The following is a 57671-nucleotide window of genomic DNA, read 5'->3' on the forward strand; positions in this document are numbered from 1 at the left end:
CTCCACACCGTCCTCGTCGTTGTCGCAGACCACCAGGTCCGTGATAGGGTCCGTGATGGCAGGACTGTCGTTCACCTGAAGGTCCAGGGAAACGACGTCATAACAACCAAGACTGTTTTCTTCCAGTCTTGCCCAAACTACTTGAAATCCTTGTACTATGTTTGCATACATAGTAGGATCTACTATAGGATTCATAGCTGTATCGGCATCGTTGAAAGTTTCATACCAAGTAACCGTTGCAGATTGTCCATTCTGAATTTGGGCATCTCTTTGGGTAAGATCAAAGATTGCAAAGCCATCGTTGGGGAGCTCGTCGCAAATTTCTATAGGATCTGGTTGTACTGCAACAGGTTGGGGAGCAAATTCAATAAATACTTCATCTGTAGCACTACAACCAGAAGGTTTTGTAACCTCTAGTTGATACGTTCCTGTTGTAGTTACGGTTATCGTACTATTCGTTTCACCAGGAATGATAGTATACATCATAGTTACTGGATTAAGGACAAACCATTGGTAGGTATCACCAGGTTCTGGCGATATACCAATTGTTAATGGCTCACCTTCACAGGGTGCGTTACCGGCCGCTATGGTAAGATCGTCCCCAAGGTCTATTCCAAGACTAAAAGAACCAGCTTCGAGATATACACTAATGTCGTAAGCAGAGTCTGTTTCATCTGCGACCACGAGTTTGATTGTATAGTCGTTACCCGGCACTACCGATCCCATGGCTGTAAGGGGGACTGTTTGCCCATTAAAATCTATTGGTGAGTTTGCTGCTGGGATACTTGGCGCCAAAGGGTTTGCAATAGGCTGGAAATTATATTGTTCAAAGTATTGTTCATTTATAGCAGCACATTGATTTTGAACTTCATAACGTATGTTAGTTACTTCAATAGGTGTTGTAGTTCCTGGCAATACCGCCAAGTTTTGAACCATACCGGTGTTATTATCGGTAAGGATAAAGGCAAATGCGTCTGAAAAGGAACACTCGAAGTTTTCGTTGTATTCTTCAGAAGCCATAATAAAATCGAAGCTAATCTCATCTATAAAAGGCACAAAATCGAACTGTATCCATGAGGCATTGTTCGTATTTGTTGCAGTGGTATAGGTTTCAAGATCTGCATCTCCCGGCCATGCAAAGCCTCCATCGCTATGCAGGGTATTGTTTGGCCCCGGTGCGTTGCTCACAAAACCCGAGCTTAGGATAACTCCATCTGAGAATTGAAATCCAGACCCATTGGCATCAAAAGCTCCAATACCATTACCATCACCAAAGTTGGTTCCGGTACTTTGCTGAAAGTTGGATACGGTCGCACAAGAATTCTGTATTAAAACATCCTCAACCAACTGTTGTGTGGTAAGGGTTTCGTCTACAGTAATCTGCGCATTTGTTATAGAGAATAAAAAAGGAACAGTAAGTAGTAGTAATAATCGTTTCATAAATAAACTGTTAACTTGCCAAATATATTGAATACATTGCTTTTGTTTTATAATTTTGCAAAAAAAATAAGCTATATGTCCCAATTTAACATTACTATACAACCCACAAACAACGAAAATATTGTAAAATTTGTTGCCAACAGCTTCTTAACGAGGTCTCAAAGCTATGAGTTTAAGAATATTGACGAGGCAAAACCTAGCCCTTTGGCCCAAGAACTTTTTCATCTCCCATTTGTAAAAACAGTTTATGTTTCGCAAAATTTCATTGCTATTGAACGATACAATATCGTTTCGTGGGAAGATGTGCAAGACGAAGTATCAGAAGCCATAACAACGTACCTGAACAGTGGGAAAGAAATAGTCACTGAAACCGAAAGCGATACCAAAAAGGTACCCGTTACCGTGTATGCAGAAAGCACCCCCAACCCAAATGTTATGAAATTTGTCGCCAACAAGGCTTTGGCAGACGGCATCTTTGAATTCAAGAATATTGAAGACGCAGCAGACTCTCCCTTGGCCACCGAACTTTTTTCCTTTCCGTTCGTAAACGAGGTTTTCATTAGCGCCAACTATGTTTCCATCACCAAATACAATGTGGTGGAATGGCAAGAGGTCTCGATGCAATTGCGCGATTTTATAACCCGTTACATTTCAGAAGGCAAAGCTGTTTTCAATGATGCGATCCTTCAGCGAAAAGGGAACAATGAAGAAAATACTGTTTCAGAAAAAGAGGATTTAAGTGATTTTGACAAAGAGATCATTTCTATCTTGGACGAATATGTTAAACCTGCCGTGGCCAGTGATGGAGGGCATATTGCCTTCGATTCCTTTAACGAGGACACTAAAACCGTAAGGGTAATTTTACAGGGGGCGTGCAGCGGGTGTCCCTCATCTACCGTTACTTTAAAAAACGGTATAGAGACCATGCTCAAGGAAATGCTCCAAGGTAGAGTACAGGCAGTTGAGGCCATTAACGGGTAGGCCCCTTTCATAAAAGTTTAGCCTTTACCCCTGGAGTATTAACTTAATTTTCAGAAAATTGTATACTCAAAGTCGTAATTTGCTTCTATAACTAAAAAACAACACTATGGCAGTATTAAAAGTAATTGAAGTAATGGCGAACAGTAACAACAGTTTTGAAGATGCTGTTAAAAACGCTGTTAAGCACGCTGGAAAAAGTGTGAAGAATATCAAATCTGCTTACATTAACGAACAAAGCGCTATTGTAAACGGAGACCAAGTAACGGAGTTCAGGGTTAATGTAAAAATAACTTTTGAAGTTCAATAACCCATAATCCATAAAAATGAATACGCTCTTGAGAAGAATCAAAAGCGTATTTTGTTTTTTTAGTAGCCTATGAAGCGAAACATACTCATAACAATCGTATTGTCCTTTCTATTTATTTCCTGTAACAACACAAATACATCTAAACTGGAAACACACGCCTACACAAACGACCTCATAAACGAGACCAGCCCTTATTTGCTTCAGCACGCGCACAATCCCGTAAACTGGAACCCTTGGAACGAGAGCGTTCTTGAAAAAGCAAAAGAAGAGAATAAATTAGTGCTCATAAGCATTGGGTATGCAGCCTGCCACTGGTGCCACGTTATGGAACACGAGAGTTTTGAGGATTCCACCGTGGCCAGTGTTATGAACAAGAACTTTATAAATATAAAAGTAGATAGGGAGGAACGCCCGGATGTGGACCAAGTTTATATCAATGCCGTACAGCTTATGACAGGCAGTGCCGGATGGCCCTTGAACGTAATTGCGCTTCCCGATGGAAGACCTGTTTGGGGTGGCACCTATTTCAAAAAAGAAGCTTGGATAAAGAGTATTGAACAAATCCAGGAAATATACGATACCCAACCTGAAAAACTGGAAGAATATGCTACAAAACTCCAACAGGGTATCACCTCTATGGACCTCGTGGTCTTAAATAAAGACAAAACAGCAATCTCAGAGTTTCCTATTAATGAGGTTATAACCTCTTGGAAAGAAAGTTTTGATCCTATGTATGGTGGACGGAAAGGTGCACCAAAATTCATGATGCCCAACAACTTGGATTATCTACTCCGTAGAGCCGTCCAAAAAAATGATGACAGCCTCTTACAGCATGTAAATCTCACACTTACCAAAATGGCTTATGGAGGATTGTACGACGCTGTTGGCGGGGGATTTGCCAGATATAGCGTGGATGAGCGCTGGCACGTACCACATTTTGAAAAAATGTTGTACGACAACGCACAATTGGTGAGCCTGTACAGCAAAGCCTACAAAGTTACCAATAACCCACTCTACAAAGAAACTGTTGAACAGACCCTCCAGTATATTGAAGTCGAAATGACCCATCCAGAGGGTGCTTTTTATTCTTCACTGGATGCTGATAGCAAAACTGCGGATGGCGAACTGGAGGAAGGTGCATTTTATACTTTTGAAAAAACCGAATTGCAAGAACTGCTGAAGGATGACTACAACATATTTTCGGAATATTATAATATCAACGACTTTGGAAAATGGGAGGATACTTACGTACTCATCCGTACCAAAAACGATAGTTCAATTGCAGGATCGCATAACATTTCGGTTGAAGACCTGAAACAGAAAAAAGAGGGGTGGCTTAAAACCTTGGAGACCCACCGAAACAAAAGGAATAAACCTAGGTTGGACGATAAAACCCTAACCTCCTGGAATGCGCTTATGGCAAAAGGGTATATTGATGCCTATACTGCTTTTGGGAACAAAAAATATCTCGATGCAGCCCTAAAGAATGCCTCTTTCATAAAAGAAAAATTAGCCCAGAAGGATGGTGCATTGTGGCATAGCTATAAGGATGGGAAAAGCTCCATTAATGGATATTTAGAAGACTATAGCGCCGTTATACAAACCTATATCTCATTGTACGAAACCACCATGCAGCAAGAATGGCTACAACTTGCCAAGAAGATGACCGATTATGTTTTTGAACATTTTTTTGACTCTGAAAGCCAGATGTTCTATTTTACCTCGAACAAAGATGCCAAGCTGGTAGCCCGTACCGTGGAATACAGAGACAATGTAATTCCCGCTTCCAACAGTATCATGGCAAAGAACCTTTTTAAACTTTCCCACTATTTTGATGCCCCTACATACCGAGAAGTAAGCGACCAGATGCTCACCAATGTCTTGCCAGAAGCACAAAAATATCCTGGTAGTTTTTCAAATTGGTTGGATTTATTGGCAAACCATCAACACAAGTATTATGAAATAGTGGTTGCAGGGGAGGCAGCAAGACCAAAGCTCGAGGATTTGAACAGCCGTTATATCCCCAATGCCCTCTTTGCTGCGAGCGACAAACCAAGTAACAGTTACTTACTACAAGAAAGATTTATAGAAGACCAAACCCTAATTTATGTATGCGTAAACAATGCTTGCCGCTTACCGGTGGAAGATGTTGAGGACGCACTCAAAACCATTAAAATTTCAGAATAAAATATGTTTTCGACACAAAAGGCTGAAGAAATACTTGAAACTTACGGAAAGAAACTCATTGACTTTTTACCCGATTTATTATTGGCCATAATCATACTGGTTGTTGGCTTGTGGGTGGTAAAAATTATAAACAGGCTCGTAGCCAAGTTTTTTGCAAAAAAGGACTACGACATTACCCTAGAGAAGTTTATTGCAAGTTTACTGAGTTGGGGACTGAAAATAGTTCTGTTTGTACTTGTAATTACCCAGCTGGGGGTAGAATCGGCCTCTCTTGTTGCCATAATTGGTGCTGCAGGACTTGCTATAGGTTTAGCATTACAGGGATCCCTGGCAAACTTTGCAGGAGGTGTACTTATCTTACTCTTGAAACCTTTTAAGGTGGGCGATTTTATCGCTGCACAAGGAGTGGAAGGTACCGTGAAGGAGATTTCAATATTCAACACAAAGCTGAACACCTTTGGGAACCAACTTGCAGTGATACCCAACGGCAAACTTTCCAACGATAACATTATAAATTATACCGAAGAAGGTCTACGAAGGGAAAACCTAACCTTTGGGATAGGTTATGACGATGACATAAAGCTTGCTAAAGAAGTTCTGCTCACCCTAGTTAACGAACAACCCGAAGTAATACAGCTAGAAGGAAAAGCTCCTATGGTGGTAGTGGCTGCACTGGCAGATAGCTCTGTAAACCTCTCGTTAAGATACTGGGCGAGCATTGACGATTTTTGGAACCTTCGCTGGTTGGTACTCGAAGAAGGAAAAGCAAGACTTGAAGCTGCAGGAATTACCATTCCATTTCCACAGAGAGATGTACATATGTACCCAAAAAATTAAACATTTTTTAACCTGAGATTAACAGCCAAATCCATTTTACAAGTTTAGTTTTGGCAACTTGGGAAAAAATCCCGGCCTTTTTAATTCAAAAAACGTCTTCATTTATAAATAAAGACATGCTTTTGGCATTTTTATTGTATAAATGGTTGTGCAAAACAGCTCAAGGCAATATTTTTGGGTTGTTTTAAGGCAGTAACCTAAAAAACACTTTTACAACACTATGAAATTTTTAAGCACCATCTTCTTCAGTCTTTTTGTCATTACAAGTTCAATTGCACAAAACGCAGTAGATACACCGACGACAAATGATTATTTGACAAACAGACCCATTACAAAACCAAAAAACACTATCGACGTAGCGGGGAGCCAGTATTCCAACGACGAATTTCAACAGGGGAATGTGTATAAAAACGGGAACTTGGTAGCTAGTAATGTTGTATTACGCTACAATGTATCTAGGGATGAAATAGAAGTTAAATCAAGTCTTACTGCAGATGACAGTAGCGCAAGATTATTACGTGCCAATCCAGATATTTACATTCGTATCCTTAACGATACCTATGTTTATGTAAAGCCAACTACTGCCGAGGCGCCCAGTGGTTATTTTAAAGTATTGCATGAAGGTGAAAAATTCCATCTCTATAAAAAAGAGAAAAAAGAATTTATTGAAGGTATGAAGTCTATGAATTCTATTTCTCGTGATGTCCCTCCAACCTATAAAGATGACGAGGTCCTTTATTTGGTAAATACCAAGGATGGATCGTTAGAAGAACTCTCCGGAAGTAGAAACAGAAAGATAAAAGCATTTCCATCGCACAATAAAGAGCTTAAAAGATATACTAAGAAAAACAACCTGAACATCAACAAGGACTATAATTTGGTTAAACTAGTGGCATATTTTAACACGCTTAAATAATTTATTATGAAGAAAAATTTAATTTACTTTTTACTGGCTGTTGTTACCTATTCCGGTACCATGCAAGCACAGTATAGCAACAGGTCTTTTACAAGTGACATGTTCCGTGTAGACGAGTACATTAAAAGACAGAACAAATTTGTTAATTACGACGATAAAGATTCCTACCAAGGAACTCCTTACAATAACGAAAACTTTCTACCTGGCAATATCTACAAAAGCGATGAGTTGCTCGCGACAAATGTGGCAATACGGTACAATGCCGTTGCCGATGAGATTGAAGTAAAAGAGTCCTTAACCACTCCAGATACTGAAGCTAAGGTCCTTACCAAATCTCCCGAGATCTTCGTAAAAATAGTGAACGACATATACATTTTCGCTCCATATAAGGGAGGGATTGAAGGTGGAGGTTACTTCCAGGTAGTTTACGAAGGTAATACTGTAGATCTTTACAAAAAACTACAAAAGGATTTTAACCCAGAGAAAAAAGCAACGAGCACTTTAACTCAGGACATACCCGCAAAATTTAGTGACGAGATCACCTATTTTCTCGCCGATAAATCTGGCAAATTCTATGAAATGCCAAAATCCAGAAACAAAAAACTGAAGGTATTTGGCAAGAAAAAGAATGAAGTAAAAAACTACGTAAAGGATAACAGGCTCGACATTAATGACGAAAAAGACCTAATGAAGGCTGTAAAGTTTTACGATGGCAGCATGTAAATTGCTCAACCGTTAGTTCTATAAAAGAATCGGTGCTTTCTTAGCACCGATTTTTTTTATGCCTTTTGCTCAAGCTGTTTTATATAGAACGATGGGTAGATACCAAATTTTTTATAGAAAGCCTTTGAGAAAGATTCGGCACTTTTAAAACCACATTCTGCAGCAATCGCCTTTATGGTATATTTTCTGAAAGTACCGTTGTCCTTCAGCTCATTAAAAGCATAGGTGACCCGCAACTGGTTAAGGTAACTCGAGAAGTTCTTTTCTTTTTTAAAATTGATTACCTTGGATAGGTAGGTTGAGTTGGTATTACAATAATCTGCCAACTGTGTTAGGCTTACCCTTTTGGAAAGGTATCCTTTTTCTTCCTCAAAAGTAGTTAGTTTCGTTAGTATCTCAGAAACAATCTCTTCAGAAATACCTAGGGTCTCCTTGGGTGCCTGGTCTTGTTGCTCCTTAAAAACCTGGTTGGTTTCTTGCTGGCTCATCAATGTTTCAAACCTTTTCTTGAACAATTGTTGCCTCCTAATATAGTACACCAGTGCGAACAGGCACACTACCAGAACACCCCCAACCCACAGCAAGAGTTTCTGTGAGTTTTTTTGTTTGTTTTCAAGATGTGAGATAAGTTCGTCTTTTTCTTCGAGAAGTTTTGGTATCTCATATTCCTGGGCGATCTTGTCCTTAATAAAAACTCTTTTAAGGTTTATGAGCTTTACTACCAGTACCAGTTTTCGCATATATTCCAGTTGCGCCTCTTCATCCCCTAATTGCTGGTAGTGGTTTGCCAGCCTATCATACACCACGGGCAGCTCTGGGTATAGTACATTCTTCTTTTCGTAAATAGAATCTATAGTCTTAAAATATTGCACCCCTTTTTGTTGATTGCCTTGCTGGAAGTAGATGCTTCCCATATAATAGTTGTAATAATTATCGTAATTGTTCACAAAATAGTCCTGAAATCTATTTCCCTTCTGCAGGCTGTCCAGTGCAGCATTGTAATCTCCCTTTACATACAAGGCTGTTCCTGTCTTTGAGACGAAGGCATGGTACGTAACGGTATCTTGAATCTTTAAAGCCTCCTCTATACCTTTTTTATAATATGCCAGCGCAGAGTCTGGCTGCTGTAACCTTACATAGCAGTTCCCTATGCCTTCTAGGGAAGCGATATGGTTTTCGGTGAAAAATTCAGATTCTTTGTTCTCGAACAACAACTCTTTGGTGAGCAGTTCGGTCTCAAGGGCTTTTTCGTAGTCCCCGTACAATTCGTTAACGGCATTAATTTGTTGTAGTGCTGTTATTTGCTGATCCTGGTTTTTTTTCTCCTTTGCGTGTTGGTATCCGGTAATGGCATTTTGAAGACTTTCTTCATATTTCTCAATAGTAAACAAGTAATAGGATTTGAAAATATAGCCAATTGCCGGATAATTGGGATGGGTACTGTTTTTGGACAATGTTATCGTGGTATCCAGATATTTTATGGCGTCACTTCTTTTTGAGACAAAGGCCAACCTAGTATATCCCCTGGCCATTTTTGTAGCATCACCCTGTTGTTCGGCTTTTTGTATGTAAACGTTGGCAATTTGTTTTGCCAATAGCGTATCCCGGCTGTTTTTATCGTACAGTTCTATAAGGTTCTCATACTCTTGCTCCATCAAAGCAGCATCACTGTAGGTTTGCGCATGTACAGAGCAATATAGTGCCAAAAGACTCGCTAAGAGTATTGTTTTTAACATAGGTGATCCGTTAATTACAGGAGCAAGTATTTCAACGGGTTATCCGTTTTTTAAAGATAATTTTTGAATGAAATACTGCTTTATAAAGGTATGTTTTTAAAATATTGTATTAAAGGAGTTTACTGTTTCAGGTGCTGTTATACAAGTAAATCTCTGTTTGTCAGTATTTTAAACACTATAGTTACAGTCGTAATTTATAAAAGCCGATAGCGTTTGGACAATATCATACCCCGCTTCTTGTTGTTATGGTAGCTTACTACTATATTTACTAGAAGTTGAAATATTTCGGACCGCTACCATGAACAAAACAATACTATTTTTTCTGCTGATTATCTTTTGTATCGCACCGGTAGTTGCACAAGAACCCAATAGCCGGAGGTTTGTGAACAGTGTGTATTTGTTGGATGAATTCATCAAGAGACAGGATAAGTTTGTCGACTACCTTGACACCTCTAGTTACGATGGAACCCCCTATTTTAAACCAAATTACTCTCTGGGCAACGTGTACGAAGGCCAAAAACTAATTGCTAACAACGTAGCCATGCGCTACAATGTAGTTGCCGATGAGATAGAAATAAAGGAATCCCTTACCACCCCAATTGAAGAAGCAAAACCACTTACCAAATCCCCAGATATTTTCGTGAAGATTGGGAAGGATATTTTTGTTTTTGCACCCTACAAGGGAGGTATTGAAGGCGGAGGATACTTCCAAGTACTTTATGAAGGGAAACGGATAGACGTTTTTAAGAAAATTCAAAAAAAGTTTACCCCATCCAAGCCAGCAAGAACTTCCATAACACGGCCCATAAAAGCAAAATTTACAGACAAGGCTACGTATTACCTCGTTTCAGAAAATGGAAAGTTCTATGAGCTACCAAGCTCTAGAAATAAGAAACTGAAAGTGTTCGGGAATAATGAAGAGGTAATAGCGCAATACGTGAAAAAACACAATCTGGATTTAAACATTGAAGAGGACCTTATAAAAACCATCCAGTATTTCAATAGTGTAAAAAATATTGAACTATAACCTAACCTACCTTAAAATCCTTAAGGTAATAAGGCTCAAAATAGGCAACATCCTCAACATCATTTCTCCCTAATTTTTCTTGCGCAATCTTCACCATTTCTTTTGCTGAAGGAAACACATCTGTCCTAAACCTAGCATTGCCATGCGGACAAATATTTTTGAATTTCTCTGCTCCGTTGCCAATAAAGTATATCTCTTCTTGCTCCAAATATCCTTTAAACGAAGTTTCCGTTAGGATTTCAGCTTTTGTATCCCTTATTTGTCCACCATCTTTAAATACTGCCGAATATACTTCCATGCGCCTTGCATCGAGCATTGGAACCACCACGGCTGCTGTATCAACAGTTTGGGCAAGAACTGCTAAGGTGGGTACGGCAATTAGCGGAATACCCAGCGCATAACAGAGACCCTTAGCGGCAGAAACCCCAATGCGCAATCCTGTATAACTACCAGGACCCTTGCTTACGGCCACGGCGGCGATAGTGTCCTTGGCGATATTTGCTTCGTTGAGAACCTCTTCAATAAACACATGCAATTGTTCTGCATGGCTATAATTTTTACTGGAGTCTTCCCTAAAAGCAATAACGCTCCCGTTTTCCGAAAGCGCTACCGAACAGTTTGTAGTGGCTGTTTCTATGCAAAGTATTATTGCCATGACTAGTCTTCTCCGGTCTCTTTTTCTTCTTCCATTAAGCTAACCTTGTCTCCGGGATCCAAAGTTTTTGTAACGGTATTGTACGGTCCCGTAATAACTTCCTCACCTTCCTCTAGGCCGCTCAAAATTTCAATATTGGTGTCGTTCTGTATTCCAGTGGTGACAACTCGTAACTTAGCCTCATCCCCTTTTTTAACGTAGACACACTCAAACTTTTCTTCGGAAGTTGTGCTGGGTTGCTTTCCTCTTGCCTTTTTCTTTCCCGTTGTGTCAGTCTTTATTACTATGGCACTTATGGGCACCCCTATTACATCTTTTCGCTTGTTTGTGATAATATCTACCGTAGCCGTCATCCCTGGTCGGAAAGGTGAGTAGCTCTCTGGCTTTCCTTCGGTTAAATCTTTGTAAGATTCAGGCAGGATGCGCACCTTCACCTTGAAGTTAGTTACTTGGTCGGCAGTGAGGGTGCTTTGGGCAGAATTGGCAATTTCTGTTACAATTCCTTTAAATTCACGTTTTAAATAGGCGTCCACTTCAACAACAGTACTGTCTCCCACGGCAACTTTTACAATATCGTTTTCGTTTACATCTACCTCAACCTCCATATTGCTAAGGTTTGCTACGCGCAATATCTCGGTACCGGCCATTTGCGCTGTACCTACCACACGTTCCCCCAGCTCTGCGGCAAGTAAAGAAATGGTACCGCTCATAGGTGCATAAATGCTCGTTCTGGAGAGGTTGTCGCGCGACTGTTTTACATTTGCTGCAGCACTTTGCACATTGTAATAGGCACTTTTCACGTTGGCCTGTGCGCTTTCATATTCAGCAATGGTCTGGTCCCATTGCGATTTTGAGATAACGCCCTTATCAAACAGTGCTTTATTACGTTCGTAATTGGCCTTGCTATTTTTTAGAGATGCTTCCGCCTGGCTCAATTGGGCGCGTACGTTTTGCAAACCGGCTTGGGACTGGCTCACAGCAGCTTGTATCAAGTCTGGATTAATCTTCACTAAAAGATCTCCTTTCTCTACTTGTTGGCCTTCTTTAATAGGAAGTTCAATAATTTCTCCAGAAACTTCAGAGGAAATCTTTACTTCTACTTCAGGCTGTATCTTCCCTGTAGCGGCTACTGTTTCGGTAATATCGATGGGTTCGATTTTCGAAATTTCTACTTCGGTAAAGTTTCCTCCTTTACCAAAAACCCCCATTTTTTTACCTACCAGCAACAGCGCAACCAGCGCCACTACAATTACTATTATCCAAATGATGGCTTTTTTCATCTTACTTAAAATTTAAGGTCGGTTGGTTCTATGCCAAAATATAGCTCTAAAACTTTCAATTTAAAAATATAATCGTATTTGGCCTGGTTCAAAGCAATAGCGGCATTATCATACCGTACTTTGCTCTGGCTAAAATCGAACGCATTGGTCAATCCCACATCATATCTATCTTTTGCGTATTGATACGCCAATTCTTGGCTCTCCAATGCTTTTTGTGCAGCTTCATACGCCTTTAAGGAACCTTTGGCATCCATATAGGCTTGGTACACATTGCTCTCTAAATCTAATTTGGCCTGCTCCAGTTGGTACTTGGTACGCTCTACATTTACCTTGCTCCTCATTACGTTACTGCGTACTGAAAATCCGTTGAGGATGGGGATGTTGAGCTGAAGCCCATAAGATATACCATCGTTTAAATACAACTGTTCGCCAAAGGGTGCTGCTCCAACTTCTCTTGTGATGGTATTAGGGAACTCTCCAATAACAGCCTGTCCCGTTTCCTGAACCACCCCAATTTGCTGTGTACTCGTAGGATTGTTAGGGTCTACAAACTGCTCAAAGGAAGTAGCATCTGTATATCTAGTATTATAGCCAAAAAATGCCGAAAGTGTAGGCAAATAGTTTGCTTTGGCCAGTTGCAGGTCTTTTTCAGCAAGTGCTACATCCTGCTCGGCTATTTTTACTTCGCTCCTATTTTCTTCGGCCGATGCTATGATTTCTGAAACGGGTTTTTCTGAAATTTCGTTCATTACCACATCGTAGCCTTCATCTACAATATCGAAATTTTGATAATCCTCGATAAGGAGCAATTGTGCCAAGCTTATAAGCGATATGGTAACCGCATTCTCTAGAACCGCGATGTTTTGAAGTTCACTGGCATTGGTCGCCTCAATTTCCAAGAGGTCGCCACGCGGTAATGTTCCCGCATCTACCAAGGCGTTGGTTCTTTCAATTTGTTCTACGGTCACAAGGTTTTGCGATTTTGCTGATGCCAAGTTCGCTTTGTTATTAAGTACCGTGAGGTACGCATTGGCAACAAACAGGGCAATATCGTCCTTCATTTTGTCCAGCCTGTATTCTGCTGAAAGCTTAGAAAGCTTAGCCCGTTGTACCTGCCTAATGTTTTGTAAACCATCAAACAGCGTGTAGCCTACATTGATATTACCTGTTACCGATAAAAACGTAGTGGTTTGCGCATTGTTGGTCACAGGGTTAAAACTCAATCCCGTATTTTCAGAAACACTGGCTCCAGCGTTTATACTGGGCAAGAAATTTCCTGTTGCAGAAAGTTTCTCTGCATCGGTCAATTTTAGGTCCAACTCGCTTTGTTTAATGGAGATATTGTTTTCCAAGGCGTGCTGGACACATTCTGCGAGGGTCCATTGTTTTCCTTGCGCCTGGGTAGAAAATCCCAAGATTAAGAATATAACTAAAACTGAAATTGTTCTCATGATTGATTGTAGTTGAAACATAAGTCTTTTGATTGTTGAAAGTGTTACAAATACGCAGGTAAATTATCGCCCGCCAAACTGTGGAGCAGGTATTAACTGGTTCCACACCTTTATATTATCGTCCTTGGACACACCGCTCTTTATCTCTACGTTTATCCCGTCGCTTATTCCCAGTTCTACGTCACGGCGCTCAAAGTCCTGCTCGCCCACCGCAACCTCAACAAAAGGTTCTTTGGTCTTGGGGTCGTACTGCACCAGGGCTTCCCTAACCGCAAGTACATCTTCTGCCTTGGCCAAGATAATAGAGGCATTAGCGCTTAGTCCTGCACGGATAAATGTGGTGCTATCCTGTTCTTTTAGGGTTCCTTTTATTTCAAATTGAATGGCTCCATTTTCGTCTACACCTTTTGGGGCTATATAATCCAATACTGCATCAAACTTTTTGTTCTCTATGGCTCCCACGGTAATCTCCAGCGGAAGATCCTCTTTAATTTTACCCACTTCGCTCTCGTCTACTTTTCCTTCAAAAATCATTTTATCAACATCTGCCAGGGTAGCTATGGTAGTACCGTCGTTGAAGTTATTGGCCTCGATTACTTGGTTTCCCGTTTTTACGGGTACATCAAGTACCATTCCTGAAACGGTAGCACGAATTTCGGTATTGGCTGAAGCTCCCAAACCACTGGTAGTTCCGGTTTTAATGATATCGAAATTTTGGCGCGCGCCCGTAAGGTTCACTTTTTCCTGGTTGTAACGCTGTAGTGCTTGGTCATAGGACAACTGAGCCTGATCGAACTCATTGGCAGAGATCACACCTTTATCGAACAATTCCTTTTGGCGATTATAGATGCTTTTTTGACTCTCAAAAGCAAGTCTAGCGGTTTCCACCTGTGTCCTCGCAGCGTTTATATTATTTTTTGCACTGGTCAAGGAAGACACGTTGGGCACTACCTTTACCTGTGCGATTAGGTCGCCCCTTTTAATCACATCGCCAGCCTCGACAAAAATTTCGTCTATTATTCCCGAGATGTTCGGTTTTATAAGTACTTCCTCTTTTGGTACAATACTACCCGTTGCAACCGTTTTTCTCACAATAGTCTGTGTAGACGGGGTTTCGGTTTCATAGGTTATGGGGTCTTCGGCATTTTTTTGCCACAACCAGAACATAGCAATTGCAAAGAAAACAGCGATTGCGATCAAGATAATTACGGTAACAGATTTTTTCATTTTGATTGAAATTCTAATAGTTAGTTTTTTGTTAGTCGGTCCTAAGGGCGTCCACAGGTTTTACCTTTATGGCGTTTTGGGCAGGAATCAACCCAGCCAACAACCCTGAAACAATTAATATGGTAAGTGCGATTAATACTACACCTATGTTTACGCTGGGATTCAGGAACATCATTTCTGAAGTATCCATGCCTTCCATTGCAAAGTTTACGAGTGCCAAAACACCTGAAGCCAGTGCGATACCCGCCATTCCTGAAATAATGGTCAAGAAAATAGACTCTAACAATACCTGTGCCCTTATACTCCAGGGGGTAGCACCCAATGCACGGCGGATACCAATTTCCTTGGTACGCTCCTTTACCACGATTAGCATAATATTACTAATTCCAATAATTCCAGAAAGTAATACCAGCACTCCCACAAAATAAGCTACAAAATTAAGTGCGGTAAAAAGGCCGTTAATCTTACTGAATTCTTCATATAAATCGAAATGCCCTATGGCTCGGTCATCTTCGGGATGAATGGAGTGTCTATTCTTGATAACATCGAAAACCTGTGTTTTCAATTGGGTGATAGATGACTTATCTTGTGCCGTAATGGCCATCCAGCCCACATTATCGGCCATATTAAAGGCTTGAGAAAATGAAGTGAAAGGGACAAAAATTTCTTTCATGGCTTCTTCAGGGTCGCCTCCTCCATTGCTTTTCTTTTTGTAGGTACCAATAACCATAAAATTTACTCCGTTGATCTTTATGTAGGTTCCCAACACATCCTCTCCTACATCGTACAGTCCAGTTTTAACAGCTTCGCCAATGACGGCAACTTTTCTTTTTTCATTAAGATCGGAATAGTTTATAAAGCGCCCCGAGGTGATATCCATGGGTTGCTGTTCAATAATCTCAGGGTAATCACCATAGACATTGTAGGCTCCGGTCTTTAGCCCACGGGTTACATTATTAGATCCTCGGAACCCTCCCAATTGGTTTCGGGGGGAGACATATTTAAGGCTGGGAACATTCTGTTTTATAGCCTCCACATCGCCTACCTTAAAGCGGTATCTTCTGCCCTTAGGCAAGCCTTTATAGGGCTTGGATGCTGTTTGGGACCACATAAACATAGAGTTGGTCGCCATGCCATCGAAACCCTGTTTAACGCCGTTTTCAAGTCCGTTACCAGCAGCCAAGAGTATTACGAGGATAAATATCCCCCAAAGAACACCAAAAGCTGTTAAGATGGTTCTAAACCAATTGCTGCTCAAGGCTTCAATAATTTCGGCCCAACTGTCCCTGCTAAAAATCTTACTCATCTCTTAAGGCTATTATGGGTTTAATTTTGGCAGCTCTACGGGCAGGGAAGAATCCTGCCAAGGTTCCTGCAGCAATAAGTATGATAACCGTAGTTATGGCAACCCCAAAATCTACTGAAGGGTTCCTAATATAGTCTGTTTCTATAAGCGGACCTACAAATTCCAGCAACGCCAAGCTAAAAACAAGTCCTACGAAGCCAGCGATTGCGGTTACGAAAATAGATTCGTGCAATACCATTCCTATAATGGAAAGGGGTTGTGCCCCTATGGCTTTCCTGATGCCAATCTCTTTTGTACGTTCTTTTACAATTATAAGCATGATGTTACTTACCCCCACAACACCTGCAATAATAGTACAGATACCTACGCCCCAGAAGAACCAGCGAATCATATTCATTAAGTCATAAAACCTCTTAGCGTTTTCCAAAGAATTGTTGATGTTCACGGCACGCTCATCTGTAGGGGAGACACTATATCTTGTTTTAAGGTCGTTTTCCAGTTGGGCGCTGAAAGCTTCAGAAGCTTCGAGGGCTTGCTCAAAATTATCTTCTGGTTTTAGGGTAAACACCAAACTTCTCAAGTCGTTTCCTGCGTTGTAGATACGCTGCGAGGTAGTTAGTGGAATGAATATCCTGGTTTCCTCACGTTCGCCTCCTGGGTCTGTGTATACCCCGACTACCTTAAATTGAATTCCTGTAATCTTTATATATTCGCCAATAGCATTTTTCTGTTTAAAGAGATCCTGATACACCCTATTGCCAATAACTGCTACTTTTTCGTAACCATCCAGATCGCTATTGTTGATAAACCTTCCTTTTACCATAGAGGCATTTTCCAAAAACTGATAATCCCCCCGAACGCCTTCAATCCTATAGCTACCGCTTTCATTGTTATAGGTGGTTAATCCGCCCCAGATGCTATACACGCCAGATCTGTATTCCAGCTTATCGATGTTTTTTGCTTCAGCGGTTTCGTAATCGCGGTTATCCATTTGTATCCTGCGCCCTGGATTTAACCCTTTATAGCTTTCAGAGGTAACACCGGTCCAGACACTTATTCTGTTTGCGGCATCGTTCTCAAATTCTTTTGCCACCCCATTTTGCATGCCTTGGCCAATTGCCAGCAAGATTACCAATATAAAGATTCCAGACGCCACGGAAAGTCCCGTGAGGAACGTTCGTAGTTTGTTTTTACGAATGGTCTCGAAAATCTCTTGCCAACGTTCTACATTAAACATGGTGCAAGGCTTTTTTTTGTGCCTCTTTGGCACGAACTTGTTGTACTGGGCTATCGTCTATTATTACTCCATCCTTTAGGTTTACAATACGCTTGCACATGTGGGCTATGTCGTCTTCGTGTGTTACGCAAAGGATGGTTTTGCCCTCGTCGTTAATCCCTTGGATAAGCTCCATTACTTCGTAAGATGTTGTAGTATCCAAGGCTCCCGTTGGCTCATCGGCCAATAATACCTTGGGGTCGCTTGCCAGGGCACGGGCAATGGCAACACGCTGTTTTTGCCCTCCCGAAAGTTCGTTTGGGAGATGGGTGGCCCAGTCTGCAAGACCTACTTTTTCGAGATAATGATGGGCTTTTTCCATACGTATCTTTCTGTTCACTCCTTGATAGTACAGTGGCATGGCAACATTGTCCAAGGCCGTTTTGTAGTTTATAAGATTGAACGATTGGAATATAAAACCGAGAAATTGATTTCGGTATTTTGCGGCAATCTTTTCGTTAAGGTTTTTAATGGGTTTGCCGTCTAGGTGGTAGGTACCTTCGTCTGCTTCGTCCAGCATTCCCAATATATTCAGCAACGTAGATTTACCAGATCCCGAAGACCCCATGATAGATACCATTTCGCCTTCGGCAACTTCAAAATCTATTCCTTTGAGGACATGCAGGGAATTACTCCCCATCCTATACGATTTATGCAAGCCATTAATTTTTATCATCTCAAAAAAATATGTACACAAAATAACCGCCTTTATTGCTGGATTTTGTGAAGTTTGTGTTAAGACTTTTGGGGATCTGGGTGGTCAAGCCTTATCCATAAGACTATCTGCAAGCAATTTTATTACACCTTGAAATGTGAAGATTTTGTTAATTATCTTCCACTTTGGCTTTTTGGCGCATTTTAAATATCACGTACCCAATCCCACCAATGAGTAGATAGGGAAAAATCATAAGGTACACAATTCCATTGTTTATGCCCTTTGCAGCGGCACCACTTTCTTCGCTCTCCAGCACGGCACGGCACATGGCACATTGGGCCTCAACGGGAACAGCCGTGACTATAAGTAACAAGATGAGTATGAAGTGGCTTTTTTTCAATTTCAGTATTTTAATAATAGGGTGAAATCATAATATATACTATCACCCCTGTTACGGCAACATACAACCATAACGGAAAAGTGATGCGTGCTATTTTCTTGTGCTGCGGAAAATTTCCTGTGATGGCCCTAACATAAGTAATGAGCACAAACGGAATGATTACGATAGACAATAAAATATGACTTATCAAAATGAAAAAATACACATAGCGCAATACCCCTTCCCCACCGTACGGGGTGGAATCGGAGGTCATATGATACACTACGTACATTACCAAAAACAAAACCGATAATACGATACAGGTTTTCATCAATGCTTCGTGCACGCGTATTTTTCCCTTTCTAATCATAACAAAGGCAACCACCAGCAACACTGCTGTGAGTGCATTGATGCTTGCATAAATGGGAGGTAAAAATCCTAATCGTTCAACGCCAGGAATACGTACGGTGAACAATACTGCAACGGCAACGGGTATTACGATGGAAAGTACCCAAATCCAAATAGTATATTTTTTTGTTACGTTGTTCATTTGTTTAGTAAAATTTCAATATCGTTAATTAACATCTGTACGCCTTCGTCCTGCAAGCCATCATAATACACAATGGGGTTGCCGTTTTCGTCTATTCTAGAGCGTATTTTTCCTTCTTGGTCTATCAGGGCGAAAAAACCTGAGTGCTCAAAATTGTCTTCTTCGTCCATTCCCTCTGCGGCGTAGAGGTTAAAGCCTTCGTTGGAGAGTTTAAAGATTTCGGTCTTATCTCCCGTTAAAAAATTCCAGCTTGGCTGGGTAATCTGGTAAGCTTCTGCATAAGCTTTTAAAATTTCAGGAGTATCGTACGTGGGGTCTATGCTAAAGGACGCTATCCCCACCTCGTCACCATTGGGAAAGGCTTTTGCGACTTTTTTCATATTCTGGTTCATAACAGGACAGATGTCTTGACATGTGCTGAAAAAGAATTCTGCCACGTATACCTTGCCCTTGTAAAATGCATTGGTTATAGTATCTCCATCCTGGTTCACAAACTTAAAATCCGGCACTTCTTTATCGCCAACATAAGCAATCGTTACATCCTCTTTTGAAGTACCGTGCTCAAGGTTATGACGGTCGTTATCTACCACCGTATCGTTCTTGATACGGTTAACGATTTTGGGTATAAAGATGATACCAAAAACCAAGACCACTAGTGAGATACCAATATATATGTTGCTTTTTTTGTTCATAATGCCACCTTCGGTTGTATCATTTTTGGGTTGCCAAATATATTATATTTCCCTTTCTGTCTTGTACTTTTTGAGCGCTAGACGGTATTCGGCCAGGACCACTTTTATATCGTCGCTCATTTTATTGTTTATCTCGGCATAACTGGAAGCATCATAGCCGTACATGGTACCATAATCCTCATCTTCCAAACGCCCCCTAATATTTCGGTCCTTATCTATGATAAAAACCGTATTGCTGCTCCCCTTGGGCGAGAGCGTTGCGTTGGACCGCAAGGACAAAAACACTTCCTCGATAGCCCCATTGTTGGCCACAGCGAATTTCCAGTTTTTGGGATCTTCAATTTCTGAAAGTTTCTGTTTTAATGTTTTTGCTGCTTCTATTTGCTCTGTTGTGATAAGGGTCACAAACTGAAACTCTTCAAATTGATAGTTCTTTTTATAGATTTTGTGAGCAAGGTTGAAAGCATTGGCTTTTTTACCTTCTACATCACTACCAAAAAACAGTAGTACGGTTATTTTATCTTCAAGATGAATTGGGTTGCCATCTATACCCTTAAATGCCGAAAGCTCGGTGACATCTTCACTTACCGTTGGCAATTTTACAAAGTTGTTCACCCCTGAAGCAAAAAAGAGATATACCGAAATTGGCAACAAGAAAAGGACAGTAAGAACGACATACTTTTTCATAATTTTTCAGCACTCCCCTTAAAAGGATTTATGTTTAAAAACTACGCTTTTAAAAGGTTTTGCAAAAATACAGCGCAGAAAATGCTTCGGCAACTTTTGGACATAAAAAAACCCAACCTTTCATGTGGTTGGGTTGATAATGTTGTATGTGTCGATTCTTAGAAATCGAACTTTACGTAGTTGTTTTTATACACTTCATAAATATAGTCTCCTTCAATCAATAAGATTAGAATCAAGTAACAAATCAGGAAAACACCGGTCCAAACGACAGCTCTTCTCAAGCCGCTCTTTTCATCACGCATGTGCATGAAATCCCAGGTTATGTAATATGCCTTTACCAAGGTAAGGATTATGAAGATCCAGTTAAGCAGTTTCATTGCCAGGAACCTTGTCTCGGTAAGGAACTCTGGCTTCAGGATACCTAAGGCTACTTCAATAATCGTAACAATGGACAAGAATACAAACACTCCCCAAATTTTGGTGACATTGCTCTTGAACTTTAACGTTCCTCTAAAAATTGCTAATTTATGTTCGTGTGCCATTTTTCAGTCTAATTCTATAATTATACAAGGTAAAAGAAGGTAAATACGAATACCCATACCAAATCTACAAAGTGCCAGTACAGTCCTACCTTTTCTACCATCTCGTAACTTCCTCTTCGCTCGTAGGTGCCTATTACAACATTAAAAAAGATAATAATGTTTATGAGTACCCCAGTGAATACGTGAAATCCGTGAAATCCTGTAATGAAGAAAAAGAAATCTGCAAATAGTGGGTGACCGTATTCGTTGTGCTTGAGGTTTGCACCTTCCACAACCAACTTACCATCGTTTACTATCTTTGCTACGGATTCTTCCCTGCTCAATACCGTAGGCTCTCCATTTTCGTCATAATACTGTGTACGCACCAATAGGTTATCGTTTGCTAGGAATCCTGCTTTCACTTCCTCAAAAGTAAAGGTGGTCTGGGTTTCTTCAGCATCGTACCATACGCCATTTTTTTCTAAATGTACTTCCCTGGCAGAAGGGATATGCTCTGTAAAATCTGCCAACGCTACTCTATTTCCTTCGGTATCCAAAAACTGGAGTATCTTTCCACCTTTTGTCTCTACAGCACCGTAATCGCCTTTAATGAACGTTGCCCATTCCCAAGCCTGTGATCCCACGAATATGGCACCTCCAATGATGGTAGCGAACATATACCATATAACCTTGTTCTTCTGCATTTTGTGCCCGGCATCTACCGCAAGCACCATGGTTACAGAGGAAAAGATAAGTATAAACGTCATGAACGCCACATAGTACATAGGTGCAGGCACCCCGTGAAGGAATGGCACGTGTGTAAATACTTCATCGGCAATGGGCCAAGCGTCTATAAATTTAAATCTCGAAAAACCGTAAGCGGCAACAAACCCTGAGAAAGTAAGGGCATCTGATACGATGAAGAACCACATCATCATTTTACCGTAACTAGCATTGAGCGGCTTGTTACCCCCGCCCCATGTTTTTCCTTCGGTTCCTGTTTTTGCAACAGTAGTGTCCATAGAAAGTAGTTGGTGTTAAATTGGTGACAAAAATACGATTAATATTTATTTAACGAAACTTCAAGTATCAATTTATACTCATCCTAAAAAAGCGTTGTATCTCGGGTGTATCACAACTGTTATTTTACTGAAAATCAACTACACAATGTAAAAGAAAAGCAACAGATACACCCAGAGAATATCCACAAAATGCCAAAATGTTGTTGCGAGTTCTACCCCAAGGGTCTTTCCGTGAGCATATTTTTTTCTGGAATGGTTGTAAAGCACTACAAAAAGACACACCAATCCTGCCACCACATGAACTAGGTGAACAACAGCGATTAAAAAGATAAAAGTGTATGTAATATTACTTGTGGGGCCCGTTGGGTTGTACCCAAATATCCCAATGATTTCCTGAAAGCCCTTAAACTGAAAGAACACAAACGCCAGCCCAAGTACAATAGTAACAAGCAAGAGGTACATCCCCTTTTTAGGCGCTTCTTTCTGGATACTACGCTTTGCAAAATGCAGCGTTAGGCTACTAATCAAAATAACCACAAGACTGATAATAAATGCCGAAGGTATTTCTAGGTCTTCTACCCAGTCCGGGCGCTCTTTGCTCACCACATACGCACTGGTCCACCCTGCAAAACTCATAGAAAGGCTTATGATACCAAACCACAGCATCATTTTTTTTGCTCTTCGCAGTTTATGTTCTTCGGTTCCTTCTGTGTAATCTGCCATTATCTTTTCAGTTAAAATATTTTTATCCTTGAATTGCTTCTAAGATGTATTTATCGGCCACATAGATTATTTGCAACAACGTAATGTAGCTCACACTCACCAGCATAAGTTGTCTTGCGGACTTATCGGTCTGTTTTTTGTACAATCGCACCGCATAATAAATCAGCCAAACGCCAATTCCCCCAACCAATACAGCCGAGACAAACGAGAGATACAGCCTACCCGTTACCCCCACTGCAGGGATTAGCGATGCCAGCACCGTCCATATACTATACAAGATTACCTGGATAGCCGTCCCCTTGTCGCGTTTGCCATTGGGAAGCATAAAAAACCCTCCCTTTTTATAATCCTGGAACAAAAACCAGCCTATGGCCCAAAAGTGCGGAAATTGCCAAAAGAACTGTATCATAAACAACGTCCCCGGTTCTATGCCAAAATTATCGGTTGCAGCCACCCACCCCAACATAAAAGGGATGGCCCCCGGAAACGCACCCACAAATACAGAAAGTGGGGTACGTGTCTTTAAGGGAGTATACACGGCTACATATAAAAAAATTGAGATAGCCCCAAACATTGCTGTTTGGGGGTTAATGATATACAATACAAAAACACCCACCAAGGTAAGTATACTTCCCAATATAAACGCAGCGGTCACCCCCATACGACCTGCGGGAATAGGCCTGTTCTTGGTACGCTCCATTTTGGCGTCGAGGTCCCGCTCTATGATCTGGTTAAAAACATTGCTCGCCCCAACCATACAATAGCCCCCAATGCACAATAGCAACAGAATATAAAAATCTATTTGAAAAGCCCCAAGCAAATACCCTGCTACCGAGGAAAACACTACACTTACCGACAGGCGCATCTTGGTAATCTCAGTAAAATTCCTGAAAAGTGATACTGGTAAGGATGTAGATTCGGATTGGGCCAAGTGTAGTACAAATTAAACGCCGCAAAGATACGCTAACCACCTAATTTTCCCAATTTAATTGCTGTTTACTTGTACAGCTAACATCTTTTTTTACTAATTTGAGCCCCTATTTAATTTTTGTAACAAATGAAATCATATTCAACCCTCTTTTTGCTATTGCTCGTAACCTGTTTTGCTACCGCCCAAACCGATGAAGAAATAAGCAAAGACCCCGACTTGCAAAAAAAAGCCATTGAAAAAGCAAAGAACAAGCCAAACATCATACCTGTTACCGAGAATATTTTTATGCTGAAGGGAATGGGTGGCAACATAGCTGTTCAGCACGGTAAAGAAGGAGTACTCATGGTAGACACACAGTTTGAAAGAACTTCTGAAAGTGTCTTGGGGATTATTGAAAAAGAAACCGAAAACACCCCCCAGTTTATTGTGAACACCCACTTGCACGGAGACCACACCGGAGGTAATAAAAATTACAAGCAAACAGGTGCCACTGTATTTTCCCACCAAAATGTAAAAGATGCAATGCTTGCTGCGCTATACAATGAAGCTGAAGAAAAAGTAATGAAAGAGATTGAGCTAATGGAAGAAGCCGCGAAGGACAACGACAAGGAAGCACAAAAAGCACTGGAAAGAAACAGGGATCGTGCCAAGACAAAACTTGAGCAACCTCTAGATCTGGACACCTCCAACATTCCATCCATAAGCTTTGACAATAACCTTACTATTTTTTATAATGATGAAGAAATAAAACTTATCTACCTCGCCAATGCACATACCAATGGCGATGTGATGGTTCATTTTACCAAAAGCAATGTTATACACACAGGAGATGCTTTTGTCAATGGACTATACCCTTATATAGACAGAAGTAACAGCGGAACCTACAAAGGGTATCAAAGCGCCATTAATACCATTTTGCAAACTGCCAACCAAAACACCCAGATAATCCCGGGTCACGGAGCGCTCGCAACTAAAGCAGATGTGGCCGAAACCAAGAAAATGTTGGAGTTTATCTACGAAAAAGTAACATTTCACTTTATGAACGATAAAACCGAGGACCAAGTAGCCCAGATGAGGGACATTACCAAGTTCTACGACGAGAAAGGCTATGGTGACGGTTTTATTTCTACTGAAAAGTTTCTACGTTCGGTTTATAAGGCTGTACAGAAAAATGAAGGCCGCAAAAAAGCCAGAAACGAACAAAAGGAAAAGCGCTACAAAGAAATGCAGAAAAGGGTGAAAAAGGAAAAGGACGGAAAAAACTAGTCTACTCAAAAATCGTAGTACCAGTTAAATAAGTCGGTCCGTATCCCAAAGTTTACCCATGTGGTATTATTATCAAAAACCATCTCGGTATTCTCCAAGGGTTCAAAATCCCTAAAGATAACGCTGGCATATACTTTCAGGTTTGTTGCTGGGTTAATTAGGTATCCCGCTTGTAATTCGGTATGGAAAAAATCTGTAGTATTTCCTTGTCCCACTTCAACACCGTTGTCCAAAGGCCTATTATCTTCATTGCCGTAAATATTGCCCCCAAAATAGTCTATACCATCGGCCGGGGCTTGAAATTCCAGTCCCCTTTTGGCAATAAGGGTCTTGGCACTTCCAAACCAGCGACCTTTCTGGTATCTAGCAATAGCAATAAATTCTGAAATATTAGCCCCTAGCGTATGTGCCAGGGATTGGTTATTGTGCCCATAATTCAGCACGACGGTATTGTGGGAATACGTATAGGGACGTATGCGGTTATATTCGGCTTGCAGGTACAACCCTTTTACACTAAAGGCATCGTAATACTTTGCCCCTATCTGGTAACCATATTTGTTTTTCCAGCTTTGTTCCCCTCCAAAAACATCGCCTGAGGAAAATTCGTCTATGATAATTTGCGAATAGGCGTTCACCCTGTCCGTAAATTTATACTTGGCACTCAATCCTATAAGCGCATTCCCCGTTCGGGAACCTGTAGAAAATTCAATGGCACGGTAAAAGATCACGGGGTTTATATAGTTGAAATCGAAACCACGGTCATTACTGTTGTCCCAGATCACGCTCTCAAAAAGGCCAATGTTCAATCGTTTAGTAACGTTATAACTCAAATAGTGGCTTGCTATGTATTTTGTCCTGAAGGTGCGCTCTTCTGTGGCTTCGGGACGCACATCACGCAAGCTCATCCAGGTATTGGTGTATTTTAACTTCCAGATATTCGTATTTATCTTAAAGAATGGGTAAGGTGATGCATTATCACTCAGCAGCAATGAACGATACCCATCTCCCAGGAACAGCTTGCCGTGCCCCAACTGAAAATTGAACCACTTGCTGGGCGAATAGGAGATATGTCCCGTAGCTACCGGGTAATCGTAAGCGTCCTCATTAAAACGTTTGGCAATACCACGTGCGGGAATTATGGCTGGGTTACCGCCATCTGGCATTCTTTCTTCAGCAAACCTGTTGAAATATTCTGCAAATCGTCCCTGGCTCTCGTATACCACCGCAAAAAAATTGAAATTTTTTCCAATCCCTCCCTGGGTGTACACCAAGCGCGTATTGTTGTAGGTATCCAGTCCGGCACCGGTATCTCGACCCAGTTGTAGATCTACACCGGGATCCAATGTAAACCAAAAATCCTTTGTCTTGACGCGTACCATATGTTCGTTCCAAAACTTTCGGCCAAACCAAGAGGTCTTGTTTTTGAGCAACTTACCGTTCTGGGCCTCGAAATTGTAATATTTGTTTACTTCAGAATAGATATAAGGTTTTTGTGCGGTATGGTTGTTCTGCCCCACCCTGTTCAATGCTGGGTCGAACAAGCTATAATTGTGGTGCGAAAGCGGGATGTTTATAGCACTTGTGTATTCCTCATTGGCATACGGTAATTTTTCAATGGCATCGTATTCATTTTTTAGGGTGTCCAATTTTTCGTTAGCAGTTTCGTTTTCAGCAATTGTTGTAGCCTCTATAGCTCCAGGCTCTTGTAAGGGAATGGCAAAGGGCATAGTGAACTGTACATACGTAGGTTTCCCGTTGAATGTGGCAGGAGTAATTCTTGGGAGTTGTGCAAACACCCGTTGTGCTTCTTCCTTGAGCTCTTTATAAATAGCATCGGTATACAGTAGTTTAAAGTCGCCCTGCTTGTCTACTTCAAAAAAAACGGTCATCGAGCCTTTATAGCTTTCTTCTGAAACTATTTCAGGTACATTAAAATTTTTGAAAAGAAACTGTTTGAATGTATTGTTGAAACAACCTTCCAACATCTCTATCTCTACATTGGCACATTCTGGAAATACTGGGTATTTTTCAAAACTATTGGACTGTTGAGCGTATAGTTGTAGGCAAGCGAGTAAAACCAGAAAGGAGACTAGGTTCTTCATTGGGCAACTGTTTAAGGATGCCGAAAGATACGCTTTTTTGAAATCCCCCAAAAAAGAAACCCGCCTCTGGGGAGGCGGGGTATTGTATGCTTAATTATTTACTTGAAAATGTATGGGTACGGCGTAGGTAACATTTACGGGCGTATCTCCTTGCCTACCCGGCTGTATATAGGGCAGTGTTGAAATAACCCTTTTTGCTTCTTCTTCCAGCTTCTTATCTTTTGCTCTAGCCTTTACTTCCACAATATCCCCTTGAGAGTTTATTGTAAAGAAGGTACGTATGGTTTGTATACTACCTGGCTCAAAATAATCGAATTTACCCGTTTCGAATTTTTTGCTTATAAATGCCCTAATTTTTGCTGACATGCAATCTATTTTCCCTTGGTTATTGCCAGCGCCCTCACATCCAGGAAACACGGGCACGTATTCTACCCCTATAATACTTGTAGTTACGGGTGCGGTAGTAGCACCCGTCTTTATAGGTGAGGCTCTGGGCGTCGGGTCGTCCTCAGCTATCACGTTGCCCTCAATTACAGGGTCTGTATTTGCCACTTTGATAAAAGTGTGGGTTGCAATAGGCTTGATAGGAGTTGCCACTTTATGTCTCTTTTGTACTTTGGGCTGTTCTTTAGGAAGCTTTGGTATATCCTTATCTACCGTATAGGTAATCGTGGGAGCATCCCAAATGGTACCCGATGGCGCTTTGGCTACTATCCTAGGTTTTTCAATTTCTAGCTCCATGACATAAAAGGTTGCCAATAGAGCGATGATAAGACCTACCTGAAAAAAAATCTTCGAGTTCCAGCTAATGTTAATTTGCTTTTTTACAATTCTTTTACTTGGTACTTTTGTAGTGGCACCACACACATTGTTTGATGGTTTCATAATAATATATTTAGAAGTTATATTATTTATGAAACAAGTGTTGTGCCAAAAAAAATCCCGCTTCTACCGAAGCGGGATTTGATATTATAAAGAGGTGTATTTTAGTTTTCTACCTGGAACAGGATGGGCAGTGCATAAATTACACCTACAGCTTTACCTCGTTGCTTCCCTGGTGTCATTTTGGGCAATGAACTTACAACGTCTTTCGCCTCGGCCTCCAACTTTGGGTGGGGTGCTCGGGCTCTTACATTTACCACGTTTCCTTTGTTGTCTATCTTAAACTGTACGGAAATACGCTGTCTTCCTTCAAGTCCAAGGTCGTTTGCAAGTTCGGTGTTGAACTTTTTCTGAACGAATTTCTGGATTTTCTCGGACATACATTTTTTCTTTGCATCGTTGTTTCCAGCACTTTCGCAACCTGGGTATACAGGTACGTTTTCAATTACGGCAAAGGGGACATCTTCGATCACCTCTTCTACAACCTCTTCAATTTCCTCAATCTCCACGATCTCTTCCTCTTGATTGGTCTCGGTAGACTCAATAATGGTCTCTTCTACTTCCTCTTCATCTTCAACTACCTCGATTACCTCGGGTGCTGGTGGTGGCGGTGGCGGCGGTGGCGGTGGTGTTAATTGTTGCGTAATTGGGATATCTTCTTCCAAATCGTCACCAAGATTCAATTGATCTGCGGCTAGATTGTCGTTATCGTAGGTTTTCCACTCTATTGCTTGCCAGGCCACGAAGAGCATAAAGGCAAGTCCAAACAACAGAAATACAGAGCTCCATTGGCTCATGTCTGCTTTTGGGTTTTTTTTCTGTTCCATATTTGAAAAATTTAATCGTTGCTAATTTAAAGAAATATTACTTTATAGTAAAGGGATTTATCAATTTTGATTTTCAAAAAAGGATCTTGTACCATAGAACAAGATGCCTCCCAATAAAATACCTACACTATTTGCTATTAAATCGTTGAAATCTAAATGCCGCATAGGGATGAGCATTTCTTGTAGACCTTCAATTATTATGCCATAGACAAAACAGGCTATTGCAACATAGTAGATGGTTGCAATAGCTGCGTTCTTACTTTTTTTTCTGAAAAAATAGAGTATCCACAAAAAGATCAATCCTGCGTGAATCCCAATATGCACAATTTTATCCAGCGGCAATTGGGTGCGCGGTAAATCTCTTCCGGGCAGTAAAAATGCAACAGTAATGATAAATGTGTACAGTATTGCAATGAGCAAGACTGTTTTAGGCGCCAATAAGTTCTTTATAGGCTGCATCGTCGAGGAGTTCTTCGATTTCATCTGGATTGGAGATTTTTATTTTTATCATCCAACCTTCGCCATAGGGGTCTGAGTTTACCTTTTCTGGTTCAGACTCCAACGAATCGTTAAAAGCGATGATTTCCCCAGAGAGCGGTAAGAAGAGGTCCGAAACTGTCTTTACGGCTTCAACGGTACCGAACACCTCATCTTTGTCGAGGGTTTCATCCAAGGTTTCAACTTCTACATATACAATATCGCCAAGCTCTCCTTGTGCGAAATCTGTAATTCCTACCGTTGCCTCGTCTCCATCAATACTAATCCATTCGTGGTCTTTGGTATATTTTAAGTTACTGGGTACACTCATAACGTTTTATTTAAGCTTTTTTGGTTTGGTTTTTAGTTTCCGAAGTTATATCTCAGCGTAAATCCAGACCGTATCGTGGTTTGCGGAAATGCTGTTGAAATAGCATACTCGGAGAATGTGTAATCGAAATAGAACAGGGCTGTCAGGTTTTTGCTCAACGCATAGTCTGTGATAAAGTTAAGACCATAAATTGTTTGCCCTGCCGTTGTCTGGTTGTTGTTAATATCCAGATATCTAATAATGGTCTTGTTGTCCCTACGGGAAACGTCCAGTTTAAAGTTCAGATCACTTTTTATTACCTTCTTTTTACCCCCGAAGTTTGTTGAGATTCGCAGGTCCTTTACACGATACCCCAAGCCAAGTATGAGCTCGTTTCCTTGTATTTCGGTCAAGAGGTTGTTTGCAAAACTCAATGACAGGGCTCTATCCTTTCGGTATTCGGCAAGAATTTTTATTGAGTTTTTCATCTCAAAATCCAAACGTATCAAAGGCGAGAATTGCTCGGTCAGGTTTACGTTGGTCAAGAATATAGGGCTTTTGAAATCTCCCGCTTGATCGGTTGCCGTTGGGTTGTTGGCATCGTAATCCAAGTTTGTCTGGAACTGGTTAACGGTATAACTGGCCCTATACCCGTGTTGTACAGAAAATCTCTTGAAACGTTGTTTGAACCACTTCAATTTCATTAAACCTGTATACTTTATATCCCAGTTTGGTAACGGGATATCGCGCAATATGCCCGTTTCTTCTTTTGATGGATCACTACCTCTATAGGCCGAAACGAACGCTGGCAGGAGTACGTCTTGCGAATTGGGCCCAAAGCCTTCTGGATACCCTGTTTCTTCGTCTACAGGGAAGTTGGATGTTCCATAGAATTCAGTTGCCAGTCTTTGTGCTACCACCAAACGGTTTGCTCTAAAATCGTCAAAAGCTTCAGAATTATTCTCATCACTCTGGCTAAAAGCTGTCTTGATGAGCAATGTGGAAATGTTGAAGTTCCCAAAGGTATTCGGGGTCAATGACCTATAGGTCTCATCTTCAACTATATAATTTTCGGTATAGTTTTCAGAATAGATTCTGCTACCATTGATATCTATTTTGAGGTCCTCCAAAGGCTCCATATTTATTTGGGCATCCAGTTGGCGACTCTCCACCTCTGTATACTGCTCGTTAAACTCGGGATACAAAGTAAGCCACCCTCTACGGGCCGCTTCTTCCCTGATTTCTGCCTGGCTACCAAACGTAAAACCTGCAGAAGGTTTTAAAGTACCTATAAACCCAATGGAAGGGGTATATCCTGGGAGGAAGATACCTTGGTTTTCCTGATAATTGAACTGCATTTTCTTAATACTGGTAAGCAACCCAATAAAGAAGTTTGCTGCTTTTTCGCCTGCACCCAGACTACCACCTCCCTGGCCAGCAGTAGAGGAGCCCCTACGTGGGTCATTTACGCCTGCAGATAAACTACCTGCATTATTTTTTTCTTCTTCTCTAGCGCCATTTTCACCTTTACCTTTTCCACCTCTAGCGCCATTGGCATTCCTACCATTGTTAAGAGAACCAGAGCCTCCTTGATTGGCTCCTCTCCTTGATTTTTTAATCTTGGTGAGACCAATATACCTGTAAAAATTGTTCATATCCAAGGATGAATTTATCCTATGGGTTTGGGCATTTTGGATAGAGTTACCCAAGTTGAACGTTTCTACGGTACCATCCATCAATGGGATTTCTATACTGTTGAACAAATCACTACCGTCCTGCCACTGGAAATCTCCTGTGTAGGAATACGTAGCCCTAATAAATTTGAGGAACGGGAATTTATCAAAGGGCAAATCATAATTAACCTGTAACGACTGGAAATGTTGGTTGGGTTCCCCTACATCGAAGAAACCGTCCCACACGCCAATAGAGTTATCTGCAAAACCTTCGTCGTCTATGTAATTGGTCACAATCCTATTGTTGGACGAGTTAAAGTTAAAGCGCAAAGATTTTGTCAGGTTATAATTTACAGTGTATTGCCAATCGAACAAGAAGTTACGCTGGTACAATCTTGGCAGCCCAATGTTGCCTGGAAGCAAGTTTAATTCCCTAAATTTTTGTTCGTTATACTGTCTTGTAATGTTCGAGCTTACCGTAAGACTCGTAGGTAGATAGTTTACATTGAAGTCTTTTAAGAACTGCCAGTACTTGCTCCTGAATATAGAATCGTTTTTCTTGAAAGGCTCAAAAGGTTTTTGGTTGAAGCTATAGTTATACGTTCCGCCCAAGCGCACGTTTTGCTCGAGGGCATCCTCAATTTCAAAGTCGTGATGATCTTCTTGGTTATAGGAAGCAGAAAAGGTAAAGTTCTCTACATCCCACGGCTGTGGTTTGCCCTCTCCCGTTCGGTCCTTACGTACTCCAATTAGGTTTACACTCTGTCGTTTTGTATAATCTACGGATTGTTCCTTTATTCTTTCTTTTTCAGCTTCGTCTTCGGTGTTGTCCAGTCTTGTATCAAGTTCAATATCCTGAAATTCTGGGTCGAACTGTGGGGTGATGAGCTCTTCAGATCTTCCGTAATTAAACGGGAGCTGTATTCCCCAATCCCTTGGAAGCATTTGTCCAAGGTTCAGGTTGGTAACCACATCGTATTGCTGTACGTCTTCCCTGCTTCTTTGATTAGGGCCTTGCTCTATGGATCCAAATCCTACGGTGCTCCTTCTACCGGTAGCACTAACGGTGGCAAAGTCTGCAAGGTTGGCGTCCATACTGGCAACGGCGGCCCATCCTCCTTCGTTCTTTAATTCAGAAAGGCGTAGTTCGTTAAACCAAGCTTCTCCACAAATTTCTTGTCCCGAGTTGTTTCTAAGACCCAGCATTATAATACGAACATTACCGAAACTAGGGTTACCCTTTATACCCAAGCGCAGTTCGTTTTCTGAGCCCAATGTGGAAGCATCAAGTTCAGACTGGGTAAAGAATGTTGTTTCGGTGGGGTCCAGATTGGGATTGCCCAAAACGCGTGTTTTCAATTCTTGGAGAAGGCTCAAAGGCAATCGCAGCCTGTTTTCCACTGGCCATATATCTTCAGGATTGGAGGTAGTTCCCGTGGTAGGGTTCAATGGTATCTGGATTTCGTAGAAGTTTTGATCCAGGTCGTTCCCCAATCGCATAAATGCTATCATATCACCATCGGAGAGTGGTGTTTGGTTCTCAATAGATTCTGCGTGTATAAACATCTCCAGGTTTTCATACTGGCGCATATCTATATTGAAGTTTTTATACACCCCACGACCATCGTTATCCTCAAGGCCACAAACCCTTAGTAGCAATGACTGCTCGTTTTGGCGTATAATATTGTTATTGTTGTTGAGTTCTTCTCTTAATACTCCTGGTGGCAGCACATAGGGAAATGGTGTTTTTTGGTCGTTTTCTTCAATGTTTACAGCTTCATTTTCAAAAACTGTATCATCCAGTTCTGGATCCTCACCTGTAATATCCAAGCTTTCGGTAAACCTCCTGTAATCTCCCCTTACCAATTCCAAAGTTCCAAATCTAAGTACCGTTGGTTGCTCAAATTGCGACATGAACATCCTCATAAACCGAATGGACCTAAAATCTGAAATACCATTCACAGCTTCATCTGGCTGGCTAATAGGCACCTTAAACTGAACCCACCTTACAGGTATTACATTGTTGTCCTGGGTGGTAACCTCTAATTCGCGTACATCAGTAATAAAATCTTGCTCGCCACCATTCATGGCGGTGTTGTTCTCTACACTCATCCCGCGATAGATAGGTATTCTATACTCATAGTAACTATCTACGGTATTCATGGAGTTATCACGGTTAATGTCTTCTACATCTGGTTGGGCGGTGTTACCACGGTTATCGTTTGTAACCTGCTCTGGTGAGTTACCTTCCGTACCGTTATATTGGAGGTAACGCTGTAATACATCACCCTCGGCTTGCAAAAAGTATTGGTAATTATCTCCCGCCGGATCTGCCAATCCTGAAAACTCAGGGAATTGGGAAGCCTCTACGGCATCATCAATACCATCGTAACCTATATCTTGATTTATACGCTCTTGGCCTTGGGTATCGAAAGTATATACCAACGATTGGTTGGTAGGTACTTTACCCCATGCTGTGGCTGTTGTATTAGCAGTACCACCATCCTCTGGCAATCCGTTTTCGTATTGTTTACGGCCGTCCTTAAGTACATCTTCAGAAATATTACCTAAGTTAAAGGTAAGGACACCAGAGTCGTTTAAGCTTTCATCGTGCACATAGGGGTCCATTACCCAGAACTGGATAAACTCAACATTGGATCTTTCAAAATCTGTAGTGGTCAATTGTCTTGAAATACCGGCCCATCTTGTCTCAGGGTTAGGTAGTGCGTTTCCTCCAGCAGCTTCTGGGTTAAAGTTATACTGTCCGCGCTGGCTAGGGTAATATGCCAAATCCAGTGAGAAGATCGCTTGTGTTTGCCCCTGGATTAAATCTTGGTTAGGGAAAATCTCGTCCCTGAACACCCTTCTTGCAAATGGCGAGGATAGGTCTTCGTCGTTTATGCCCTCGGGCCTTTGGCTACTATAAAAAACCGGGTCTATTGTGTACCAGGCCAACTTTGCGCGGTTGTAATTGTATTGTAAATCGCCATTGGCAAATTCTCCCCCAAAACCTATAGGTGTACTGGCCAGGAACCAAGTTAAAGGCGAGCTTACATCTATACCTGTTTGGGAGGCTTCAAAATCGTCTACATAGGAGGTTGTCTTGCCATCAAAATCTGAAACTTTAGGTGCTCCAGGCATCAGGTATGCAAATTCCCCACGTAGGGAAACATTAGAGGCTACATCGGTATCGATGTTTGGTAGTTTATTTACCAAACGTGTCAAGAAAGGAACTTCGGTTGAGTAATTTGCATTGAGTCCAAAAACGGTATTGTTAATAGGTTCCGTATTAAAAGAAGACTTTTGGGTCAAGGGTCTTTCATTCAAGTTTAAGTAGGTAGCACCAATCTGGAATTTATCACTGAATTGATGCTCAACGTTCAAGCCTGTAAATCGCTTTGTTTGCTGGCCAAATAACGTATTGTTCTCTACCGAGATATTTATGGGCGTGTTAGAGTTTTGCAGCGAGGGATCTATAATCTGCACACGGCCCAACTGATAGTTTACCGTATAATCTACGCCTTCAACAAGTGTTCTTCCTCCAGCCGTAACCGTAACAGAACCCTGTGGGATGTTAAATGCCCCAATTGGAATTCCGTCCGAACCAGTAGACTTGTAGCTTCCTTTTAACTGAAACTTGTTCTTATCACTATCTTGTTGTTCGGCCTGTGTCTTTGTGGTATTATATAGCGTTCTCCAAACGTATTTGTTTTGGTTGGCATTATAGGTTTGCTCGTTGTTATAATCACCGGGACCCTGGTCATCGTTATCCAGCTTTTCAAAAAGATATTCTCCAAACGGCTCTACTGAGGTAAAGATGATTTGTCCATTTTGAGTATCTACGGTTATACCTGGTAAAAAGTCGAAGAAACCATCTCCGCCTTGTTGCGGATCCCCGTTAAAATTGAGTCTGTCCAAGTTAAAAACACGTAACAATACTTGTTCGTCTACATCGTCAGGCAACGGAACTGCGGGAAATTCTGGAGTACCGGGCGCGGCCGTAATGTAGTTTAGGGGGGAAGGGTCTGTATAAAGAATATTCAATCTAAAGTCTTCTTGCTCTAGCTGAAAAGCCCCTAGCGGATAGATATTCTTCATCATCAAATCCCAAATAGGCTCATTAACGTTGGTAATGTTACTTTTCAGCAATTTCACTACAAGGTTCTGGGGCAAGCCTCCTTCGATATTGGGATCTACTGGATCACCCCCGCCAGGACCTGGTATCTGGGTAGTTTCGCCTGTAGCATTTACGCCATCGTTAGAAAATTCCCCTACTTGAAACACACGGCCATTCACGGTAAACTGATAAGCAACCGCCAACACCTCGTCATTACTTAACCGTTGGTTTAAGGAAATATACCCAAGCTGGTTGTTTATGGTATATTCGTTAGCATTAAGTCTTCGTGCATTTTCCAAGGTTACATAATCAACCCCATCACTCACCGGAACCCCGCTAAATCCTTGGCCTACTGTGGCAACATCACGAATTTCTTCGGTAAGGATGCTTTGTACGGTTGGATCGTCTATTCCAAAGGGGTTAAAATCGTTATTGGCATTACTAGGGAACGCATTTGCTGAGTTGTTCACAAAGCCCCCCGGGATACCGTTTAAACCAATATTCGCCGGGTTGGACTCACCAAGGTCCTGTAATGCTACAATATTTCTAACATTTTGTGTATTTGCTGCCCTGTTGGTTATCCAAACTTCAGATCTCGTAATTTGCACATTAGAGTTAATGAAAGGATACTGGCTCAACACCCTATCATAATTATCCCTAAAATAATGTGCTAAGAAAAAGTGCCTGTTTTCATCATAATCTAGGGCAAATAATTCAAAATCTGTAATGGTGGCACCGCCTTCTGCAACTACGTTCCTTGTTTCGGACTTTTGCTCAGAAAACACCCCTGTAATGGTGGTTTTCCCAAACTGAAGTTGTGTTTTTACACCAAATAAACTCTGGGCTCCTTGTATAAGCGTACTGTTAAGAGGCATATTCACGTTACCCACTTCGATCTTACGAATAATATCGTCTTCCGTAGGTGTGTATTCAAGTTTGATCTGGTTCTGAAAATCGAAAGTGGATTGGGTGTCGTAATTGGCGGTTACCTGAAGGCGCTCTCCTACCTTACCCAACAAACTCAAACTAATACGCTGGTCGAAATCGAAGGATAGGTTACTTCGGTTTCTGGGTGAAAATGCGGGATTGTCCTGCTTGGTATACAAGAGCCCAATATCCATCTCTACGGTACCTTGTGGTATCACCTCAATAGTATTACCTCCAAAAATGGTTTCAAAGAAATTTGAATTTACATAAAATGTAGGCAGTAAGTTTTTCTGAAGTTCCTCGGATCCTTCTTTTCTACCATCGGCAGCATCAATCTTGTCCTTGAAGTACTGCTTCATTTGCTCCTTCAGGATAAGGTCTTGGTATTCTTCTGGGGTAAGGATTAGCGGGTAGCTTATAGTGAATCCCCCTAGGGTTTGCGTGTATACGTATCTATCGGTAACGGGGTCGTAGGTATATAAATCCTGAATACTTGGCGGGTTGGGGAGGTCCATTCTTCCCATTTCAGATCCTGTAGCCGTGCTATCCTGAGCTATTGCTGTGCTACTTCCCCAAAATAATACTCCTAAAATCAAGAAAAGCCCCGAAAGAACTTTTGTATACTCGTAATTTTTTGCGCCCAAATCCTACAATTTTTTTAAAGCTAATTTTATAATCGTCTCAGCACTTGCCTCAGGGTCTTGCTTTACAATAGCATCACAAACCTTTTCAGCTTGTTTTCTGGCAAAACCTAATGTCTCCAATGCAGATAACGCTTCATTTTTGTTCGTATTGCTTGCCGTTTCAGAAATTGTGGACAAGCCATACACTTTAACAATCTTATCTTTTAAATCTAAAATAACACGTTGTGCTGTTTTCGCTCCTATTCCCTTTACAGATTGGATGGTTGCAACATCTTCTTGTACAATCGCATCCCTTATCTGTTCAGGTGTGAGCGAGGACAACATAGTTCTTGCCGTACTGGCGCCTACTCCCGATACAGAGAGCAGCAACTTAAAGATTTCCCTTTCTTCGGCACCATGAAACCCATACAACGTATGTGAATCTTCTTTAACCAATAAATACGTAAGTAATTTTACATTTTCGGTACTGGGGAGCAATGAAAATGTATGTAATGAAATATGAACCAAATAGCCTATGCCATTACAATCTATGACTACTTCGGTTGGGTTTTTTTCTACAAGCCTGCCCTGCAAATGGGTAATCATAATGTTAACGTAAGGTTAAAGCGCCAAATATAATATAATTTATTCGCATTGGCACAGCCCATTTTTAGTAAAATAACGCGCGTTTTATTCTGGAATTTCCATCCCTTTGGCCCGCTTCTCTTTTTGCTGGGCATCTACCACTGCTACCGCAGCCATGTGTACGATTTCTTCCACGCTGGCGCCCAATTGAAGGATATGGACAGGTTTTTTCATCCCAAGCATAATGGGCCCAATGGACTCTACATTGTTCAATTCCTTGAGGAGTTTGTAGTTGCTGTTTGCTGAATCCAGATTTGGAAAAATCAATGCGTTCACCTTTTTTCCCGCTAATTTTGAGAAAGGGAACTTTTTCTGAAGCATTTGTGGGTTGAGTGCAAAATCTGTCTGTAACTCTCCATCCACGTGCATATCTGGATTGGTACGATGCAACAGGCTTACGGCCTCTCTTACCTTGGTGGCGTGGGGGTCTTTAGAGGAACCAAAGTTTGCATACGATATCATGGCGATAACAGGTGTAAGCCCAAACATTTTCATGGTGTAGTTGGTCATTTGAGCAATCTTGGCCAACTCTTTTGCTGTAGGGTCTATATTGATAGAGGTATCTGAAATAAAAATTGGACCTCGTTTTGTCAACATCAAGTTAGTAGTTGCCACTTTGTCCACTCCCTGAAATCTCCCCACTGTTTCCAGCACAGGTCTAACCACCGATGGATACGCACGCGCATACCCCGAAATCATACAATCCACATCGCCTTCATTGAGCATCATGGCAGCAAAATAATTTCGCTCCCGCATAAGGCCTTGGGCATCGTAAAGAGTGATTCCGCTCCTGCGGCGGTTTATCCAATGTTTTTCGGCGTAACGGTTTCGGGTGTCTTCCTGCTCATCGCTCTTTGGATCTATAATTTCAACATCGGCATCAAACTCCAATTGCTCCATGAGTTCTCTAATAACTCTCTCCCTACCCAACAACACTGGAACACCTATCCCCTCATCGTTTACAATTTGGGCAGCTTTAAGCACGTCCAGTTGATCTGCCTCGGCAAAAACTATACGCTTGGGTGCCATTTTAGCCCTGTTCAGCAACAGCCTAATAATCTTGTTATCACTACCCATACGTTCGTAAAGCTCATCCTCATATTTTTGCCAATCTGAAATGGGCTCCGTAGCTACGCCACTTTCCATAGCAGCTTTTGCAACTGCAGGAGGTACTTTTGCAATCAATCTAGGATCGAAAGGTTTGGGGATTATATAGTCCCTTCCAAAATTTAGCTTTGTTTCTCCATACGCAATATTAACCTGCTCTGGGACTGGCTCCTTGGCAAGCAGGGCAAGTGCTTGCACAGCGGCCATTTTCATAGGCTCGTTGATTTTTGAAGCCCTTACGTCCAGTGCTCCCCTAAAGATAAACGGGAAGCCCAGCACGTTATTTACTTGGTTAGGGTGGTCACTCCGGCCTGTCGCCATAATTATATCGTCCCTGGTATTTATGGCAAGTTCATATTCAATTTCTGGGTCTGGGTTTGCCATTGCAAAAACGATTGGGTCTTTTGCCATGGACATTAGCATAGCTGGGCTAACAATATTTGCAATGGAAAGGCCTACAAAAACATCGGCATCTTTCAATGCTTCGTCTAGGGTATCTATTTTCCTTTCTGTTGCAAACTCAGCTTTTTCAGCAGATAGTGAATCACGATCTGCACGGATCACACCCTTGCTATCCAGCATTACAATGTTTTCTGCTTTCGCACCAAAGGATTTATAGAGTCTGGTACAGGAAACTGCTGCTGCCCCTGCTCCGCTAATCACAATCTTAATCTCTGAAATGTTCTTTTTGGTCAATTCCAAGGCATTCAAAAGTGCCGCGGCCGAAATGATGGCCGTCCCGTGCTGGTCGTCGTGCATTACCGGAATATCAAGCTCTGCCTTAAGTCTTTGTTCTATTTCAAAAGCTTCAGGAGCCTTGATGTCCTCTAGGTTTATTCCGCCAAAGGTTGGGGCAATGTTCTTTACGGTTTCTATAAATTCATCAACATTTTCAGTATTCACTTCAATATCAAAAACGTCAATATCTGCAAATATCTTGAAGAGCAAGCCCTTTCCTTCCATAACGGGCTTGGAAGCCTCCGGACCTATATTACCCAATCCAAGGACAGCTGTACCATTGGAGATCACAGCCACCAGGTTTCCTTTGTTGGTATATTTATAAACGTTGTTTACCTCTTTTTCAATTTCCAAACAAGGCTCTGCCACACCGGGGGAATAGGCCAGAGAGAGGTCCCGCTGTGAAGCATATTTTTTTGTGGGAACCACCTGTATCTTCCCAGGCCGGGGTTTTGCGTGGTACAACAATGCTTCCCTACGTTTGCTCTCTTTGCTCATATATAAATTGATTTAATACAAAGGTAAGGGAGTTCATTTGAATTTGATATCGAAATCGAAGCTGAAATCTTAAAGTCATATAGGGTATCCCTCACCCCAACCCTCTCCCACTGAGAGGGAGTACGATGTAGCTCTTATTTTTTTAGAAATTGAATATTTCGTTTTAAACCTTCAAATTTGGTACGCTTTACAGCACTTTTTTTGAAAATTTCGTTGAAAACTCCTTTTGTTATCTCCTCCCATTCCTTTTTACTTTTTGAGAGCAGTTCTGGGTGGGGGTTGAAGAGGGGTTCGTTGTGAGGCTTGCTGAAACGGTTCCACGGACATACATCCTGGCACACGTCGCATCCAAACATCCAGTCGTCCATTTGGTTACTATAACTGCTTGGGATCTGTTCCTTTAATTCTATTGTTGCGTAACTTATGCATTTACTGCCATCTACAACGTACGGCTGTACAATGGCTTGCGTAGGGCAGGCATCTATACAGGCGGTACACGAGCCGCAATGGTCCGTCACGGGCGTGTCGTATTCCAGCTCCAAGTCTACAATAAGCTCTGCAATAAAATAGAAAGAGCCTACTTTTTGTGTAAGTAAGTTACTGTGCTTGCCTATCCATCCCAGTCCACTTTTGGCCGCCCAAGCTTTGTCCAACACGGGAGCACTATCTACAAAAGCGCGCCCGTGGACCTCGCCAATTTCAGATTGAATGAATCGCAACAACCCCTTCAACTTCTCCTTGATTACAAAATGATAATCTCTCCCATAGGCGTATTTAGAAATTTTATAAGAATCGTCCCTTTGTGTTTCTGAAGGATAGTAATTCAGCAATAAAGAAATCACACTTTTTGAGCCTTCCACCAGTTTTGTAGGGTCCAGCCGCTTGTCGAAATAGTTTTCCATATAACCCATCTCTCCATGCATATTGTTATTGAGCCATTTTTCAAGGCGCGGTGCTTCATCCTCTAAAAATTCAGCCTTGCTGATACCACAAGAGAGAAAGCCGAGGCGTTTGGCTTCAGTTTTTATGAGATTGGTATGGGCTTGTTTATGGTTTATAGGTTTGAGGTTTGTACCCTAATAAATATTGAGAATAAGGATAAGAAGACCTTACTCAAATATAGTTCATCTCCTTTCAAACGTCAAGATAGCGTTTTTAGGCTTTAAAGTGATAAGTGGGTTAATTTCGATAGTGTCCTTTTTTTGTTGTATGCTGAAATTTTCGCACAATATCGCGATCGCCAGTACCATTTCATACATCGCAAAATTATTACCTATACACATACGCGGCCCGGCCCCAAAAGGATAATAATACGCAGCATAATCGCTATAATTCTTATTGGCAAATCTTTCAGGAATAAATTGCATCGGATTCTCCCAATGTGTTTCACTCTTATGGATTTCATGGACAGCAAATAGCAGGCTTGTTCCTTTTTCAAGTTTCATTCCGTTGAATTCGTCTTCTTCAATATTTACACGGTCTATAAAATAGGCGGGTGGATACAAGCGAAGGGACTCTTCAATAATGCGTGTCGTAACGGGAACGTTTCGTAGAAACTCCATTAAACTATCGGTTTCTACTTTTGCAGCTCGCACCTCCTCAACTATCTTTTGTTGGTAGTTTGGGTGTTTGGCAAGCAACTGGGAGGTGAAGGTTAATGCATTGCTTGTAGTCTCGTGTCCTGCAGTAAAGAGAATTAAAATTTCATCTATGAGTTGTTCCTCGTCCATGGCGTTGCCATCTTCGTATCTAGCATCCAGCAACATATCCAGCAAATCGTCTTCCCGTACTCTGCTACCCTTTCTGTCTATAACCAATTGTTTGAGAATTTCGCGTGCCTCTAACGTTAGGTTGAGGTTTTTTTGAAGTGTCCCGCTTATTTTAAACCACCAATGCAAATAGGGTTGACGCAACTCACGTACCAGCATTTTTTGCGCTTCTTCGGTGATGTGCTGTAATCTTTTTACTTGTGAATCTGAAACGCCACCACTAAATAAGGATTTTGCAACTACCTGAAATGCTAAATCGTTATACACCTTAAAGATTTCGAATGGCTTGCCTGTTTTAATTTTCTGCAATTCATCTGAAATTGTTTTTTGCATTGTATCCAGCAAATTTTCCAATTGCTTTTTGTGAAATGCGGGCTGGATAAGTTTTCGCTGTTGTTTCCACAGGGCACCTTCGGAAGTTAACAAACCCTTCCCGACGTATTTTGCTAGATCTTCGGTCTGTATTTTTGACTTGGTATAATTTCGCTGATTTTTCTGAAGCACATATTGTAAAAAACCTGCATCCCTAGAAAACACAACCGATTTGTCAAACCCAATCTTTAACCTAAACGTATCACCCAAGCGTTCAAAATTATTGTGATGGAACGGCAATGGATTCTTTAAAATTTCTAAAGAGTGTTTTAGAAATTTTATAAGGGGAACGGTAGGGATGTGGTTTTGATGGGTTGGCACAATAGCGTGTAGCGTTTAATTATTCCTGAAATGTAAAGTTACGCAGAGGAACGTTGAGATCCACAGAGAGTTTGTGAAGGATTTGAAAATTATAATTGTTCAAAACAACCCACCCTGTGTAGGGCCTTTTAATTTCCCTAAATGCTTGTACGCAGCTTCAGTCACTTCGCGGCCTCTTGGGGTGCGCATGATAAAGCCCTGCTGGATAAGGAAGGGCTCGTAAACCTCTTCGATGGTTTCGGCACTTTCAGAAACGGCCGTTGCCAAGGTAGTAATCCCCACGGGCCCTCCTTTAAATTTTTCGATAATAGTGGTAAGTATCTTATTGTCCATCTCGTCCAACCCGTGCGCATCCACATTTAATTGTTGCAGGGCATATTTTGCAATCTTTATATCTATGTTTCCATCGCCTTTTATCTGTGCAAAATCCCGTACGCGACGTAATAGCGCATTGGCAATACGCGGCGTACCCCTGCTGCGTCCAGCAATCTCTATAGCCGCCTCCATGGTAATAGGCATGTTCAATATACCTGCGCTACGCTGTACGATGGTAGTGAGCAAATCTGTTGTGTAGTATTGTAATCTGGAGGCTATCCCAAAACGAGCTCTCATAGGTGCAGTGAGCAATCCGGAACGTGTTGTGGCACCTACAAGCGTAAAAGGTTCCAGATTAATCTGGACTGTCCTTGCATTGGGACCGGACTCGATCATGATATCAATTTTGTAGTCTTCCATGGCTGAATACAGGTATTCCTCAACAATGGGGCTCAGGCGGTGAATTTCGTCAATGAACAACACATCCCTTTCGTCCAGGTTGGTCAATAATCCTGCAAGATCTCCAGGTTTGTCCAATACAGGGCCCGAGGTGACTTTTATATTAACGTCCAGCTCATTGGCAAGTATATGTGCCAGGGTGGTCTTTCCCAGTCCCGGAGGACCGTGGAACAACGTATGGTCCAGGGCTTCGTCCCGCAGATTTGCTGCTTGCACGAACACCTGAAGGTTTTCTAAGGCTTGGTCCTGTCCCGTAAAGTCATCGAAAGTGAGGGGCCGTAGTTTTTTTTCCAAGTCTATATCCTGTGGGGTAAGATTTTCGCCAGTGGGATCCAAATGTTCATTCATACCACAAATATAACTATTTAAGTACCTATAGCTCGCTAAAGATTTAGAACAGCAAATATTCTAAACTGGCTTTTTTAAGCCTCTTTAACAAGAGATTACCAACCTTTTATGAAGGAATAAAGTCTTTAACAGGTATCTTTAAAAGAAAAAGTTATGATAACACCAACACAAAAAGTACCCGATCTGAAACTCAATCTAATAAACGACACCCAATGGGAATTGCACAAACAGCATCCTGAAAAATACACACTATTGGTTTTTTATCGCGGGTATCATTGCCCCAAGTGTAAACAACAGTTGGAAGACCTAAAAACACGATTGGATGAGTTTACCAAAAGAGGCATCAATGTTATAGGTATAAGTATGGATACTGAAGAACGAGCCAAAAAAACTGGAGAAGAGTGGGAAATCGAGGCAGTTCCCATTGGATATGGACTCACAAAAAAAGAAGCAACCTCTTGGGGGCTATTTTTATCAAACAGCATTTCTGAAAAGGAGCCTGAATTGTTTTCTGAACCCGGACTATTTCTTGTAAAGCCAGACAACACTTTATATCTTTCCAGCTTACAGAGCATGCCGTTTGCGCGTCCACATTTTGAAGATCTATTGAAAGCCATAGATTTTATTGAAGACAAAGATTATCCGCCAAGGGGTACCGCATAATAACTCTCACCGGCAAGAATGTGACAAAAAAAGAACCGAATCAAAACGATTCGGCTCTCCTTGTCAATACAGCTCCCCAGCCGATTGACCAAACTAGTATATGAGTTACTAATTTACAGACATTTACGCTAAAAATAAATACGTAGTTACACGTAAATTCAAACCACAAAAAACCCTTCCTAAAAATTTTTTCAGGAAGGGTTTTTTAAGTTTTCGCAGGTTATATATGCCTGCGTAGGCATATTAGTGGTTCAGCTCCTCTTCGTTATCTTTAATTGGTATGTGCTGTGGTATGTAATCCTGTCCAGGTATTACATAATCGGTTTCATCTTTGTTAAGCTTGCTATAATCATACGCCCAACGGTGAACGTGTGGGATAGGACCATCCCAATTTCCGTGGATATGTTTTACCTCTGCTGTCCATTCCAACGTAGTGGATTTCCAAGGATTTTTTGGTCCTTTCTTTCCGTGGAACATAGAGTGGATAAAGTTGTACAAGAATACTAACTGTGCTGCAGCAGTGATAATTGCAAAAATTGTAATTACAACATTTACATCAGCTAGGTCATCAAAGTATGGAAATGCCGTGTTGGTGTAATAACGTCTTGGCAATCCAGCCATCCCAATAAAGTGCATTGGGAAGAAGACTCCGTAGGCTCCAATTACGGTTACCCAAAAGTGTACGTAACCAAGGTTTTTGTTCAGCATTCTTCCTTGGAACATTTTCGGGAACCAGTGGTACACCCCAGCGAACAAACCATACAATGCCGATATACCCATTACCAAGTGGAAGTGGGCAACCACAAAATACGTGTCGTGCACATTGATATCCAATGCACTGTCCCCCAGGATAATTCCTGTTAAACCACCTGTAATAAAAGTAGAAACAAATCCTATGGAAAAGAGCATACCTGTATTCATTTGCAGGTTACCCCTCCAAATGGTAGTGATCCAGTTGAATGATTTCACTGCAGAAGGAATTGCGATCAACAAAGTGGTAAATGTAAATACCGAACCTAGGAATGGGTTCATCCCTGAGATGAACATATGGTGTCCCCAAACAATGGTAGACAGAAATGCAATGGCCAAAATTGAAGCAACCATCGCTCTATATCCAAAAATTGGTTTACGGGCATTGGTAGCCATAATTTCAGAAACCATACCCATGGCAGGCAAGATCACAATATATACCTCTGGGTGTCCCAAGAACCAGAAAAGGTGCTCGAACAATACGGGAGAACCTCCTTGGTTGTGCAGTACTTCACCTGCTATATAAATATCTGAAAGAAAGAAAGAAGTGCCAAAACTTCTATCCATGATCAACATTAATGCTGCTGAAAACAATACCGGGAACGAAACCACACCAATAATTGCAGTTACAAAAAAGGCCCAAATTGTTAGCGGAAGTCTTGTCATAGACATTCCTTTAGTACGTAAATTTAAAACTGTTACAATATAGTTAAGGGACCCTAACAATGATGAAGCAATAAAGATGGCCATAGAAACCAACCAGAGCGTCATCCCTGCCCCCGAACCTGGTATTGCTTGTGGTAGCGCACTTAAGGGAGGATAGATGGTCCATCCTGCAGAGGCTGGTCCAGCTTCTACAAAAAGAGACATTACCATAATCACACTAGAAAGGAAAAATAACCAATAGGACACCATATTAAGGAATCCTGAAGCCATATCCCTTGCGCCAATTTGCAATGGAATCAACAAGTTACTGAAGGTACCACTCAATCCAGCGGTCAATACGAAGAACACCATAATAGTCCCGTGTATCGTCACCAGTGCCAAATATACATTTGGATCCATTACTCCGCCTTCTCCCCATTTACCTAGTAAAACTTCATAAATGGTAAATTCCTTGTCCGGCCACGCTAGTTGAAGCCTGAACAAAATAGACATTGCAATACCTATGATACCCATGAACAAACCTGTTATAAGGTATTGCTTGGAAATCATTTTATGGTCTTGACTAAATATATACTTAGTCAAAAAGGTCTCTTTGTGATGATGCCCGTGATCGTCGTGGTGATCTTCTACGTGCTCTATTGCGTGTGCTGACATATCTCTTAAGCTATTTTTTATTGTTCTTTTAAGGCTTCGGCAAGGGTAGGTTGTTCTTTTATCCAAGCTTCATACTCCTCTTGGGTATCTACCACTATCTTCATTTGCATGTTATAGTGACTGGCTCCACATATTTTGTTACAAAGTAACATATAGTCAAACTCATAAGGCTCTAAAGCCTCTTCGCCCTTGGCCACCAATGCCTTGCTGTTTTCTTTTCTAATGTTGTTTATCTTTCTCACTTTGGCCACGATCTCATCATTCATACGCATCTCTTCAGTAGTAATGGTAGGGGTGAATGAGAATTGGGTAATCATCCCGGGAACGCAGTTCATCTGTGCTCTAAAGTGAGGCATATATGCTGAATGCAGTACATCCTGCGAACGCATCTTAAATATTATTTTTCTACCTACTGGAAGGTGTAATTCGTTTACTACGATATCATCCTGTGCGTTGGGGTCAGAAGCATCTACACCCAGTTGGTTCACTCCTTCGATCAACCGCACATTGGCCTCGCCCAAGGTATTGTCCTCGCCACTGTAACGTGCTCTCCAATCAAATTGATATGCGTACAATTCAATTACCATAGGATCATCTTCATCGTTTACGTTCATAATATCTGTCCAAGTAAACAAACCGTAGATGATCAAGCCTGCCAATACAATTACAGGGATAATGGTCCAGATAAACTCCAGCTTATCATTATCTGCAAAGAACGTAGCTCGTTTTCCTTTTTCCCCACGAAATTTGAATGAGAAAAAACCTAATAACCACAGGGTAAAAAAACCAACTATGAAAATAAGAACCATAGACACGTACATGAGACTGTCTATTTCTGAACCGTGTTCCGATGCAGATTCTGGCAACAATACATCCCACCATTTCCAAAAACAGATGGCCAATAAAAGGTAGGTAAATATGGTGAAGCCCATCATGAGCCACCCGTTTATATTATTGTCCTTGTCGTTAGCGATTTCAGAACTATCATCTGGTTTGGGTTGAGACAACTGGAATATCTTGCTCATTTGCCAAACAGCAACTCCAAAAAGTATGATTACTAGTACAACTAAAAATGCGGTCATCGTTATCTGTCTTCTTTAATTATATTAATAGTGAAAGTGCTTACTTTCTTTAATGAATGGGTTACGCTTCGCTAATAATGGTGCTTTTGTAAGTGCTGTGAACACCACCAATACAAAAAGACCAAAGAAGAAAAGCATCGCTCCTATTTCTGGCAAGCCAATGAACCATGAAGTACCCACGGTTGCCGGCATAACCATATTAAATACATCTATATAGTGTCCTAAAAGTATTACAATACCCGTCATTACCACAAACCAATTTATACGTTTGTAATCACTGTTCATCAACAACAATACTGGGAAGATAAAGTTCATGGCAACCATTCCAAAGAAGGGCAGGTTGTAATCCTCAATCCTAGTTACAAAATAGGTAACTTCTTCAGGGATGTTTGCATACCATATCAGCATAAATTGAGAGAACCAAAGGTACGTCCAGAATATACTGAAGCCGAACATAAATTTAGCTAAATCATGAATGTGGCTGTCATTTACAAATTCTAAATATCCTTGGCTCTTCAGTACAATGGTTACCAGTGCGATTACAGTAATGGCACAAACCATCATCCCTGCAAATACATACCATCCAAATAATGTTGAGAACCAGTGAGGATCAAAACTCATGATCCAGTCCCAAGACATCATAGATTCTGTATAGATAAAGAACACCAAGAAGCCTGCAGCCAATTTAAAGTTCTTTTTGAACCAACGGTTGTCCTCGGCATCATCTTGGTTCAAGGTCCATTTTCTGGAGAAATGACGGTACAAGTTGAATCCTAGCAGATAGATCACAGCTCTAATGATAAACCACGTAGGGTTTAACCACGAACTCTTTCCCGCTATCAATTTGTCATATTTAGGGCTTTCAGGGTTCAACAGCTCACCGTCCATCCAATGGAAGATGTGGTTCACATGAAATACTGAGAGCAATAACAGGATGATAATAATTACTGAAGCCCAAGGCAAATAGGCAGTAATCCCTTCCATAACCCGGAACAATACTGGAGACCACCCAGCCTGTGCTGCGTGCTGTATAGCGTAAAACGCCAGTGTTCCCAAAGCAATCATAAAGAAAAAGAAGGATGCTACATACAATGCGGACCAAGGTCTATTTTGCAATTGATGCAATACGTGTGTTAAATGTGCTTCTTCGTCTCCGTGGGCATCTTCGCCGTGAGTGTTTTTTGAATCATGTGCTTCTGGGGAGCTAATAGCATTTTGGTCAATACCGTGACCATCCTTAGCAGTATGATCGCCGTTGTGATCGCTATATGAAGCATCGTGACCTCCACCATGACCATCGTCGTGCGCTGCCATCATTTCTTTCACTTCGGCAGTTGTACTTGGTACAGAAAGGAAGCCTGCAAGCATTCCTAGGGCACCAACCACCATAAAAATGATCGCAAATAACTTTAATTTACTGGGTAGCGTGTACATATCTTTAACTATCTCTTTAAATTCTTAGTTAGTTTCTTCTAAAGTTTCGGTATCCAACGGGGTATCCTCTTCAGAAATATTTTCATTCAACACTTCAATCATATCATTGAGTGTGTCTTGTTTTTTAGGTTCCAACAAAGGCTCTCCTTTTAATTGTGCCGTCAAGTTCATTACGTGTTGGGTAATTTGCCAGCGTTCCTTTTCGTTAGTTTGTGAGGCGTAGGATCCCATTGTGTTCAACCCGTACATTTGTACATGGTATACGCCACCTTCGGTAATAACCCTACCTTCGGCCGCATAACTTGGTATTCCCAAGAATTTTTCACGCTGTGCCAAGATACCTTGTCCGTCACCTTTATCCCCGTGACATACTGCACAGTATATTGTATATAATTGCGCTCCAGCTGCCAAGTTTTCATCGGTAACGGGTAATGGGTTCTTCAGTGCTACTTTTGCAAGTTCCAAACCTTCGGTCGTATTTTCATAGTCGTACGGTTGCCATCCTCTTGGGATAGAACCTTCGGCAGGTAACATTGCTTCTTGCTGTCCTTCAAAAATATCATATTCGCCATAGGTTTCATAACCTACTGGCTCATACATATTGGGCATGTACTGAAAGTTAGGACTGTTTTCATCTGCGCAAGAGAACACCAAAAGGCTTACCAATGCAACAAGTGATATGTTTAGTATCTTTTTCATATTAATGGTCATCGTCATTTTCAATTAAACTAATTTCCAATGCTCCTGTATCGTACAAAAACTGGCTTAGCTTGTCCACATCATGGTGTCCAGCGTCTATGGCCATTAAAAAATGATCGTCAGTTGTACGAACATCTGGGTTCTCGGCTTTTTTAAAGGGCCACAATTTACTTCTCATATAAAAAGTAATTACCATTAGGTGGGCAGCAAAAAATACGGTAAGCTCGAACATAATAGGCACAAAGGCAGGCATATTTTCAATGTAACTGAAACTTGGTTTTCCACCAATATCTTGTGGCCAGTCCTCGATCATGATAAAATTCATCATCGTGATAGCTACTGAAAGCCCTACAAGACCATACAAGAAAGAGCAAATCGCAATTCTTGTTGGTGCCAATCCCATTACCTTGTCCAGTCCATGGACCGGGAATGGGGTATATACCTCTTCAATATGGTAGCGCTCTGCACGTACCTGCTTGACAGCTTGCATCAAGATGTCATCGTCTGAATAGATTGCGTGAATATGTTTTGCCATCTTACGCGTTGTTTTTTAGTTGTGCGGCTTGTCCTGCCCAGTCGTCTCGTTTTGCTCGTCCTGGGAACTCGCCTATAATTTCGTCTAAAAGGTCGTAGTCCTGCTCTTGCATTCTACTTACTTGCTCAAATGTGTAAATACCCAATTGATGTAATTTCTGTTCCATCACTGGACCTACGCCACTTATTTTCTTAAGATTGTCTGCTTTTTGCGTCGCTGGATCAAAAGTCCCCAGTCTGCTCAACAGGTTATCCACTTGGTCTTTTTTGTATTCTGAATCGATCAGCGCATCGGCATTTACCGTTTCGTTGTGGCCCTCTTCGGTTGTGTCGTCTACATGGCTCACATTTGCGGCTGGCTCACGTACAATAGGGTCGTAATGCTTTACGTCGTCCCCATGCTTTGCCCGCAATTTCTTGTATTTGCTTCCCGAAGATTTCAGGATAGACTTTACCTCTGCCTGTGCAATTACAGGGAACGTTCTTGCATATAGTAAGAATAATACAAAGAAGAATCCTATTGTACCTATGAAAATTCCAATATCTACAAACGTAGGTGAGAACATCGTCCAAGAAGATGGCAAGTAATCACGGTGCAATGAGGTTACGATAATCACAAAACGCTCAAACCACATCCCAATGTTTACTACAATCGAAATAAAGAAAGAGAACATAATGCTTCGTCTCAATTTTGGGAACCACATAAACTGAGGCGAGAACACATTACACGTCATCATCGCCCAATATGCCCACCAGTAAGGTCCTGTGGCACGGTTCAAGAATGCGTATTGCTCATATTCTACACCTGAGTACCAAGCGATGAACAGCTCTGTGATGTAAGCTACCCCTACGATAGAACCCGTAATCATGATTACGATATTCATCAATTCGATATGTTGGATGGTGATGTAGTCTTCAAGATTTGAAACCTTTCTCATTATAATAAGAAGGGTGTTTACCATCGCAAATCCAGAGAAAATCGCCCCTGCAACGAAGTACGGTGGGAAAATAGTGGTGTGCCATCCTGGTATTACCGAGGTAGCAAAGTCAAACGATACAATGGTATGTACCGAAAGTACCAACGGGGTTGCCAAACCTGCCAATACCAATGAAACTTCCTCAAAACGTTGCCAGTCTTTTGCACGACCGGACCAACCAAATGACAATATGCTATACACTCTTTTTGTGAAGGGTGTAATTGCTCTATCACGAATCATCGCAAAGTCCGGAAGTAAACCTGTCCACCAGAATACCAATGATACCGAAAGATAGGTAGAGATCGCAAATACGTCCCAAAGGAGTGGCGAGTTAAAGTTTACCCATAACGAACCAAATTGGTTAGGAATAGGCAATACCCAGTATGCCAACCAAGGACGTCCCATGTGGATAATAGGGAACAATCCAGCCTGTATTACCGAGAAGATGGTCATCGCCTCTGCCGAACGGTTAATCGCCATTCTCCATTTTTGACGGAATAACAACAGTACCGCCGAAATAAGGGTTCCTGCGTGACCAATACCTACCCACCAAACGAAGTTGGTGATATCCCATGCCCAGTTAACGGTTCGGTTGAGTCCCCAAACCCCAATTCCAGTGGCAACGGTGTAGATAATACAACCCAGCCCCCAAAGGAATGCAATTAAGGAAATGGTGAATACAATCCACCAGGATTTATTTGCTTTACCTTCCACAGGAGCAGCCACATCCACAGTAACATCGTGGTAGTTTTTATCTCCTATAACTAAGGGTCTTCTAATAGGTGCTTCGTAATGCGACGCCATATCTATATAATCTATTTCTTAGTTAGTTATGCTTCGTTTGTATTTCTCACTTTGGCTTGGTAAAACACGTTAGGTTTGGTCCCAACAGCTTCCAACAAGTGGTACATACGTTTATTTTCTTTTAATTCGTGTATCTCGCTCTTTTTAGCATTGATATCTCCAAAAGCAATTGCTCCTGTTTCACAGGCCGCAGAACAAGCGGTCTTGAACTCACCATCCTTAATAGGTCTTCCATCACGCTTGGCATCAAGGATAGTCTTCTGTGTCATTTGGATACACATAGAGCATTTCTCCATCACCCCACGGCTACGTACCACAACATCTGGGTTCAACACCATACGACCTAGATCGTTGTTCATATGGTAATCAAACTCATCGTTTTCGGCATACAGGAACCAGTTAAAGCGACGTACTTTATACGGACAGTTATTTGCACAATACCTTGTACCCACACAGCGGTTGTACGCCATATGGTTCTGCCCTTGGCGACCGTGACTTGTAGCAGCTACTGGACACACCGTCTCACAAGGAGCGTGGTTACAGTGCTGGCACATTACGGGCTGGAAAGCTACTTGCGGATTTGCAGCTGCAGATTCCATTTCGCCATATTCTGAAAGGGAACTTCCCAATCCTGAAATGTTTTCCTTCTTTTCGTTATCTGAAGCAAATGAACCTTCAGAAGAATAATATCTATCAATACGCAACCAGTGCATATCACGGCTCTTACGTACTTCGGCTTTTCCTACTACGGGAACATTGTTCTCTGCGTGGCAAGCTATTACACAAGCACCACAACCGGTACACGCATTTAAGTCTATGGATAGGTTGAAGTGATGCCCAATGGAACGGTCGAAACCTTCCCAAAGATCGGCATCTGGCGAAGTTACTGGGATCTCTTGGTGGTCCTTGGATACTTCCGGAACTGGATTCCAATCGTGTACATCTTTCGTGTTGAAAATTTCCAAGCTGGTCTCGCGAATAATATCACGCCCCATCATAGTGTTGTGCAACTGTACACAAGCAAATTCGTGTATTCCTGAAACTTTTTCAAGTGTTACACCCGTTTGCACGGCTTTAAAGTTGCTGTACAGTGGGTAAGCATTAACACCGGTTTGCATTTCTTCTTGAATACCGTGCGTTTGCCCGTATCCAAGTGCTAGACCAATAGACCCCTTTGCTTGTCCTGGCTGGATAAGTACAGGCACATTCTCTACGGTTACCCCATTCATTTTTACATTTACATAGCTACCGTTCAAGCCACCATTGGCCACATTGTAGTTCTCCAAGCCCATTGCATCGGCATCGGCTTTGGAAACGGTTACGTAGTTATCCCAAGAGGCTCTGGAAATAGGGTCTGGTAATTCTTGCAACCAAGGATTGTTAGCTTGGTTTCCGCTACCCAACCCAGTCTTTGTATATAAGGTAAGCTCCATTCCCCCTCTTTGCGTTGCACTGGACAAGGCTCCGTTTGAGGTTGAAGACTCTAAATCTAAACTTTCACTATTGGTCGTATCAGCATCGGTATCAACTATAGCTGCGCTGGTAAACACTCCATCATGGACCGCTTGGTTCCAAGAGGTCCCACCCAATACTGAACCTTCCATAAATTGGCGAAGGTAATCGTAGTAAGAGGTTTCACTGCGTCCGGTCCACTTCAACATACATTCCTGAAACTGTCTTGTATTAAAGAGGGGCTTAATAGTAGGCTGCATGATACTGAAAGAACCTTTCTTTAACTGAACATCACCCCAAGACTCTAAATAATGTGGTGTTGCTGCTACCATTTGTGCAGCACTGGCGGTTGCGTCCGGCTTCATAGAGAACGCAAGGGACATACCTAGTTTCTTGTAGGCTTCAGCAAAATCTTTGTTGGGGAAAGCGTACACAGGATCCACCCCTACCGTAATCATTCCTTTTATACTTCCTGAAACAACACCGTTCATCACCTTCATCACCTCTTGGGTGTTCCCCATTGAGGTCATTCTAGGCATAGCGCTATCCATCACTTGCTTGCCCTCGTTGTAATTAAGCACCATAGTTTGTGCTTGCACATCTGGCAACCCAGTTACAATAACCCCTTTACCACCTGCTTTTTGCAAATGCGCTTTTGCTTTTGAAACTGCTGCAGCTACATTTTCGGGCAATCCAGAAGCACTACCTCCCGTTAAAGCCTTTAAAATCTGCATTTGTTGCGTAGGTGTTGCGGGAACACGAACATCTGCATTGGCACCAGCCAAGCTCATATTGGCCTCGAACTGGTAATGCTTGCTCATTTTTCCGTTCTTTGGGATACGTCCTTTGGCATATCCTGCCTCGTATCCTCCTCCTTGCCAGTCGCCAATAAAATCGGCACCTACAGAAACAATTACATCTGCCTTGCTGAAATCGTAGTCGGCCAAGGCTCTTGTTCCGTATTTATTCTGGAAAGCATCCAATGCTTCCGAAGAAGAAACCGCATCGTAAATAACGTGGCGCACATTAGGATACTGTGCTGTAAACTCTTTTATCAATTTTGAAGTTGAAGGAGAGGCGAACGTTTGCGTTAGCAACACAACGTCTTTTCCGGCCATCTCGCTCATCTTCTGGGCTACGGCCGTATCAAACTCACTCCAAGTAACTTCCTTACCACCCACCATTGGGTTTTGTACACGGTTCTTGTCATACATAGACAATACCGAAGCGTGCACACGTGCATTTACACTTCCACCATTTTTAGCAAGGTCATTTCTTTCAATTTTAATTGGGCGACCTTCACGGGTCTTTACCAAGACATTGGCAAAATCGAACCCGTCTGCCATAGTGGTGGCGTAGTAATTAGCAACCCCAGGAACGATTTCGTCCGGAGCTACCACGTAAGGGATAGACTTAATCACAGGACCTTCACAGGCGGCCAATGAAGCTGCTGCTGTTGAAAATCCAACATATTTTAAGAAATCGCGACGTGTTGTCGAAGAAGCTTCCAATGTTTCCTTGTCTCCCAAAAAATCATCGGTTGGGATAGGCTCCACGAATTCGTTTTGCTTCAACGTTTCAACAATCGAGTTGTTTTCGTCCAACTCTTCAACACTTTTCCAGTATTTCTTGTTTGATGTCATAATCTTATCTGAAATAGTATGATTCAATTTTAATAGTGGCACTTACCACATTCCAATCCACCCATTTGCGCTGCCGTCAACTGGTCTACACCGTACTTCTTGGAAAGCTGTTCGTGGATTTCTTTGTAATATTCGTTACCGGCTACGTTCACGTTGGTCTCACGGTGACAGTTTATACACCATCCCATTGTAAGTGGCGAGAACTGCTCCATGATTTCCATTTCTTCAACCGGACCGTGACATTTCTGGCAATCAATTCCAGCAACTGTAACGTGCTGTGAGTGGTTAAAGTAAGCAAAGTCTGGAAGGTTATGGATCCGCACCCACTTCACCGGCTCCGTCTTACCCGTATATTGTTGTGTGGACTGGTCCCAACCTACTGCTTTGTAAAGTTTCTGGATCTCAGCGTTATAATCTACACCGTATTCGTCCATACCCATTGCGTAGGTATCATCTGAAACTTCTGAAATATTCTTGTGGCAGTTCATACACACATTCAAGGAAGGGATTCCGGATGTCTTGCTCTTTCTTGCCGAAGAGTGACAGTATTTACAGTCTATCTCATTATCGCCTGCGTGTATACGGTGCGAGTAGTGTATAGGCTGCACCGGCGCATATCCTTGGTCCACACCTACCTGCATAAAATATCCGTACATAAAATACCCTGCTGATAGTAACAAGAAAATAGCTGTTACCAGTACCAAGAATTGGTTCTCTACAAATACTCTCCAAAGTGGCGCACGCTTCTCTTTCTCTTCGTACACAACCCCATTTGCCTCTGCAATCTTTTTAAGGGTCTTGTTAACCAAGATCAACATAACAACCAACAGTAAGAACACGAGTGCTAAGGCTCCAAGGATGATGTTGTTTGAAACACCGCTTCCACCACCTTCTTGTACCGGACCTCCTTCAGCAATAATTGGTTCTGGTTTTGGAGTGTCTGTGTACGCTAAGATATTGTCGATATCTGTATTGCTCAAGCCCGGGAAGGGGGTCATTACAGACTTATTGTATTCCTCAAAAATTGCAATGGCCTGCTGGTCGCCGGCAGCAATGAGCGCTTGGCTATTCTTGATCCAACTATACAACCACTCACGATCGTATTTTTTTGAAACCTCGAAGAGTGCTGGACCTGTAGCTTTTTTGTATAATTTATGACACGCCGCACAGTTCGCGTTAAACAGTGTCTTTCCAACTTCGGCATCACCCACGCCCTCTGCGGCTGGTGTCTCTGCATCTGCCTCGGCTGTTACCGTGGCATCATTGGCCTCACCTTCTTGTGCCGATATATTGTTTGAAAAAGTTAGCAATACTGCTAACAATAGGAGTGATACTATGGAGGGTAGATTTCTAAACTTCACCTTTTGCATACTAATGGTTAATTAATGGCAATAGTTTGGCACATAATTAGTTATTGTTTCTACTATATCTAACGCTATATTAGGTGCCTTAAATAACTGTGCAAAAGTACGTGTTTATGTTTATTTTCTAAATCCAAATAAACTGTTAAGATGTAATTTATACTAATTCTAAATAATAAATTGCCCAGCAAAATAGTTTTTAGGTTTTACCTTTGTATTCACAATCTAGACTCATGAAAAAACAACACACACTCAATATATTCATTTTCAGTATTTTATTGGTTTTCGCCATTACAGACGTTGTGGGACAGCAAGCCACAGTGACCGTTAACCAAGATGCTAAAATCCCAGAATTACTTGACCTAAAAAAGGAACTGGAGAAAGATAATAAATTGGGGCAGGGGTTTACCATACAATTATATTATGGTGAGCTTTCACAAGCTAATAGTGTTTTGCGTAAATACAAAGCAAACTTTGCTGCCTGGCCAGCTTCTTTGGAGTACGAAACCCCCAATTATAAGATCTGGGCCGGCGATTTTGCCACACGGCTTGAGGCAGACCGGGCGTTGCTGGAGATAAAGGAGAAGTTCCCTGCTGCATTTATCTTGAAACCTTCGAAGTAAGTTGGGCGTTGGACAAAATCAGAGCCCTTTCAGCGGTTACTAATTTTGAAAGCGTTTTTTTGAAACAACTTCACTACAAACTATTACTGAAATTGCAAACTCAACATCACGGTGCAGGATTGGGCATTCGTTCGTGAACGGACTGTATCTTGTTCAAAATCTCTTCGGAAAGCGTCACGTTTATACTATCAATATTTTCTGAAAGCTGTGCGACACTCGTTGCCCCAATAATATTTGAAGTAACAAATGGTCGCTCGTTCACAAATGCCAAAGCCAATTGTGTAAGGCTCAAACCAAACGTTTCGGCAATTTCCTTATAGGCCTTTGTCGCTTCCATCGAACTCTCTGAGCTGTACCTCGAATACCTGGGATACAATGTAACCCTAGCGTTTGCTGGTTTCTGTCCATTTAGATACTTTCCCGTTAGCACCCCAAAACCCAAGGGTGAATATGGCAAGTAGCCTATGTTTTCCATTTGCAGCACTTCGGTGAGACCAACCTCGTCACGGCGTTGTAACAAATTGTATGCATTTTGTACCGATACCATCTTCAGCTTTCCTTTGCGGTTTTCTTCCATATAACGCATTACACCAAAAGGGGTTTCATTGCTTAGCCCTAAGTGCCGCACTTTCCCTTCTTTCACAAAAGCTTCCAGACGCTCTAATATTTCGGCTAGATTATCCTCCCACCGCTTGTTTGGAGCGTGGTTGTAATCACGAGTGCCAAATATATTCACTGCCCGCTCGGGCCAATGCAATTGGTAGAGGTCCAGATAGTCTGTTTGCAACCGCTTCAAACTCTTGTGGAGGGCATCTTCCAAGGATTCTTTACTGAAATCCAACTCCTCCCGGATATGGCTGAACCCGCGGGAAGGCCCCGTTACCTTTGAGGCCAAAACAATTTTGCTACGCATACCTGCCTTAGAAATCCAAGAACCGATATATTTTTCGGTAAGACCCTGTGTATCGGGTGAGGCTGGGATGGCATACATTTCGGCCGTATCTATAAAATTGACGCCTTTTTCAATTGCAAAATCTAACTGCT

At 41.7% G+C, this 57671-nt stretch carries 47 protein-coding genes (1 of these 47 running past the window's edge); 10 read left to right on the top strand and 37 right to left on the bottom strand.

Going from position 1 to position 57671, the window contains the following annotated elements; genetic code table 11:
* A partial coding sequence (locus C8D94_RS00005; protein ID WP_211308888.1) for a choice-of-anchor L domain-containing protein occupies positions 1-1440 on the bottom strand: 1440 nt, incomplete at its 3' end.
* Positions 1441-1515: 75 nt separating this feature from the next.
* Between C8D94_RS00005 and C8D94_RS00010 the strand changes: the two genes are divergently transcribed.
* From C8D94_RS00010 to C8D94_RS00035, 6 genes are all read left to right on the top strand, one after another.
* Positions 1516-2421: a NifU family protein gene (locus tag C8D94_RS00010; protein WP_115121866.1), complete on the top strand. Its 906-nt coding sequence runs from the start codon at positions 1516-1518 to the stop codon at positions 2419-2421.
* 106 nt (positions 2422-2527) lie between these two features.
* Positions 2528-2728 (top strand): dodecin family protein, encoded by a 201-nt coding sequence (locus tag C8D94_RS00015; protein ID WP_115121867.1) that lies wholly within the window; start codon positions 2528-2530, stop codon positions 2726-2728.
* 69 nt (positions 2729-2797) lie between these two features.
* Positions 2798-4915 (top strand): thioredoxin domain-containing protein, encoded by a 2118-nt coding sequence (locus C8D94_RS00020; RefSeq protein WP_115121868.1) that lies wholly within the window; start codon positions 2798-2800, stop codon positions 4913-4915.
* Positions 4916-4918: 3 nt separating this feature from the next.
* Complete coding sequence (locus C8D94_RS00025) at positions 4919-5752, top strand: mechanosensitive ion channel family protein (RefSeq protein WP_115121869.1); 834 nt, start codon at positions 4919-4921, stop codon at positions 5750-5752.
* Between the two features lie 220 nt (positions 5753-5972).
* The gene (locus C8D94_RS00030) at positions 5973-6668 is read left to right on the top strand and encodes a hypothetical protein (protein WP_115121870.1); all 696 of its coding nucleotides are present in this window, start codon (positions 5973-5975) and stop codon (positions 6666-6668) included.
* Positions 6669-6674: 6 nt separating this feature from the next.
* On the top strand, positions 6675-7391 hold the full coding sequence (locus C8D94_RS00035; RefSeq protein WP_115121871.1) for a hypothetical protein: 717 nt from the start codon (positions 6675-6677) through the stop codon (positions 7389-7391).
* A gap of 56 nt (positions 7392-7447) precedes the next feature.
* Here C8D94_RS00035 and C8D94_RS00040 read toward each other — a convergent pair whose 3' ends face one another.
* A complete protein-coding gene (locus C8D94_RS00040; RefSeq protein WP_115121872.1) occupies positions 7448-9127 on the bottom strand; it encodes a helix-turn-helix transcriptional regulator in 1680 nt (559 codons plus the stop codon).
* Positions 9128-9425: 298 nt separating this feature from the next.
* Here C8D94_RS00040 and C8D94_RS00045 point away from each other — a divergent pair, with 298 nt between their 5' ends.
* The gene (locus tag C8D94_RS00045) at positions 9426-10154 is read left to right on the top strand and encodes a hypothetical protein (protein WP_115121873.1); all 729 of its coding nucleotides are present in this window, start codon (positions 9426-9428) and stop codon (positions 10152-10154) included.
* 1 nt (position 10155) lies between these two features.
* On the opposite strand, the gene tsaB is transcribed toward C8D94_RS00045, so the two are convergent.
* The 15 genes from tsaB to cyoE all read right to left on the bottom strand — a co-directional run bounded on the left by tsaB (position 10156) and on the right by cyoE (position 23509).
* The gene (tsaB, locus tag C8D94_RS00050) at positions 10156-10809 is read right to left on the bottom strand and encodes a tRNA (adenosine(37)-N6)-threonylcarbamoyltransferase complex dimerization subunit type 1 TsaB (RefSeq protein WP_115121874.1); all 654 of its coding nucleotides are present in this window, start codon (positions 10807-10809) and stop codon (positions 10156-10158) included.
* Positions 10810-10811: 2 nt separating this feature from the next.
* Positions 10812-12089 (bottom strand): efflux RND transporter periplasmic adaptor subunit, encoded by a 1278-nt coding sequence (locus C8D94_RS00055; RefSeq protein ID WP_115121875.1) that lies wholly within the window; start codon positions 12087-12089, stop codon positions 10812-10814.
* 5 nt (positions 12090-12094) lie between these two features.
* On the bottom strand, positions 12095-13540 hold the full coding sequence (locus tag C8D94_RS00060) for a TolC family protein (RefSeq protein ID WP_115121876.1): 1446 nt from the start codon (positions 13538-13540) through the stop codon (positions 12095-12097).
* Between the two features lie 63 nt (positions 13541-13603).
* The gene (locus C8D94_RS00065) at positions 13604-14767 is read right to left on the bottom strand and encodes an efflux RND transporter periplasmic adaptor subunit (RefSeq protein ID WP_115121877.1); all 1164 of its coding nucleotides are present in this window, start codon (positions 14765-14767) and stop codon (positions 13604-13606) included.
* Positions 14768-14798: 31 nt separating this feature from the next.
* Positions 14799-16064, bottom strand: coding sequence for an ABC transporter permease (locus C8D94_RS00070; RefSeq protein ID WP_115122967.1), 1266 nt, complete (start codon positions 16062-16064; stop codon positions 14799-14801).
* A 1-nt stretch (position 16065) separates the two neighbouring features.
* Positions 16066-17310, bottom strand: coding sequence for an ABC transporter permease (locus C8D94_RS00075; protein WP_115121878.1), 1245 nt, complete (start codon positions 17308-17310; stop codon positions 16066-16068).
* The gene (locus tag C8D94_RS00080; protein ID WP_115121879.1) at positions 17303-18025 is read right to left on the bottom strand and encodes an ABC transporter ATP-binding protein; all 723 of its coding nucleotides are present in this window, start codon (positions 18023-18025) and stop codon (positions 17303-17305) included. Before C8D94_RS00080 ends, C8D94_RS00075 begins: the two co-directional genes overlap by 8 nt.
* 148 nt (positions 18026-18173) lie before the next feature.
* A complete protein-coding gene (locus tag C8D94_RS00085; protein ID WP_115121880.1) occupies positions 18174-18404 on the bottom strand; it encodes a hypothetical protein in 231 nt (76 codons plus the stop codon).
* 10 nt (positions 18405-18414) lie between these two features.
* Positions 18415-18933: a DUF420 domain-containing protein gene (locus C8D94_RS00090; RefSeq protein ID WP_115121881.1), complete on the bottom strand. Its 519-nt coding sequence runs from the start codon at positions 18931-18933 to the stop codon at positions 18415-18417.
* Positions 18930-19625 (bottom strand): SCO family protein, encoded by a 696-nt coding sequence (locus tag C8D94_RS00095; protein WP_115121882.1) that lies wholly within the window; start codon positions 19623-19625, stop codon positions 18930-18932. Before C8D94_RS00095 ends, C8D94_RS00090 begins: the two co-directional genes overlap by 4 nt.
* A gap of 42 nt (positions 19626-19667) precedes the next feature.
* A complete protein-coding gene (locus C8D94_RS00100; protein ID WP_115121883.1) occupies positions 19668-20312 on the bottom strand; it encodes a hypothetical protein in 645 nt (214 codons plus the stop codon).
* A 158-nt stretch (positions 20313-20470) separates the two neighbouring features.
* Positions 20471-20854: a cytochrome C oxidase subunit IV family protein gene (locus C8D94_RS00105; RefSeq protein ID WP_115121884.1), complete on the bottom strand. Its 384-nt coding sequence runs from the start codon at positions 20852-20854 to the stop codon at positions 20471-20473.
* Between the two features lie 20 nt (positions 20855-20874).
* Positions 20875-21855, bottom strand: a complete 981-nt coding sequence (locus tag C8D94_RS00110; protein ID WP_115121885.1) for a cytochrome c oxidase subunit 3 — start codon at positions 21853-21855, stop codon at positions 20875-20877.
* A 138-nt stretch (positions 21856-21993) separates the two neighbouring features.
* Positions 21994-22578 (bottom strand): cytochrome c oxidase subunit 3, encoded by a 585-nt coding sequence (locus C8D94_RS00115; protein WP_115121886.1) that lies wholly within the window; start codon positions 22576-22578, stop codon positions 21994-21996.
* Between the two features lie 22 nt (positions 22579-22600).
* Positions 22601-23509: a heme o synthase gene (cyoE, locus tag C8D94_RS00120; protein WP_211308889.1), complete on the bottom strand. Its 909-nt coding sequence runs from the start codon at positions 23507-23509 to the stop codon at positions 22601-22603.
* Between the two features lie 126 nt (positions 23510-23635).
* Here cyoE and C8D94_RS00125 point away from each other — a divergent pair, with 126 nt between their 5' ends.
* A complete protein-coding gene (locus C8D94_RS00125) occupies positions 23636-24775 on the top strand; it encodes an MBL fold metallo-hydrolase (protein ID WP_115121888.1) in 1140 nt (379 codons plus the stop codon).
* A 5-nt stretch (positions 24776-24780) separates the two neighbouring features.
* Here the strand turns inward: C8D94_RS00125 and C8D94_RS00130 are convergent, their stop codons facing one another.
* The 11 genes from C8D94_RS00130 to ruvB form a co-directional block, all read right to left on the bottom strand.
* Positions 24781-26877 carry a gliding motility protein RemB gene (locus C8D94_RS00130; protein WP_115121889.1) on the bottom strand — a complete coding sequence of 699 codons (2097 nt, stop codon included), beginning with the start codon at positions 26875-26877 and terminating at the stop codon, positions 24781-24783.
* Between the two features lie 90 nt (positions 26878-26967).
* The gene (locus tag C8D94_RS00135; protein WP_115121890.1) at positions 26968-27762 is read right to left on the bottom strand and encodes an energy transducer TonB; all 795 of its coding nucleotides are present in this window, start codon (positions 27760-27762) and stop codon (positions 26968-26970) included.
* Between the two features lie 101 nt (positions 27763-27863).
* Positions 27864-28586 carry an energy transducer TonB gene (locus C8D94_RS00140; protein WP_115121891.1) on the bottom strand — a complete coding sequence of 241 codons (723 nt, stop codon included), beginning with the start codon at positions 28584-28586 and terminating at the stop codon, positions 27864-27866.
* Positions 28587-28646: 60 nt separating this feature from the next.
* Positions 28647-29069: a VanZ family protein gene (locus C8D94_RS00145; RefSeq protein WP_115121892.1), complete on the bottom strand. Its 423-nt coding sequence runs from the start codon at positions 29067-29069 to the stop codon at positions 28647-28649.
* Positions 29014-29394 carry a glycine cleavage system protein GcvH gene (gene gcvH, locus C8D94_RS00150; protein WP_115121893.1) on the bottom strand — a complete coding sequence of 127 codons (381 nt, stop codon included), beginning with the start codon at positions 29392-29394 and terminating at the stop codon, positions 29014-29016. Before gcvH ends, C8D94_RS00145 begins: the two co-directional genes overlap by 56 nt.
* A 32-nt stretch (positions 29395-29426) precedes the next feature.
* Positions 29427-36734, bottom strand: a complete 7308-nt coding sequence (sov, locus tag C8D94_RS00155; RefSeq protein WP_394340203.1) for a T9SS outer membrane translocon Sov/SprA — start codon at positions 36732-36734, stop codon at positions 29427-29429.
* A 3-nt stretch (positions 36735-36737) separates the two neighbouring features.
* Positions 36738-37319 (bottom strand): Holliday junction branch migration protein RuvA, encoded by a 582-nt coding sequence (gene ruvA, locus C8D94_RS00160; RefSeq protein ID WP_115121894.1) that lies wholly within the window; start codon positions 37317-37319, stop codon positions 36738-36740.
* Positions 37320-37403: 84 nt separating this feature from the next.
* Complete coding sequence (locus tag C8D94_RS00165) at positions 37404-39701, bottom strand: NADP-dependent malic enzyme (protein WP_115121895.1); 2298 nt, start codon at positions 39699-39701, stop codon at positions 37404-37406.
* A gap of 134 nt (positions 39702-39835) precedes the next feature.
* Positions 39836-40759: a tRNA epoxyqueuosine(34) reductase QueG gene (gene queG, locus C8D94_RS00170; RefSeq protein WP_115121896.1), complete on the bottom strand. Its 924-nt coding sequence runs from the start codon at positions 40757-40759 to the stop codon at positions 39836-39838.
* 66 nt (positions 40760-40825) lie between these two features.
* Positions 40826-42166 carry a cytochrome P450 gene (locus tag C8D94_RS00175; RefSeq protein ID WP_115121897.1) on the bottom strand — a complete coding sequence of 447 codons (1341 nt, stop codon included), beginning with the start codon at positions 42164-42166 and terminating at the stop codon, positions 40826-40828.
* 96 nt (positions 42167-42262) lie between these two features.
* Positions 42263-43285, bottom strand: coding sequence for a Holliday junction branch migration DNA helicase RuvB (gene ruvB / locus C8D94_RS00180; RefSeq protein ID WP_115121898.1), 1023 nt, complete (start codon positions 43283-43285; stop codon positions 42263-42265).
* A 153-nt stretch (positions 43286-43438) separates the two neighbouring features.
* Between ruvB and C8D94_RS00185 the strand changes: the two genes are divergently transcribed.
* Positions 43439-43948, top strand: coding sequence for a peroxiredoxin-like family protein (locus tag C8D94_RS00185; protein ID WP_115121899.1), 510 nt, complete (start codon positions 43439-43441; stop codon positions 43946-43948).
* Between the two features lie 243 nt (positions 43949-44191).
* Here C8D94_RS00185 and C8D94_RS00190 read toward each other — a convergent pair whose 3' ends face one another.
* From C8D94_RS00190 to C8D94_RS00225, 8 genes are read right to left on the bottom strand one after another with little or no spacing between them, the layout of a single operon-like run.
* On the bottom strand, positions 44192-46018 hold the full coding sequence (locus C8D94_RS00190) for a cytochrome c oxidase subunit I (RefSeq protein ID WP_115121900.1): 1827 nt from the start codon (positions 46016-46018) through the stop codon (positions 44192-44194).
* A 17-nt stretch (positions 46019-46035) separates the two neighbouring features.
* Positions 46036-47100 (bottom strand): cytochrome c oxidase subunit II, encoded by a 1065-nt coding sequence (locus C8D94_RS00195; protein WP_115121901.1) that lies wholly within the window; start codon positions 47098-47100, stop codon positions 46036-46038.
* 24 nt (positions 47101-47124) lie between these two features.
* Positions 47125-48534: a quinol:cytochrome C oxidoreductase gene (locus C8D94_RS00200; RefSeq protein WP_115121902.1), complete on the bottom strand. Its 1410-nt coding sequence runs from the start codon at positions 48532-48534 to the stop codon at positions 47125-47127.
* A 24-nt stretch (positions 48535-48558) separates the two neighbouring features.
* A complete protein-coding gene (locus C8D94_RS00205; RefSeq protein ID WP_115122969.1) occupies positions 48559-49233 on the bottom strand; it encodes a c-type cytochrome in 675 nt (224 codons plus the stop codon).
* Position 49234: 1 nt separating this feature from the next.
* Positions 49235-49768 (bottom strand): DUF3341 domain-containing protein, encoded by a 534-nt coding sequence (locus C8D94_RS00210; RefSeq protein WP_115121903.1) that lies wholly within the window; start codon positions 49766-49768, stop codon positions 49235-49237.
* A gap of 1 nt (position 49769) precedes the next feature.
* Entirely contained in the window at positions 49770-51548 is a 1779-nt protein-coding gene (nrfD, locus tag C8D94_RS00215) for an NrfD/PsrC family molybdoenzyme membrane anchor subunit (protein WP_115121904.1), read from the bottom strand.
* 26 nt (positions 51549-51574) lie between these two features.
* The gene (locus C8D94_RS00220; RefSeq protein WP_115121905.1) at positions 51575-54643 is read right to left on the bottom strand and encodes a TAT-variant-translocated molybdopterin oxidoreductase; all 3069 of its coding nucleotides are present in this window, start codon (positions 54641-54643) and stop codon (positions 51575-51577) included.
* A gap of 29 nt (positions 54644-54672) precedes the next feature.
* Positions 54673-56013 (bottom strand): c-type cytochrome, encoded by a 1341-nt coding sequence (locus tag C8D94_RS00225; RefSeq protein WP_115121906.1) that lies wholly within the window; start codon positions 56011-56013, stop codon positions 54673-54675.
* A 224-nt stretch (positions 56014-56237) separates the two neighbouring features.
* Between C8D94_RS00225 and C8D94_RS00230 the strand changes: the two genes are divergently transcribed.
* Complete coding sequence (locus tag C8D94_RS00230; protein ID WP_115121907.1) at positions 56238-56627, top strand: SPOR domain-containing protein; 390 nt, start codon at positions 56238-56240, stop codon at positions 56625-56627.
* 106 nt (positions 56628-56733) lie between these two features.
* Here C8D94_RS00230 and C8D94_RS00235 read toward each other — a convergent pair whose 3' ends face one another.
* Positions 56734-57671 carry the 3' portion of an NADP(H)-dependent aldo-keto reductase gene (locus C8D94_RS00235; RefSeq protein ID WP_115121908.1) on the bottom strand. 100 nt of this gene lie beyond the right edge of the window, so only the last 938 of its 1038 coding nucleotides appear in the window; the start codon falls outside the window, past its right edge — the gene reads right to left on this strand; it ends in the stop codon at positions 56734-56736.

The organism is Marinirhabdus gelatinilytica (assembly GCF_003353425.1).
In the GTDB taxonomy this organism is placed as follows: domain Bacteria; phylum Bacteroidota; class Bacteroidia; order Flavobacteriales; family Flavobacteriaceae; genus Marinirhabdus; species Marinirhabdus gelatinilytica.

Excerpts from the sequence above, each read along its gene's own strand:
- C8D94_RS00010 (WP_115121866.1), top strand. The coding sequence starts at position 1,516 with ATGTCCCAATTTAACATTACTATACAACCCACAAACAACGAAAATATT.
- C8D94_RS00015 (WP_115121867.1), top strand. The coding sequence starts at position 2,528 with ATGGCAGTATTAAAAGTAATTGAAGTAATGGCGAACAGTAACAACAGT.
- C8D94_RS00020 (WP_115121868.1), top strand. The coding sequence starts at position 2,798 with ATGAAGCGAAACATACTCATAACAATCGTATTGTCCTTTCTATTTATT.
- C8D94_RS00025 (WP_115121869.1), top strand. The coding sequence starts at position 4,919 with ATGTTTTCGACACAAAAGGCTGAAGAAATACTTGAAACTTACGGAAAG.
- C8D94_RS00030 (WP_115121870.1), top strand. The coding sequence starts at position 5,973 with ATGAAATTTTTAAGCACCATCTTCTTCAGTCTTTTTGTCATTACAAGT.
- C8D94_RS00035 (WP_115121871.1), top strand. The coding sequence starts at position 6,675 with ATGAAGAAAAATTTAATTTACTTTTTACTGGCTGTTGTTACCTATTCC.
- C8D94_RS00040 (WP_115121872.1), bottom strand. The coding sequence starts at position 9,127 with ATGTTAAAAACAATACTCTTAGCGAGTCTTTTGGCACTATATTGCTCT.
- C8D94_RS00045 (WP_115121873.1), top strand. The coding sequence starts at position 9,426 with ATGAACAAAACAATACTATTTTTTCTGCTGATTATCTTTTGTATCGCA.
- tsaB (WP_115121874.1), bottom strand. The coding sequence starts at position 10,809 with ATGGCAATAATACTTTGCATAGAAACAGCCACTACAAACTGTTCGGTA.
- C8D94_RS00055 (WP_115121875.1), bottom strand. The coding sequence starts at position 12,089 with ATGAAAAAAGCCATCATTTGGATAATAGTAATTGTAGTGGCGCTGGTT.
- C8D94_RS00060 (WP_115121876.1), bottom strand. The coding sequence starts at position 13,540 with ATGAGAACAATTTCAGTTTTAGTTATATTCTTAATCTTGGGATTTTCT.
- C8D94_RS00065 (WP_115121877.1), bottom strand. The coding sequence starts at position 14,767 with ATGAAAAAATCTGTTACCGTAATTATCTTGATCGCAATCGCTGTTTTC.
- C8D94_RS00075 (WP_115121878.1), bottom strand. The coding sequence starts at position 17,310 with ATGTTTAATGTAGAACGTTGGCAAGAGATTTTCGAGACCATTCGTAAA.
- C8D94_RS00080 (WP_115121879.1), bottom strand. The coding sequence starts at position 18,025 with ATGATAAAAATTAATGGCTTGCATAAATCGTATAGGATGGGGAGTAAT.
- C8D94_RS00090 (WP_115121881.1), bottom strand. The coding sequence starts at position 18,933 with ATGAACAACGTAACAAAAAAATATACTATTTGGATTTGGGTACTTTCC.
- C8D94_RS00095 (WP_115121882.1), bottom strand. The coding sequence starts at position 19,625 with ATGAACAAAAAAAGCAACATATATATTGGTATCTCACTAGTGGTCTTG.
- C8D94_RS00100 (WP_115121883.1), bottom strand. The coding sequence starts at position 20,312 with ATGAAAAAGTATGTCGTTCTTACTGTCCTTTTCTTGTTGCCAATTTCG.
- C8D94_RS00105 (WP_115121884.1), bottom strand. The coding sequence starts at position 20,854 with ATGGCACACGAACATAAATTAGCAATTTTTAGAGGAACGTTAAAGTTC.
- C8D94_RS00110 (WP_115121885.1), bottom strand. The coding sequence starts at position 21,855 with ATGGACACTACTGTTGCAAAAACAGGAACCGAAGGAAAAACATGGGGC.
- C8D94_RS00115 (WP_115121886.1), bottom strand. The coding sequence starts at position 22,578 with ATGGCAGATTACACAGAAGGAACCGAAGAACATAAACTGCGAAGAGCA.
- C8D94_RS00125 (WP_115121888.1), top strand. The coding sequence starts at position 23,636 with ATGAAATCATATTCAACCCTCTTTTTGCTATTGCTCGTAACCTGTTTT.
- C8D94_RS00130 (WP_115121889.1), bottom strand. The coding sequence starts at position 26,877 with ATGAAGAACCTAGTCTCCTTTCTGGTTTTACTCGCTTGCCTACAACTA.
- C8D94_RS00135 (WP_115121890.1), bottom strand. The coding sequence starts at position 27,762 with ATGAAACCATCAAACAATGTGTGTGGTGCCACTACAAAAGTACCAAGT.
- C8D94_RS00140 (WP_115121891.1), bottom strand. The coding sequence starts at position 28,586 with ATGGAACAGAAAAAAAACCCAAAAGCAGACATGAGCCAATGGAGCTCT.
- C8D94_RS00145 (WP_115121892.1), bottom strand. The coding sequence starts at position 29,069 with ATGAAATCGAAGAACTCCTCGACGATGCAGCCTATAAAGAACTTATTG.
- gcvH (WP_115121893.1), bottom strand. The coding sequence starts at position 29,394 with ATGAGTGTACCCAGTAACTTAAAATATACCAAAGACCACGAATGGATT.
- ruvA (WP_115121894.1), bottom strand. The coding sequence starts at position 37,319 with ATGATTACCCATTTGCAGGGCAGGCTTGTAGAAAAAAACCCAACCGAA.
- C8D94_RS00165 (WP_115121895.1), bottom strand. The coding sequence starts at position 39,701 with ATGAGCAAAGAGAGCAAACGTAGGGAAGCATTGTTGTACCACGCAAAA.
- ruvB (WP_115121898.1), bottom strand. The coding sequence starts at position 43,285 with ATGAATGAACATTTGGATCCCACTGGCGAAAATCTTACCCCACAGGAT.
- C8D94_RS00185 (WP_115121899.1), top strand. The coding sequence starts at position 43,439 with ATGATAACACCAACACAAAAAGTACCCGATCTGAAACTCAATCTAATA.
- C8D94_RS00190 (WP_115121900.1), bottom strand. The coding sequence starts at position 46,018 with ATGTCAGCACACGCAATAGAGCACGTAGAAGATCACCACGACGATCAC.
- C8D94_RS00195 (WP_115121901.1), bottom strand. The coding sequence starts at position 47,100 with ATGACCGCATTTTTAGTTGTACTAGTAATCATACTTTTTGGAGTTGCT.
- C8D94_RS00200 (WP_115121902.1), bottom strand. The coding sequence starts at position 48,534 with ATGTACACGCTACCCAGTAAATTAAAGTTATTTGCGATCATTTTTATG.
- C8D94_RS00205 (WP_115122969.1), bottom strand. The coding sequence starts at position 49,233 with ATGAAAAAGATACTAAACATATCACTTGTTGCATTGGTAAGCCTTTTG.
- C8D94_RS00210 (WP_115121903.1), bottom strand. The coding sequence starts at position 49,768 with ATGGCAAAACATATTCACGCAATCTATTCAGACGATGACATCTTGATG.
- nrfD (WP_115121904.1), bottom strand. The coding sequence starts at position 51,548 with ATGGCGTCGCATTACGAAGCACCTATTAGAAGACCCTTAGTTATAGGA.
- C8D94_RS00220 (WP_115121905.1), bottom strand. The coding sequence starts at position 54,643 with ATGACATCAAACAAGAAATACTGGAAAAGTGTTGAAGAGTTGGACGAA.
- C8D94_RS00225 (WP_115121906.1), bottom strand. The coding sequence starts at position 56,013 with ATGCAAAAGGTGAAGTTTAGAAATCTACCCTCCATAGTATCACTCCTA.
- C8D94_RS00230 (WP_115121907.1), top strand. The coding sequence starts at position 56,238 with ATGAAAAAACAACACACACTCAATATATTCATTTTCAGTATTTTATTG.